Origin of the sequence: Streptomyces sp. NPDC001980, assembly GCF_040296885.1 — a bacterium.
In the GTDB taxonomy this organism is placed as follows: domain Bacteria; phylum Actinomycetota; class Actinomycetes; order Streptomycetales; family Streptomycetaceae; genus Streptomyces.
On the sequence record NZ_JBEOYD010000002.1, the window covers coordinates 399942 to 457416 of the forward strand.

The 57475-nt window shown below is 71.8% G+C and carries 48 protein-coding genes (2 of these 48 only partly in view); 24 read left to right on the forward strand and 24 right to left on the reverse strand.

Going from position 1 to position 57475, the window contains the following annotated elements; all coding sequences use genetic code 11:
• The 3 genes from ABT137_RS04220 to ABT137_RS04230 form a co-directional block, all read left to right on the forward strand.
• A protein-coding gene (locus ABT137_RS04220; RefSeq protein WP_502984469.1) for a beta-galactosidase crosses the window boundary here: on the forward strand, window positions 1-3834 show its 3' portion. Its footprint begins 240 nt before the window's first position; only the last 3834 of its 4074 coding nucleotides appear in the window; the start codon falls outside the window, past its left edge; the stop codon is at window positions 3832-3834.
• A gap of 425 nt (window positions 3835-4259) precedes the next feature.
• A complete protein-coding gene (locus ABT137_RS04225; protein WP_351702096.1) occupies window positions 4260-5345 on the forward strand; it encodes a C40 family peptidase in 1086 nt (361 codons plus the stop codon).
• Between the two features lie 4 nt (window positions 5346-5349).
• On the forward strand, window positions 5350-6270 hold the full coding sequence (locus ABT137_RS04230; protein WP_351702098.1) for a hypothetical protein: 921 nt from the start codon (window positions 5350-5352) through the stop codon (window positions 6268-6270).
• 148 nt (window positions 6271-6418) lie between these two features.
• Here ABT137_RS04230 and ABT137_RS04235 read toward each other — a convergent pair whose 3' ends face one another.
• Window positions 6419-7300 carry a hypothetical protein gene (locus ABT137_RS04235; RefSeq protein WP_351702101.1) on the reverse strand — a complete coding sequence of 294 codons (882 nt, stop codon included), beginning with the start codon at window positions 7298-7300 and terminating at the stop codon, window positions 6419-6421.
• Between the two features lie 289 nt (window positions 7301-7589).
• Here ABT137_RS04235 and ABT137_RS04240 point away from each other — a divergent pair, with 289 nt between their 5' ends.
• A complete protein-coding gene (locus ABT137_RS04240; protein WP_351702104.1) occupies window positions 7590-14546 on the forward strand; it encodes a glycoside hydrolase domain-containing protein in 6957 nt (2318 codons plus the stop codon).
• 27 nt (window positions 14547-14573) lie between these two features.
• On the opposite strand, the gene ABT137_RS04245 is transcribed toward ABT137_RS04240, so the two are convergent.
• On the reverse strand, window positions 14574-15236 hold the full coding sequence (locus ABT137_RS04245; RefSeq protein ID WP_351702107.1) for an aggregation-promoting factor C-terminal-like domain-containing protein: 663 nt from the start codon (window positions 15234-15236) through the stop codon (window positions 14574-14576).
• A 177-nt stretch (window positions 15237-15413) separates the two neighbouring features.
• On the opposite strand from ABT137_RS04245, the gene ABT137_RS04250 reads away from it, so the two are divergent.
• A complete protein-coding gene (locus ABT137_RS04250) occupies window positions 15414-16430 on the forward strand; it encodes a BadF/BadG/BcrA/BcrD ATPase family protein (protein ID WP_351702110.1) in 1017 nt (338 codons plus the stop codon).
• A 32-nt stretch (window positions 16431-16462) separates the two neighbouring features.
• Here the strand turns inward: ABT137_RS04250 and ABT137_RS04255 are convergent, their stop codons facing one another.
• Window positions 16463-16846, reverse strand: coding sequence for a hypothetical protein (locus ABT137_RS04255; protein WP_351702113.1), 384 nt, complete (start codon window positions 16844-16846; stop codon window positions 16463-16465).
• Between the two features lie 106 nt (window positions 16847-16952).
• The gene (locus tag ABT137_RS04260) at window positions 16953-17837 is read right to left on the reverse strand and encodes a MurR/RpiR family transcriptional regulator (RefSeq protein WP_351702116.1); all 885 of its coding nucleotides are present in this window, start codon (window positions 17835-17837) and stop codon (window positions 16953-16955) included.
• 206 nt (window positions 17838-18043) lie between these two features.
• Between ABT137_RS04260 and ABT137_RS04265 the strand changes: the two genes are divergently transcribed.
• On the forward strand, window positions 18044-18832 hold the full coding sequence (locus tag ABT137_RS04265) for a sugar isomerase domain-containing protein (protein WP_351702119.1): 789 nt from the start codon (window positions 18044-18046) through the stop codon (window positions 18830-18832).
• Window positions 18833-19002: 170 nt separating this feature from the next.
• Here ABT137_RS04265 and ABT137_RS04270 read toward each other — a convergent pair whose 3' ends face one another.
• The 3 genes from ABT137_RS04270 to ABT137_RS04280 form a co-directional block, all read right to left on the reverse strand.
• Window positions 19003-21312 carry an FUSC family protein gene (locus ABT137_RS04270; protein ID WP_351702122.1) on the reverse strand — a complete coding sequence of 770 codons (2310 nt, stop codon included), beginning with the start codon at window positions 21310-21312 and terminating at the stop codon, window positions 19003-19005.
• A 144-nt stretch (window positions 21313-21456) separates the two neighbouring features.
• Window positions 21457-22233 carry a polysaccharide deacetylase family protein gene (locus tag ABT137_RS04275; protein WP_351702125.1) on the reverse strand — a complete coding sequence of 259 codons (777 nt, stop codon included), beginning with the start codon at window positions 22231-22233 and terminating at the stop codon, window positions 21457-21459.
• A gap of 193 nt (window positions 22234-22426) precedes the next feature.
• Complete coding sequence (locus tag ABT137_RS04280) at window positions 22427-22942, reverse strand: DUF2306 domain-containing protein (protein WP_351702378.1); 516 nt, start codon at window positions 22940-22942, stop codon at window positions 22427-22429.
• Window positions 22943-22959: 17 nt separating this feature from the next.
• Here ABT137_RS04280 and ABT137_RS04285 point away from each other — a divergent pair, with 17 nt between their 5' ends.
• On the forward strand, window positions 22960-23457 hold the full coding sequence (locus ABT137_RS04285) for a DUF3500 domain-containing protein (protein WP_351702381.1): 498 nt from the start codon (window positions 22960-22962) through the stop codon (window positions 23455-23457).
• A gap of 81 nt (window positions 23458-23538) precedes the next feature.
• Here the strand turns inward: ABT137_RS04285 and ABT137_RS04290 are convergent, their stop codons facing one another.
• Window positions 23539-24513 (reverse strand): alpha/beta hydrolase, encoded by a 975-nt coding sequence (locus ABT137_RS04290; RefSeq protein ID WP_351702128.1) that lies wholly within the window; start codon window positions 24511-24513, stop codon window positions 23539-23541.
• Between the two features lie 326 nt (window positions 24514-24839).
• Between ABT137_RS04290 and ABT137_RS04295 the strand changes: the two genes are divergently transcribed.
• Window positions 24840-27596 (forward strand): helix-turn-helix transcriptional regulator, encoded by a 2757-nt coding sequence (locus ABT137_RS04295; RefSeq protein ID WP_351702131.1) that lies wholly within the window; start codon window positions 24840-24842, stop codon window positions 27594-27596.
• A 158-nt stretch (window positions 27597-27754) separates the two neighbouring features.
• Window positions 27755-28042 carry a hypothetical protein gene (locus tag ABT137_RS04300; RefSeq protein ID WP_351702134.1) on the forward strand — a complete coding sequence of 96 codons (288 nt, stop codon included), beginning with the start codon at window positions 27755-27757 and terminating at the stop codon, window positions 28040-28042.
• Window positions 28043-28054: 12 nt separating this feature from the next.
• Here ABT137_RS04300 and ABT137_RS04305 read toward each other — a convergent pair whose 3' ends face one another.
• From ABT137_RS04305 to ABT137_RS04315, 3 genes are all read right to left on the reverse strand, one after another.
• On the reverse strand, window positions 28055-29113 hold the full coding sequence (locus tag ABT137_RS04305) for an LLM class flavin-dependent oxidoreductase (protein ID WP_351702137.1): 1059 nt from the start codon (window positions 29111-29113) through the stop codon (window positions 28055-28057).
• A complete protein-coding gene (locus ABT137_RS04310) occupies window positions 29113-29619 on the reverse strand; it encodes an SRPBCC family protein (RefSeq protein ID WP_351702140.1) in 507 nt (168 codons plus the stop codon). The genes ABT137_RS04305 and ABT137_RS04310 overlap by 1 nt, the downstream gene beginning before the upstream one ends.
• A 91-nt stretch (window positions 29620-29710) precedes the next feature.
• Entirely contained in the window at window positions 29711-30211 is a 501-nt protein-coding gene (locus ABT137_RS04315; RefSeq protein ID WP_351702142.1) for a winged helix-turn-helix transcriptional regulator, read from the reverse strand.
• Between the two features lie 210 nt (window positions 30212-30421).
• Between ABT137_RS04315 and ABT137_RS04320 the strand changes: the two genes are divergently transcribed.
• The 5 genes from ABT137_RS04320 (at window position 30422) to ABT137_RS04340 (ending at window position 34734) form a co-directional block, all read left to right on the forward strand.
• A complete protein-coding gene (locus tag ABT137_RS04320; RefSeq protein WP_351702145.1) occupies window positions 30422-31120 on the forward strand; it encodes an SDR family oxidoreductase in 699 nt (232 codons plus the stop codon).
• 66 nt (window positions 31121-31186) lie between these two features.
• Entirely contained in the window at window positions 31187-32584 is a 1398-nt protein-coding gene (gene lpdA, locus ABT137_RS04325) for a dihydrolipoyl dehydrogenase (RefSeq protein ID WP_351702148.1), read from the forward strand.
• 147 nt (window positions 32585-32731) lie between these two features.
• The gene (locus ABT137_RS04330) at window positions 32732-33154 is read left to right on the forward strand and encodes a tautomerase family protein (RefSeq protein ID WP_351702151.1); all 423 of its coding nucleotides are present in this window, start codon (window positions 32732-32734) and stop codon (window positions 33152-33154) included.
• Between the two features lie 90 nt (window positions 33155-33244).
• Complete coding sequence (locus tag ABT137_RS04335) at window positions 33245-33607, forward strand: ArsR/SmtB family transcription factor (protein WP_351702384.1); 363 nt, start codon at window positions 33245-33247, stop codon at window positions 33605-33607.
• A 119-nt stretch (window positions 33608-33726) separates the two neighbouring features.
• Window positions 33727-34734, forward strand: coding sequence for a zinc-dependent alcohol dehydrogenase family protein (locus ABT137_RS04340; protein ID WP_351702154.1), 1008 nt, complete (start codon window positions 33727-33729; stop codon window positions 34732-34734).
• Window positions 34735-34800: 66 nt separating this feature from the next.
• On the opposite strand, the gene ABT137_RS04345 is transcribed toward ABT137_RS04340, so the two are convergent.
• Both ABT137_RS04345 and ABT137_RS04350 read right to left on the reverse strand, forming a co-directional pair.
• A complete protein-coding gene (locus tag ABT137_RS04345) occupies window positions 34801-35433 on the reverse strand; it encodes a TetR/AcrR family transcriptional regulator (protein WP_351702157.1) in 633 nt (210 codons plus the stop codon).
• A 148-nt stretch (window positions 35434-35581) separates the two neighbouring features.
• Entirely contained in the window at window positions 35582-36127 is a 546-nt protein-coding gene (locus ABT137_RS04350) for a MarR family winged helix-turn-helix transcriptional regulator (protein WP_351702160.1), read from the reverse strand.
• Window positions 36128-36189: 62 nt separating this feature from the next.
• On the opposite strand from ABT137_RS04350, the gene ABT137_RS04355 reads away from it, so the two are divergent.
• The 3 genes from ABT137_RS04355 to ABT137_RS04365 all read left to right on the forward strand — a co-directional run bounded on the left by ABT137_RS04355 (window position 36190) and on the right by ABT137_RS04365 (window position 38781).
• A complete protein-coding gene (locus tag ABT137_RS04355) occupies window positions 36190-37467 on the forward strand; it encodes a multidrug effflux MFS transporter (protein ID WP_351702163.1) in 1278 nt (425 codons plus the stop codon).
• Window positions 37468-37564: 97 nt separating this feature from the next.
• Entirely contained in the window at window positions 37565-37774 is a 210-nt protein-coding gene (locus ABT137_RS04360; protein ID WP_351702393.1) for a hypothetical protein, read from the forward strand.
• 158 nt (window positions 37775-37932) lie between these two features.
• A complete protein-coding gene (locus tag ABT137_RS04365; RefSeq protein ID WP_351702166.1) occupies window positions 37933-38781 on the forward strand; it encodes a COG4705 family protein in 849 nt (282 codons plus the stop codon).
• 314 nt (window positions 38782-39095) lie between these two features.
• Here the strand turns inward: ABT137_RS04365 and ABT137_RS04370 are convergent, their stop codons facing one another.
• From ABT137_RS04370 to ABT137_RS04385, 4 genes are all read right to left on the reverse strand, one after another.
• Window positions 39096-40082 (reverse strand): NAD-dependent epimerase/dehydratase family protein, encoded by a 987-nt coding sequence (locus ABT137_RS04370; protein WP_351702169.1) that lies wholly within the window; start codon window positions 40080-40082, stop codon window positions 39096-39098.
• 178 nt (window positions 40083-40260) lie between these two features.
• Entirely contained in the window at window positions 40261-41637 is a 1377-nt protein-coding gene (locus ABT137_RS04375) for a sensor histidine kinase (RefSeq protein ID WP_351702172.1), read from the reverse strand.
• Window positions 41634-42296, reverse strand: a complete 663-nt coding sequence (locus ABT137_RS04380) for a response regulator transcription factor (RefSeq protein ID WP_351702175.1) — start codon at window positions 42294-42296, stop codon at window positions 41634-41636. The genes ABT137_RS04375 and ABT137_RS04380 overlap by 4 nt, the downstream gene beginning before the upstream one ends.
• Before the next feature lie 47 nt (window positions 42297-42343).
• Window positions 42344-43012, reverse strand: a complete 669-nt coding sequence (locus ABT137_RS04385; protein ID WP_351702178.1) for a DedA family protein — start codon at window positions 43010-43012, stop codon at window positions 42344-42346.
• Between the two features lie 299 nt (window positions 43013-43311).
• Here ABT137_RS04385 and ABT137_RS04390 point away from each other — a divergent pair, with 299 nt between their 5' ends.
• Window positions 43312-44103 (forward strand): COG4705 family protein, encoded by a 792-nt coding sequence (locus ABT137_RS04390; RefSeq protein WP_351702181.1) that lies wholly within the window; start codon window positions 43312-43314, stop codon window positions 44101-44103.
• Window positions 44104-44276: 173 nt separating this feature from the next.
• Window positions 44277-45170 carry a DUF2236 domain-containing protein gene (locus tag ABT137_RS04395; protein WP_351702184.1) on the forward strand — a complete coding sequence of 298 codons (894 nt, stop codon included), beginning with the start codon at window positions 44277-44279 and terminating at the stop codon, window positions 45168-45170.
• Here ABT137_RS04395 and ABT137_RS04400 read toward each other — a convergent pair.
• From ABT137_RS04400 to ABT137_RS04410, 3 genes are all read right to left on the reverse strand, one after another.
• Window positions 45157-46356, reverse strand: coding sequence for a glycoside hydrolase family 3 N-terminal domain-containing protein (locus tag ABT137_RS04400; protein ID WP_351702187.1), 1200 nt, complete (start codon window positions 46354-46356; stop codon window positions 45157-45159). The genes ABT137_RS04395 and ABT137_RS04400 overlap by 14 nt on opposite strands.
• A gap of 217 nt (window positions 46357-46573) precedes the next feature.
• Complete coding sequence (locus ABT137_RS04405; RefSeq protein ID WP_351702190.1) at window positions 46574-48844, reverse strand: M4 family metallopeptidase; 2271 nt, start codon at window positions 48842-48844, stop codon at window positions 46574-46576.
• A 368-nt stretch (window positions 48845-49212) separates the two neighbouring features.
• Entirely contained in the window at window positions 49213-49617 is a 405-nt protein-coding gene (locus ABT137_RS04410) for a winged helix-turn-helix transcriptional regulator (protein WP_351702193.1), read from the reverse strand.
• A gap of 125 nt (window positions 49618-49742) precedes the next feature.
• Between ABT137_RS04410 and ABT137_RS04415 the strand changes: the two genes are divergently transcribed.
• Window positions 49743-50633 carry an NADP-dependent oxidoreductase gene (locus ABT137_RS04415; RefSeq protein ID WP_351702196.1) on the forward strand — a complete coding sequence of 297 codons (891 nt, stop codon included), beginning with the start codon at window positions 49743-49745 and terminating at the stop codon, window positions 50631-50633.
• Here the strand turns inward: ABT137_RS04415 and ABT137_RS04420 are convergent.
• A complete protein-coding gene (locus ABT137_RS04420; RefSeq protein WP_351702199.1) occupies window positions 50630-51643 on the reverse strand; it encodes a GlxA family transcriptional regulator in 1014 nt (337 codons plus the stop codon). The genes ABT137_RS04415 and ABT137_RS04420 overlap by 4 nt on opposite strands.
• A gap of 102 nt (window positions 51644-51745) precedes the next feature.
• Here ABT137_RS04420 and ABT137_RS04425 point away from each other — a divergent pair, with 102 nt between their 5' ends.
• On the forward strand, window positions 51746-52384 hold the full coding sequence (locus tag ABT137_RS04425) for an HD domain-containing protein (RefSeq protein WP_351702202.1): 639 nt from the start codon (window positions 51746-51748) through the stop codon (window positions 52382-52384).
• Between the two features lie 19 nt (window positions 52385-52403).
• Here the strand turns inward: ABT137_RS04425 and ABT137_RS04430 are convergent, their stop codons facing one another.
• Window positions 52404-53018: a TetR/AcrR family transcriptional regulator gene (locus ABT137_RS04430; protein WP_351702205.1), complete on the reverse strand. Its 615-nt coding sequence runs from the start codon at window positions 53016-53018 to the stop codon at window positions 52404-52406.
• A gap of 160 nt (window positions 53019-53178) precedes the next feature.
• Here ABT137_RS04430 and ABT137_RS04435 point away from each other — a divergent pair, with 160 nt between their 5' ends.
• Window positions 53179-53733 carry a cysteine hydrolase family protein gene (locus ABT137_RS04435; RefSeq protein WP_351702208.1) on the forward strand — a complete coding sequence of 185 codons (555 nt, stop codon included), beginning with the start codon at window positions 53179-53181 and terminating at the stop codon, window positions 53731-53733.
• A gap of 28 nt (window positions 53734-53761) precedes the next feature.
• On the opposite strand, the gene ABT137_RS04440 is transcribed toward ABT137_RS04435, so the two are convergent.
• Together ABT137_RS04440 and ABT137_RS04445 are read right to left on the reverse strand one after the other, a co-directional pair.
• Window positions 53762-55036 (reverse strand): cytochrome P450, encoded by a 1275-nt coding sequence (locus tag ABT137_RS04440; RefSeq protein WP_351702211.1) that lies wholly within the window; start codon window positions 55034-55036, stop codon window positions 53762-53764.
• 40 nt (window positions 55037-55076) lie between these two features.
• On the reverse strand, window positions 55077-56426 hold the full coding sequence (locus tag ABT137_RS04445; RefSeq protein WP_351702214.1) for a glutamine synthetase family protein: 1350 nt from the start codon (window positions 56424-56426) through the stop codon (window positions 55077-55079).
• Between the two features lie 350 nt (window positions 56427-56776).
• Here ABT137_RS04445 and ABT137_RS04450 point away from each other — a divergent pair, with 350 nt between their 5' ends.
• Together ABT137_RS04450 and ABT137_RS04455 are read left to right on the forward strand one after the other, a co-directional pair.
• Window positions 56777-56965, forward strand: coding sequence for a ferredoxin (locus ABT137_RS04450; RefSeq protein ID WP_217553506.1), 189 nt, complete (start codon window positions 56777-56779; stop codon window positions 56963-56965).
• Window positions 56966-56967: 2 nt separating this feature from the next.
• On the forward strand, window positions 56968-57475 hold the 5' portion of the coding sequence (locus ABT137_RS04455; protein ID WP_351702217.1) for an NAD(P)/FAD-dependent oxidoreductase. 689 nt of this gene lie beyond the right edge of the window; only the first 508 of its 1197 coding nucleotides appear in the window; the start codon lies at window positions 56968-56970; its stop codon lies off the right edge, out of view.

The following is a 57475-nucleotide window of genomic DNA, read 5'->3' on the forward strand; positions in this document are numbered from 1 at the left end:
GACTGGGGATACCACTCGCCGAAGCCGGGTGTGTACGACTTCACCGGGGTGCGGGACGTCGACAAGCTCCTCGACATGGCCCAGGAGGCCGGGCTCTACGTCATCGCCCGCCCGGCGCCGTACATCAACGCGGAGGTCGACAGCGGCGGCCTCCCCGGCTGGCTGACCACCAAGGCCGGCAACAACCGCAGCGACGACCCGCGGTTCCTGAAGTACGCGGACGAGTGGCTGTCCCAGATCGACCGGATCATCGCCCGCCACCAACTGACCAACGGCACCGGGTCGGTCATCGCCTACCAGGTCGAGAACGAGTACTACAACGGCTCGGCCGCCGGCCGCTCCTACATGCAGCACCTGGAGGACAAGGCCCGCGCCGACGGCATCACGGTCCCGCTGACCGGCAACAACAACGGCACCTTCAACTCCGGCACCGGCGCCCTGGACGTCGACGGCCCGGACTCCTACCCCCAGGGCTTCGACTGCTCCAACCCCGCGAAGTGGAACGGCGTCCCCGACATCAGCTACGACCACCCGGCCGGAAAGCCGCTGTACTCGCCTGAGTTCCAGGGCGGCGCCTTCGACCCCTGGGGCGGCCCGGGCTACGACAAGTGCGCCCAGCTGATCAACGACCAGTTCGCCGACGTCTTCTACAAGCAGAACATCGCCGTCGGCACGACCGCGCAGAGCTTCTACATGACCTACGGCGGCACCAACTGGGGCTGGCTGGGCATGCCGGAGAACTACACGTCGTACGACTACGGGGCCGCGATCCGCGAGACCCGCCAGCTCGACCCGAAGTACTACGAGGACAAGCTGATCGGGTACTTCACCCAGTCGGTCGCCCCGCTGACCAAGACCGAGGCGATCAGGGCCACCCCACCGGACGACTCCGCGATCGTCGACACCGCCCGGATGAACCCCGACACCAAGACGCAGTTCCACGTCCTGCGGCACGGCAACTCCACGTCCACCGCGGTCGACAAGACCCACATCTCACTGGACCTCAACGCCCAGCCGGCCTCGGACACCACCTACACCTGGGACGACCCCGACTCCGCGCTGCAGTACGCCGGTTCGTGGTCGCACGTGGCCAACACCAGCTACACCGGCGGCGACTACAAGCACACCGAGTCGTTCTCCAACAAGGCCGGCGACTCGCTCACCGTCCCCTTCGACGGCACCGCGATCCGCTGGATCGGCTCGAAGACGAACAACCACGGCTACGCCGACGTCTACCTCGACGGCACCAAGATGGCGACGGTCGACGACTCCGGCGGCGAGAACCAGGCCGTGCTCTTCCAGAAGACCGGCCTCGCGCCGGGTGCGCACACCCTGAAGATCGTCGTCGACGGAACCCACGGCTCCGGGTCCACCGACAACTACGTGGCCGTCGACGCCATCGACGTACCGACCGCCGGCACAGCGGAGCCGACCTACCCGGTCGTGCCCCAGCAGCCCGGCACCGCGATCACCCTCGACGGCCGCGACTCGCACGTGATCGTGGCCGACTACCGTCTCGGGGACGCGCAGTTGCAGTACTCGACGTCCGAGATCATGACCAGCGCGACGATCGGGGACCGGGACGTCGCCGTGCTCTACGGCGACGCGGGCAGCGACGGCGAGACCGTCCTGCGCTACGCCACCGAGCCCACCGTGACCGCCACCGGCGGCACGGTCACCACCACCTGGGACGCGACCACCGGGGACCTGCGCCTCAACTACACGCACAAGGGCCTGATCCGCATCAGCATCAGCGGCGACGGGAAGCGCCCGCTCCTGCTGCTCGTCGGCGACAAGGCCACGGCGGAGACCTTCTGGCGCCAGGACACGGCGACCGGCCCGGTGCTCGTGCGCGGCACCCACCTGCTGCGCACGGCGACCAGCCTGGACGACGGCCGCACCGTGGCCCTCACCGGCGACAACGCCGACGACAAGAACATCGAGGTGTTCACCTCCGCCGACCGGGTCACCTGGAACGGCAGGACGGTGCGCGGTGAGGCCACCGACACGGCGAGCCGCACCGGGTCGATCCCGACGGCCGCCCCGGTCCACCTGCCGGAACTGACGAACTGGAAGCACGCCGAGGAGTCACCCGAAGCGGCCTCCGGCTTCGACGACTCCAGCTGGCAGGTGGCCGACAAGGCGACCACCAACAGCGTCTCCGGCAGCGACTCGCAGCCGGTGCTCTACGCGGACGACTACGGCTTCCACACCGGCAACACCTGGTACCGAGGCCGCTTCCGCGCCACCGGCAAGGAGACCGGCGTCCACCTGGTCTCGGACTCCGGCGGCGGCGCACAGGCGTTCTCCGCCTGGCTCAACGGCACCTTCCTGGGCAGCTCCACCACCGGCAGCGCCGACTTCACCTTCCCCGCCGGTTCGGTGAACGCCGAGGGGGACAACGTCATCTCCGTCCTCACCGTGAACATGGGACACGAGGAGGACTACAACTCGACCAACGGCAACAAGACCGCGCGCGGCCTGACCAGCGCCTCCCTCACCGGGGCGCCGCTGACCTCCGTCACCTGGCGGGTGCAGGGCGTACGCGGCGGCGAGGACCTCCAGGACACGGTGCGCGGCCCGCTCTCGACGGGCGGCCTGTACGGCGAACGGGCCGGCTGGTCCCTGCCCGGCTACCCGGACCGGAACTGGGACCAGGTGTCCCTGCCGACCACCGACACCCGCCCCGGTGTCTCCTGGTACCGCACCGACGCCGACCTGGACCTGCCGCACGGCCAGGACACCTCGCTGGGGCTGACGTTCACCGACGACCCGTCCCGCACGTACCGTGCCACGATCTTCGTGAACGGCTGGCAGGTCGGAAACTACGTCAACTATCTCGGCCCCCAGCACACCTTCCCCGTGCCCGACGGCATCCTCAACCCCAACGGCCACAACAGCATCGCCATCGCCGTCTGGAACCTGGACGGCAGCACCGGCGGCCTCGGCAAGGTCTCGCTCACCGACTACGGCAGCTACGCCTCGTCCCTGCGCGTCGCACAGAACGACAGCCCCCGCTACGACGCCGGGAGGTACGCGATGCCGCAGCGTCCGGGTGTCGATGTCACCCTGGACGCGCCGGACACCGCGCAGTCCGCCCAGGCCTTCACGGCCGAGGCGACGGTACGGGTGCCGAAGGACCGGCCGTCCGCCTCTCACCTGACGGCTTCGCTCTCCGCCCCCGACGGCTGGAGCGTGACCGCCACGACCCCTGGCTCGGTCCAGCGGGTGCGACCGGGTGAATCGGCCACCTTCACCTGGACGGTGCGGCCGCCGGACGGGGCCCTGCCGTCCGCCTCGGCGCTCACCGCCACGGTGGACTACACCCAGAGCGGACGGCAGGCCACCGGCAGTGACGAGCGCATCGTCGGCGGGATCCCGCCGGCCCCGCCGGCCGGGAAGAGCGCGGTGAGCGACCTGCCGTTCCTGTCGTCCACCAACGGATGGGGTCCGGTGGAGCGCGACACCAGCGTCGGCGAACAGGCGGCCGGGGACGGCCGTCCGATCACCGTCGCCGGCGTCGGTTACGCCAAGGGCCTGGGCACCAACTCGGTCAGCGACGTCCAGCTCTATCTCGCCGGAAAATGTTCCCGGTTGACGGCGGAGGTCGGTGTCGACGACGAGACCGGCGGGGCGGGAACGGTGACGTTCTCCGTGATCGCCGACGGCAAGACGCTGGTGACCACTCCGACGATCCGCGGAAAACAGGCCGCGGTGCCGATCGACGTCGACGTCAGCGGCGCCCAGGTGCTCGATCTGAAGGTCGGCGACGCCGGCGACGGGAACGGCAACGACCACGGCGACTGGGGGGCACCGACACTGACGTGCGGTTAGCCGGAGGAGACGCCGGGCCCGGATTCCGGGGCAACACACGATGGACTTCCGGGCACTTGGTCATGTCCGCTCTCCTGGCTGGACCGACCGTTTCGGAACGGAACGGGTGGCCGGACGATTGCGGACTGACAAGGTGTGACCTCGACCGGGTGGTCGAGAACAGGGTCAACCGGTGGCGTATTGGCTGTTTCCGCCCAGCCGTTGTTCCTCGCGCGCTTCATCCCGGGGCGCGCCCACCGTGTCCGCGCGTGCTGAAAGAGGTGCGTGCGGGCAGCTTGACACGCGCGGAGGTACATGGGGTGCGCCGTACCCGTCGGGGTAGTGTGTTCGATGTTCGAACAGTTCTGCGTGGGAATGGTGGTGACGGCTGCGGTGGGAAGACCGGCCGTCCGAGCCGCTGCATGTGACCTCTGAAGATGGAGCCGATGAACGTGTCGACTCGTGGCGGACGGCTGCGGAGCCGAGCCGCCACAGCAGCCATCGTCTGCGCGATCGCCGTGTTACCCGGCCCGAGTTACGCAACCCCGGGCGCACCCGATCCGCGCAACGACAAGTCGATCGAGGACATCCAGGACGAGTTGAACGGCCTCTACCGTCAGGCGGAGGTGGCCACCGAGGCGTACGACGCCGCCGGTGTGAAGGCGGCCGAGCAGGAGAAGCGGCTGGCGTCGCTCCACAAGGACCTGGCCCGTACCGAGGACAGGCTGGCCGACCTGCACGACCTCGCGGGTGCCGCCGCCCGCACGCAGTACCGCGGGGGCAATCTCGACTCCACGGGCCTCCAGTTGCTGCTCGGCGACCACCCCGACCACGCCCTGGACGACGCGGCCCAGGCCCGGCAGGCCCTGCGCGACGTCGTGACCGTGTCCGAGAGCCAGAGCAACGCCCGGGCGGAGCTGAGCCGGCAGACGGACGCCGCCGCGGAGAAGCTGCGGGAACTGAAGAAGACCCGCACGGACAAGGCCGAGGCGAAGGAGAAGATCGAGAAGAAGATCGCCGAGGCCGAGCAGATCGAGGCGGGGCTGAAGAAGGAACAGACCCGCAAGCTGGCCCAGTTGGAGAAGGAAGAGGCGAAGGAGGCCGAGTCCAAGTGGACGGGACCCGGTTCCGGCGGCAGCACCTCGACCGGTACCGGTTCGGGCGGCGGCCGGACGAAGGCGAGCGGGGCGGCCGCGAAGGCCGTCGACTTCGCGCTGGCGCAGATCGGCAAACCGTACGTGTGGGGCGCCGTGGGCCCCTCGTCGTACGACTGCTCGGGACTGACCTCCACCGCGTGGGCGGCGGCCGGGCATCCCATACCGCGCACCTCGCAGGCGCAGTGGCAGGGACTGACCCGGGTCAGCCTGGCCTCCGTGCAGCCCGGAGACCTGATCATCTACTACGACGCCACCCACGTGGGCATGTACATAGGCGACGGACAGATCGTCCACGCCCCGCGGCCCGGACGCACGGTCACCACCGCCCCGGCCGCCTCCATGCCCATCCTCGGTGTCGTCCGACCCGGAGTCTGAGCGGATGACCTACTCACTGACCCCCCGTAACGAGGGAAACCTGCCCGCGCTCACCGCACCGCCGCTGATCCGGCTCGACGCCTACGTGGCCGAGGACGGGTCGACGGTGGTCAACGGCCATCTGCTGGAGATGGGCGGCACGCGGCCCCCCAACGAGGCGATCCTCGACGCGATCGCCATGTTCGCCCGCACCCTCGGCGCCCCGGTGGCGGCCACCGTCATCGACCGCAGCGTGCTGCAGGTGGCGCGCCTGCGGGTCTACCCCGACGGCTCCAGCCGCACCATCGCCGACGAGGAGGACCTGCCGCCCGGGCGCGAGCGCACCGCCGCGGAGGAGGAGGCGTTCCCTCCGCTCGCCCGTGTCGAACGCATCATCGAGCACGCGCAGCGCGGGGAGCTGCACGCGGCGTCCGTCCTCGCCGGCGCCCTGCGGGAGCACCTCACGCTGCGCCGGGGCGCCGAGGACGAACTCTCGCTGGAGGCACGGGCGATCGAGGCGTACCTCGCGTACCAGCGCGGCGACTACATGCTCTCCACGGTCCTCGCGCTGACCGTCGCGCGCATCCGCTGCCGCACCGACCTGAACCGCGCGGCACCCGAGGTGGCCCGCGCCACCGCGGCGTGGCAGCGGCTGACGGACGACGGCCAGGTGGCCACCCGAGGGCAGGAACTGCTGCACATGTGGGAACACCTGGGCGCGGAGGGCATCCCGCTGGAACCCGCCCACCAGGCCATGGCCCGGGCCGTCCGGAGCCGGCTCGAACGGGGCAACCGCTCACTGCCTGCCCCGGCCCCGGCCACGGCACCGGCGGTGACGGCGGGTCAGGGGCCGATCGCCCCCGAGGACACGCCCCTCAGCCCCACGCGCCGGGGGCTACGACGATTCACCCGGCGCGCCGGGCGCTCCGCCGAGTCGCAGTCCTGAGCGGGTCCGGCGACGTCCGCCGGGGTTCGGCAGCGCCCCGAAGGGGCGCGGGGCTGTACAGCTATGCGGCTGCCGCCGCGCGGGCGCGACCAGCCACGATGGCGCCGCAGTCGACCGACGGCCTGTCGCGGCACTTCCAGCGGAGCGCTCAGCGGTCTGCGGACGGCACGGGCCGGCCGGTGAGCGCGTCGAGGAGCACGCGTTCCCCGAGCGGCCCGCGGAGCTCCACCTCGACGTCCTGCTCCAGCAGCTCGGCGGTGCACGGGCCGCTCCGTGCTCCCTTGACGGAGGCGTAGAGCACGACGCTCTCGTCCGTCTCCAGGGCCTTGACGACGGGGCCGTCGTCGCAGCCCCCGTGCGTGGCCCGCACCGTGACGGACCGGCCGTCCGCCGCCGTCCCGGCAAGCCGGGTGAGACCCCTGAGGCCGCCCGCGTCCCCCTCCCGGACCGGAGCGACGGGCGACTCGGGAGGCTTCGACGCGATGACGGCGACCCGCTTGAGCGGGCTGTCGTAGCCGTCGAGCGTGAACAGCCAAGCGGGGACGGTGGCCGTGCCGCGGCTCGTGGCGATGGCCGTCGTGCCGAGCTTCGCTCCCGTCACGGTCAGCCGGGGGCCCGTAGTGTCGTTGAGGGCGAAGGACCGGTACGCCTTCGCCGCTCCCCACAGCGGACGGGTGAGGGTGCCGCCGCTCGTCCACTCCACCTTCCCCTGGTCGGTGGTGGCGGCGGGCAGATCGCCCCGCAGGGTGAAGTTCCTGGCGTCGTAGGCCTGTTCGTCCGCCCGGCTGTGCCAGCCCGACTGCGGAATCTGCACCGCGTCGGCCATGGGGAAGTATCCCCGGCTCCACACGGCGGCCGCCGCGGATCCCCGCCAGGCGTCGGCCACTTGCCGGGCCCGCTGCTCCTGCGCCCGCGCCGACCGGGCCTGCCCGTCGTCGGCTCGCGAGCCGTCGTCGCAACCCGCAAGGAGGCAGGTGCCCAACACGGGCGCGACAAGCAGGCCGACCACACGCTTCGCTCGTACGTTCATGACGTCCCCCGGAGTTCGTTTCCTGGCGCGGCGGTCTCGTGTCCACACCTTCGACGCACGGAGGGGCGTCGAGGTTCGCCGCCAACTCTGGTGCCGTGTACGAATCTTGTTTGCCCGCTGTACGCCTTCCCCGTGTGTGATGTCGGGCGGTTGTGAACGTGGTGGGAGCGATCCCATCCGTCCACCGCCGTCTCGCCCCGAGTGGGCGCGCTCCGGGCCGTTCGGTTCGACAACGTTGTCCCGAGCAGGGCCGGACCGTGCGTGTGTACCGCGACGATGGAGAGGTTCCGTGCCTGTCAGACCCGATGCCTCCGTGCCCCGCATCCTTCGGACGAGAACCGCACGCCGACGCCGCCGGCCACTGCGCGCGGCGGTCGCCGTGCTGCTCGCCGGGGCACTCGGCCTCGCCGCACTGGCGGGCGGGGGTACGGCCGCGGCAGTGCCCCTCGCGGCCGCCTCGGCGGGGTCCGCAGGGACATCCGACGGCACGGACTACACCACACTCGTCGACCCGTTCGTGTCGACCGGCGGCGACGACGGCAACGACCTGCCGGGCGCCGAGGCACCGCACAGTCTGGCCAAGGTCAATCCGTTGACCACGCCGAACCGCAACCACTCCGGGTACGACCACGACGAGGACCACATCGCCGGGTTCACCGCCACGGACCTCGACGGCGTCGGCGGCTCGGGAGGCGGCGGCGACCTGCTGGTCGTCCCGACGTCGGTGCGGTACGACAGCCGCCCCGCCACCGGCACGTACGCGCACGCGTACCGCCACGACGACGAGACCGCGACCCCCGGCTACTACCAGGTGGGGCTCGGCGCCCTCTCCGGAACCGGGTCGGCGGTGACGCAGGACGCCGGCACCATCGACGCCGAGACGACCGCGACGACCCGCACCGCGCTCGAACGCTACCGCTTCCCCGCCGGGTCGGACCCCGAACTCGTCCTCGACCTCGCCAACAACTTCACCAGCCGCACCCGCGCGACCATGAAGGCGACGACGCTCCCGGACGGGACCACCTCGATCACCGGCCTCGTCGCGGGCTCGTTCAACGGCGCCGCCTACCGCCTGTACTACGACGCCACCACCAACGTCCCCGTGACCTCCCTGCAGAGCTGGGGCGACGACGGCAAGTTGAGCGACGCGACCGCGCAGGACGGCGCCGACACCGGCGCGATCCTCGGCTTCGGCAAGTCCGCGGGCGACGACATCGAACTGCGCATCACACTTTCGCCGATCAGCGCGGAACAGGCCGCGACCGACCAGCACAACGAGGTGGGCGGCCGCACTTTCGACCAGGCACGCGCACAGACCAATGCGGACTGGAACAGCACGCTCGGCGCGGTCGCCGTGAAGTCCTCCGCCACCTCCGACCCCGACGCCACGCTCACCAAGGAGTTCTACACACACCTGTACCGCATGTACGCGCTGCCGGTGAACGCCACCAGCACCAGCGGCACGTACCGGGGTGTCGACGGAGCGGTGCACAAGACGAACGGCTTCACGTACTACGACTCCTGGTCCACCTGGGACGACTTCCGCAAGTACTCCGTCGAGGCCTACATCGACCCGGCCACCTACCGGGATCTGGTGCAGTCGCTCATCGAACTCTTCGCCGACGCGCACACCTCCGGGAAGAGCCTCGGCAGCCTCACCCATTCGGTGCCGACCGTGCGCTGGGAACGCTCGCCCGTGGTGATCGCCGACGCGCTGGCGAAGGGCTACAAGAACTTCGACCGGCTCGACGAGGCCTACCCGGCGTTGCTGTCGTACACCGGCTACTACACGGGGGCCCAGCTGCGGCAGGGATACGTCTCCGGTGATCCCGGTACGACCGTGCAGCGCGGCTACGACCAGTGGGCGCTCTCGGTCATCGCCGGCGCGCTCGGCAAGGACGCGGACGCGAAGAAGCTGCGCGCCCAGTCGACCATGGCGATCGACAACCTCGTGAAGTCCGGCGCCTGGACCGCGGCCGACGGCACCAAGGTCGGTCTGCTCACCCCGCGGGCCTCCGGCGGCGACTGGCAGAGCGCCGACTACGAGAAGTTCGAGGCGGCCGGCCTCTACCAGGGCACGCTCTGGCAGTACCACTGGTACGACGCCTACGACATGGGCGGCCTCGTCCAGGCCATGGGCGGCACGAAGGCAGGCAAGGCCGCGGTAGAGCACATGTTCGGCGAGGACTCCGCCGCCGACGACGGCTCGACCATGCTGCACTCCAACGCGAACGAGATCGACCTCCAGGCGCCCTACCTCTTCAACTACGTCGGCGAGCCGAGCCTGACCCAGAAGTGGGTGCGTGCCATCTACACCGGCACGACCTGGAACCGCTACATCGCCACCGGCTCCACCAACGAAGCCCCCAGCTCCGGGGGCGAGTTCACCCCGCCGGTCCGCACCCAGGTCTACAAGCTCTCCCCGCACGGTTTCCTGCCGACCATGGACAACGACGCCGGCACCATGTCGACCATGTTCGTCGCCGCCGCCCTGGGGCTGTTCCCGGTGACCGCCGGCTCCAGCCAGTTCCAGATCGGCAGCCCGTTCTTCGACTCCACGACGATCACCTACGCCAACGGCGGCAGGTTCACCGTGAAGGCCGACGGCGTCTCGCCGAGCAACTACTACGTGCAGAGCGCGACCCTGAACGGCTCGCGGTTCACGAACACCTGGCTCGACTACTCCCAGATCATCTCCGGCGGAACCCTGGACTTCACCATGGGTGCCAAGCCTTCCGCATGGGGCACCCGGACAGCGCCCGCGTACTCGTTGAACACCGACTCGGGCGACGCGGGTGCCGGGGGTACCGGAGGGGGCAAGGGCAGCACCGTCGTCTCGGCGCACCCGGGCACCGTCACCGCTGACGCAGACGGCACCGTCGACGGGAGCGTGCGGCTCACCCTGTCCGGTCCGGCAACCCTCGCCGCCCGCAAGGGAACCAGCCTCACCGGAACCGGCGCGGCGACCGTGACCGGCCTCCCGGACGGCGTCACGGCCGACCTCCGCGTCACAGGCCCGCACACCGCGACCCTCGCACTCACCGGCACCACCGACGTCGACGCGCGCTTCGGCCTCACCTTCCGGGACCCGGCCTTCGCCCACGGGGTGCCGGCCGCCACGGTCACCGGCACCGGGATATCCGCGACCGACCCGCTCCTCCTCTCCGCCGCCGCGGTCCAACGCAAGGCCCTGACCGCACTCGTCGGCCAGGCCTCCCTGGTACGCAGCGCCCACTACTCCGACGGCTCCTGGACCCTGTTCCGCTCGGCACTCGAACGCGCCCGGACCGTCCTCGCGGACACCACCTCCACCACCGGCACGATCATGGCCGCGGACGACGCGCTGCAGTCCGCCGCCGACGCGCTCACCCCCGACGAGGGCGGCTACGCCGTCCTGCAGGCCGAGGACCCCGACCAGAAGGAGGGCCCCAGCCTCACGAGCGAGGCGTACTACTCGGACGGCGACCTCGGCGGTGTCACCGAGGGATCGTGGGAGCAGTTCACCAAGCTCGACTTCGGCGGGGTCGCCCCGCGGAGCATCTCGGTCCGCTACGCCAACTCGCAGCCGACGACCGCCGAACCGAGCAGCGTCGACATCCACGCCGGCGCGGCCGACGGCCCCGTCGTCGCCACCGTCCCGCTCCCCGGTACCGGCGGCTGGCAGTACTACACCACGGTGCAGGCGGCCGTCACCGACCCGGACGCCCTGCTGGCCGCGTCCGGCGCGACGTTCGTGTTCCACGCCCCGTCCGGCCGGCAGTGGGTGTCGAACTTCGACTGGTACCAGTTCTCGCCCGACGAGGTCACCTCATCCTCCGCCACCACCCTCGCCACCCTCACCGCGGCCAACTCCACCACGACCGGCGGCGGTTCGCTCCCGCTCAACCTCGCGAACGGCATCTTCGAGAACGTCACGAACGGTGCGTGGGCCGAGTGGCAGGGCACCCGTCTCGGCGAGGGCGCCGACACCGTCACCGTCAGCTACGACAAGCCGCAGTCCCGGGCGGCGTCGGACTCGCACATCGAGCTGCACCTCGGGTCGAAGGACGGCACCAAGACCGTCGACATCCCTCTCGACCACACCGGATCGGGCTGGGGAACCGTCGCCACCACCACCGTGCAGCTCGACCGGAACGTCTTCACCGGCGTCCAGGACGTGTACGCCGACTTCGTCTCCAGCACGCAGACCAGCTCCCAGCCCTACGTGGCCAACGTCTACTCACTGACCCTGACACGGGACGCCGACTCCCCGGTGGCCCTCGACGCCACCGCGTTCACGTCGAACAGCGGCGGCGGCCTCAAGAGCGAGACGGCCACCTGGAGCGACGCGGGTTCCGCCACCGACCTCGGCGGCACGTACAACGGCGCCTGGCTCGGTTACGGGGACATCGACTTCGGCGCCTCCCCGAAGAACATGGTCACCCTCACCTACGTCAACAACTCGGCCCGCTGCGGCACCGGTTCCGCGGTCCAGCTGTACCTGGACTCCTTCGACGCGTCGAACCCGGGAACGCCGTACGCGACCGTCCCGCTGCCCGTCACGGGAGCCTCGTGGTCGTCCGGCGGGACCACGAGCCTCACCCTTCCGAAGACGATCACCGGCACCCACACCGTCCACCTGCGGCTGACCACGACCCCCGACTCCGCGCACCCGTACGTCGCGAACCTCGGCCGGATCACCTTCAGCCACACCGACACACCCGCCGCCACCGACAAGTCCGCGCTGCGGAAGGCGATCGACCAGTACGAGGGACTCTCCGGCGACGCGCAGCGCTACGACAGCATCGACTTCGGAGTCTTCCAGCGCGAACTCGCCGCCGCCCAGGCCCTCGTCGCCGCCGACGACGCGACCCAGACCGAGGTCGACACCCGGACCCGGAGCCTCACCCTCGCCGCCGAGCAGCTGATCCCCCTGCCGAGGCTGAGACTGGAGGACCTGGTCGCGACCGCGTCCTCCCTCGACAACACGCGCTACACGGACGCCTCCTGGCAGGCGTTCACCGAGGCACTCACCGCCGCGAAGACCGCACTCGCGGACGGCACGGCCACCGACGAGACCCTCACCGCACGGTACGACGCCCTGGGCCACGCCGTCTCCGCACTCACCACGAAGCCCAGGACGGTCCCCACGGCACCCGACACGGTGTCGGCGACCTCGTCCGGCACCGGCGTGACCGTCGCCTGGTCCGCACCCGCGGACGACGGCGGCTCACCGGTCACCGGCTACGAGATCACCCTCGACGACGGCCATCAGGTCCGGATCAATGATCCGGAGAGCCGCAGCACGACGTTCACCCGGCTGCGGACCGGCACGTCGTACACCGCACGTGTCCGGGCGGTGAACGCCGTCGGCGTCTCGCGACCGAGCCCCGCCACGGCACCCGTGGTCACCGGCGGCGGCAGGCCGCAGACGCCGACCGTCACGGGCGTGCTCACCGACGGCCGGCAGGTCCGCGTGACCTGGCGGGCCGCCGGAGACGGCGGATTCCCGCTCATCGGCTACACCGTGGCCCTGGACGACGGAACCACCGCGCACCTCCCCGCCACGACGGACACGGCCCTGATCACGACCACGAGCCGGGCGAAGGCGCACACCGCCACCGTGACCGCGGTCACCCTGGCCGGAACCTCGGAGGACACCGACGCGACGGGGACGAACACCTCCGCCACCTCCGATCCGGCGACGTACGTCCCGTCCCCCTTCCCGTCCGACACGCTGAACGCGGCCTACCCCTCGGACAAGTGGCCGGCGACCGCCGACGGCACCGACTACTTCGACGACCTGCTCAGCGGTATCGACGACCTCGGCTCCGGGACCCTCGGCGCCAACACCGCCGTACCCCACGGCACCGCGCTCACCGCGGAGAACGACGAGACCGCCATCGCCATCAACAACGCGGCGACCCAGCCGGAGGTCGACCGGGCCGAGGTGGACGCGACGAACAGCGCCACCGTCACGATGGCCGACGGCCTCGGCTCCCGCCTCGGCCGGATCTACCTCGACGCCCTGAACGGCGGCGAACTCCCGAAGACCAGCGCCCTGTTCTCCCGCGTGACGCAGGGTCTGGACACCCACGACGCGGCGAAGGACCACTACGGCTACCTGCGCCCGTACGTGCGGCTCGGCTTCGTCGGCGACGGCGGTGACGTGTACGAGTCGCAGGACGGTTCGTACAGCAGCCTCGCCACCAGCGGCTCGTACCCGAGCGGCCACACCTACGGCGGCTACGAGGCCGGCACCGTCCTCGCCACCCTGCTGCCGGAGCTGGCCCCGTCGATCCTCGCGCGCGCCTCGGAGTACGGGAACAACCGCATCGTCCTCGGTTTCCACTACCCCCTCGACGTCATGGGCGGCCGCATCACCGGCCAGGCCACCGTGGCGCACCGGTGGTCGGACCCCGACTTCCAGAAGCTGCTGATGCAGGCCCACACCGAGATCGAGAACGTGCTGCTCGCGCAGTGCGCGAAGGAGGGATACGGCGACACCCTCGCCGCCTGCGCGGGCGATCCGTACGACGGCCTCAGTACGGCACAGGACGTCGACCTCTACACGCAGCGCCTGACCTACGGCTTCTCCCGGGTCGGCAAGGCCGGGCAGGCGCTGCGCGCGCCCTCCGACGCGGCGGCGCTGCTGGTCACGGCCTTCCCGGACCTCACCACCGAACAGCGCACCGAGATCCTGGAGCAGACCGCGACCGACTCCGGGTACCCGCTCGACCGCACCGCGGACGGCGAGGAGAGCTGGCAGCGGATCAACCTGGCCGCGGCGATGGCGGCGGACGTGGTCGTCGACGCCGACGGGTCGGTCACGGTGACCAACTTCGCGGACGCCACGGAGGCCAGTGTCGCCGACGCCCGCGCCATCACGGTGGGCGGCGCCGCGATCGACGGGTTCGCTCCGGACGTGACGACCTACGTCGTCGACTGGCCGAAGAACGCGAGGATCCCGGCCGTCTCCGCCGTGGCGGCCCGGTCCGGCGCGCGGGTGAAGGTCACCGACGGCAGCTCGGTCCTGTCCTCGACCGGATCCCGTCCCACCACCCGCACCATCACCGTAACCTCGCCGAACGGTTCGGTCACCCGGACCTACACGGTCGGGTTCCAGCACACCTCACACGCTCGACGGCCGGTCGCGTCCGGCGGAGACCACGGACCGGACCCCGCCGGCACCGGACTCTGGTCGCCGGCGACGGAGTGGGCGGAGACACGGGGACTTTCCTGGGCACTGGGCACGGGCACGACGTGACCGCCCGGCCCTGCCGCGTCGGGGCGCTCAGTAGGCGTGGTGGACCTGCCAGAACGCCCAGGCCTGGCAGGGGCTGCCATAGGTGGTGTTCATGTAGTTGAGGCCCCACTTGATCTGGGTGGCCGGGTTGGTCTGCCAGTCGGAGGCGACGGAGGCCATCTTGTTGCCCGGCAGGGCCTGGACGAGGCCGTAGGCGCCGGAGGAGGGGTTGACCGCGAGGTAGTTCCAGGTGGACTCGTGATCCACGATGTTGCTGAAGCACTGGAACTGGCCACTGCCCACGATCTCCATGGCCATCGCCTTGATCTGCGCCACGGTGTACGAGCTCTGCACCGGGAAGCTGGCGGCGGGGTCGCCGGCCGCCGCCTTGGCCTGCTCCCGTTCTTCGGCCGCGGCCTTCTTGGCCTCAGCGGCTTTGGCCGCCGCGGCCCGGGCGGCCTGCTCGGCGTCCTTCCGGGCGCTCACGTCCGCCTGCACCGCCATGGCGTCGGCCTGCTGGGTCAGCGAGGTGGTCTGCACGTGGGCCTGCTGGCCCGTGGGCAGGTCCGCGAGGAGGGTGGCGTCGGCCGCCGTCGCCTCCGCGTCGTTGTTCTGCGCGCTGCTGCCCGAGGCGACACCGACGACACTTCCGACAGCGGTGACCGCGGTGGCCGACGCCACTGCGATCCCCCGGACCGATATGCGGCTCACGCGCTTCTCTTCCTCTTCGCCCGGGCCACCGTCTGCGGCGGTCGACGGAAGTGTTTCGCTTGACGGGTACGACAGTTGGAACACTCTTGCGTGCCGGCCCGGCCGGCGCAATGCCGGAGGGAGTGCGGATACTCACACCTTCGCCGGAGCGGGGCCCAGGGGCCACCATGGGCCTCGATGAACAGTGAGGTGAACCAGCGCGCGGGGTGGGTCGTCGGGATCGACGCCGGCGGCACCCGGACCCGTGCGGTCCTCGCGGACGCGCGAGACGGGCGGGTGTTCGGGGAGGGCGAGGCCGGGCCGGGCAACGCGCTGACCGTCCCGGGGCCGGAACTCGCCGCACATCTGGCCGAGGCGGTCGCGTCGGCCGTGCCCGAGGCGATACGGGGGCGGGTCCTCGCGGTGGCCGGCGGTTTCGCGGGGGCCGCCCGGGCGCCGGCGGAGGAGCGGGGCCGGGTACGGGCGCGGGCCGGCCTCACCGCCGCCCTGGCACGTCTGGGGATCACCACCGCAGCCGTCGAGGTCCACAGCGACATCGAGGCGGCCTTCGCCGGGGCGCCCGGGCATCCGGCCGACGGACTCGCCCTAGTGGCCGGCACCGGAGCGGTCGCCGCCCGGATCGAGGGGCGTGTGCTGGTCGCCACGTCCGGCGGGGACGGCTGGCTGCTCGGGGACGACGGCGGCGGGTTCTGGATCGGCCGTGAGGCGGCCCGGGCGGCGTTGCGGGCCGCGGACGGGCGAGGCGGACCGACGGTACTGACCGGCTCCGTCGGCCGGGCTCTGGGGATCGCGGCGGGCGCGCTGCCGCCGGCCGGCGGCGGGTTCTGGGCGCCCGACCGGCGGGCCGCCTACCGGGCGCAGCTGCTGCCCGCCGTGCTGGAGCGGCCGCCCGTGCGGCTGGCCGACCTCGCGCCACTGGTGCCGGACGCGGCGGCGGACCAGGACGTGGTCGCCCGGGCGATCATCCAGGAGGCGGTCGTCCATCTCGCCCGGACCGTGGCCGCGTTGCGGCCGCGCCCGGGGGAGGCCCTGGTCGTCACGGGCGGTCTGGGCGCCCCGGACGGTCCGCTGCTCACCCCGCTCACGGAACGGCTCGTCGGCCTCACGGTCGTCCCGGTGGCGGACGGCCGTGCGGGGGCCGTGGCTCTGGCCCGGCTTCTCACTGCCGGCCACCGACCCAGGGAGGATCCGTGACCACGCCTGACCTTCCGCACCCACCGGACGCCTCACCGGACCCGGTGCCCGCCACGGCCTGACGACGGGCTCGCGGGGGAAACGGCCGGCCTTGTGCACGGTCCGGCCGGGTCGGCCGCCACGAACTCGGCGCAGTGGATCAGGAGTCGGCCCAGGCCCGCGTCCTCCACCGTCACCGCGATCCGGCGCCGGTCGCCGGGCGCGAGCCGCTCGGCGGACACGGGGACCTCCGCGTGCACGGTTCCGTCCTCGCCGACGGTGGCGCGGTGCTCGCCGACGCTGCGGACCCCCGGCCCCTCGACGGCGAGCAGCACCGGCCGGCCCGGGATGTGCTCGGCCCTGACGACGACCACCTGCAGCGGTCTCTCAGGGGTGCCGGTGAAGAACTCGGTCGACTCGACAGAGGTCACACGCATGGGGCTCCTACGAGTGCTGGTGGAGCCCCATCCTGGCATCGCGGGATGGCTCAATCAACCAACCACCTGGTCTGTCAATGGTTCATTCATTCAGGGCGGGGTCGGCTCAGTGTGATCGCCGGGCCTTCACCGCGTGCTGCCCGGCGATGTGGTCGGTCAACGCCAGCGCGGCGCTGGCCCGTTGGTAGGAGAGCTGGGCGACCCGCACGTACAGGCAGTCGATGAGGAGCAGGACCGAGTGGCGGGCGCCGATGATGCCGGTGGGGAAGCTGGTCTCCGAGGTGGACGAGATGAGCCGGATGTCGGCGGCGCGGGCGAGCGCGGAACGCGGGTCGGCGGTGAGCGCGATCGTCGTCGCGCCGCGCTCCCCGGCCGTCTCGAACGGTTCGGTCGTCTCGCGGGTCGACCCGGAGTGGGAGATGCCGAGCGCGACGTCGGCGGGGGTGAGCAGGGCGGCGGAGGTGACCGCGGCGTGCACCTCGGTCCAGCCGCGTACCGAACAGCCGATCCGGAACAGCCGGGTCTCGGTCTCCTGTGCCACCGCACCGCTGCCGCCGACGCCGTAGACGTCGATCCTGCGGGCCCGGGCCATGGCCTGCGCGGCCCGCTCGACCGCGTCCAGGTCGATCCGGTCCAGGGTCTGCTGGACGGCCCGCAGGTCCGCGGTGCCGACCACCTTCACCACGCGCTCCAGGCTGTCGTCCGGGGAGATGTCCGGACCGATCTCGGCCGTGCCCCAGTCGGAGACCTCCCCGCGGCCCCGCTCCTGGGCGAGCGCGATCAGCAGGTGCTGGTAGGAGTCGAGTCCGACGGCCCGGCAGAAACGGGTGACGGTCGCCTGGGAGGTGCCGGTGCGGCGGCCCAGCTCCGCGGCCGAACAGCGCGTGACGGCGGCCGGATCCTCCAGGATCAGCTCGCCGACCTTCCGAAGGGAGCCGGCCAGGCGCGGCAGCTCGGTCCGGATCAGTGTGGTGACGTCGGTCGAGGGCATGGAGAGACGGTACCTGGCACCTTACGAGCCGTCAGTTGAATACCGGCACCAGAACGGCACACCGTTGCACTGCACACCGAGTGCGTGATTTATTGATTCGTCGATGGGGGTGAATCCGGGGTGGTTCAATCCACCGCCGACTCCGGGTGCAGGTCGTTCGGCCCCCGTGACACACCTCGGTCGTGCCGGCAGTGGGGAGTGTGCGCGTGTCCGTCGAGTCCGCCAACGGGTCCGGGACCGAACCGGTGAACGCCGAACGCTTCGCCCGCGAGGGCCTCGCCGCCCTCCACCGGCTCACCGAGTCCGCCCACGCCGACGTCACCCGGGCCGCCGGACTGATCGCCGACTGCGTCCGCGCCGACGGGGTCGTCCAGGCCTTCGGCACCGGCCACTCCCAGGCCCTGGTCCTCGAAGTCGCCGGCCGTGCGGGCGGGTTGGTCCCCACCAACCGGATCAGCATCGCCGACCTCGTCCTCTACGGCGGCGAGCCCCCGAGCGTCCTCGACGACCCGCTCCTGGAACGCGAGCCCGGCGTGGCCGCCCGCCTCTACGACCTCGCCGCCCCGCATCCCCAGGACCTCTTCGTCGTCGTCTCCAACTCCGGGGTGAACAACGTGATCGTGGAGATGGCCCTGCACGCCAGGGAACGCGGACACCGTCTCCTCGCCCTCACCTCCCTCGCGCACACCAGGGCGGTCCCGGCCGCCCATCCCAGCGGCAGGAAGCTCGCCGACCTGGCCGACGTGGTCCTCGACAACGCGGCCCCGCGCGGTGACGCCCTTCTCGAACTCCCGGGCGGCGGCGCGGTCTCGGCGCTGTCCACGCTGACCGGGGTGATGCTGGTGCAGATGGCGGTGGCCGAGGCGGCCGGCCTCCTCCTCGCCTCCGGCGACCGCCCGCCGGTCTACGTCTCGGCCAACGTGCCCGGCGGCTTCGAGGGCAACCTGGAACTGGAGAAGCGGTACGCCGGACGGATCCGGCGCACCGCGAGCTGACAGACAGTCAACCCATGGGCGGGCGAAGCCCGTTCCGGGGGAGCGCGGGTTCCAGGGTGTGGGACGCCGGGTGCAGCGGGTCCGGGAGACCGGGAATCGCCGGCGTGACGAGGACGCCGCGCGGACCTGGGACATCGCCACCCCGGTACCGCTCGGCCGGCTGCCGCGCCTCAGGATCGCGGGGTGCCCGGGCCCGGTGCCGTGGTCAGGCCGGCGGACGCCTTCCGTGCCCGGCGGTGTTGTGTCCTCGCCTGTGCCCTGGCGGCCTCGGACAGGGCCGGCTGGAGGCGGCGGGCGGCGTCGACATGGTCGTCGGTCCAGATGATCCGGACCGCGACGGGGGTGGCCCGGCCCTGACCGTCGCTGAGTTCGGTGCGGACGGACTCCACGAGCCGCGCCGCGCCCTCGGGCCGGAGCGGGACGGCGTCGGGGACGGACGAACGGCCCCCGAGGCTCGCTGCGAAGGCGTGGTACCAGGCGGTGACCCGGGCCGCCGAACCGAGGACGGCACGGTGGGCGTCGGCCCGGACGGCCTGGACACGCGCCAGGTCCTCGCCCTGCCACAGGGAGACGACGGCGTCGGCGGCGAGCCGGAGCCCGACGACCCCGGTGACGAGAGTGGTCGCGCAGGACAGCGACAGCGGCTTGGCACCGCGTTCGGCGAGGTAGTTGCGGAACGCGTCGTCGAGGCGGCGGGCGGCGGCCGTGGCCACCCGGCCCTGCGGATCGGGGTCGGCGGGGGTGCGGTGGCCGAGGGCGTAGTCTACGGCGTCCGCGAGATAGCGGGCGCTGTCGTCGTACGCCTCGGCGAGTGCCTTGTGGACGGCGCCCCGGGCGCCGCGCGGCCAGAAGAACACGGCCACGACCACGCTGACCAGGCACCCGAGCACGATGTCCTGGATGCGCAGCAGGGCGATGTGCCAGTTCGGGTCCTGGCCGATGTTGAACAGCACCACCAGGGTGACGGTGAACGCGGCCTGTCCGGCGGCGAAGGAGATGGCGGCGGGCGCGATCCCGGCGCACAGAATGGCCACGGGGAGGACGAACCACAGCGCTGTGCCGTGGTGGCCGATCAGATGCAGCAGCGCGGCGCCGACCACGGAACCGGCGACCGTGCCGAGGACGGCGCGGACGGCGTTCTGCCCGGTGCTGAGCGCGTTGGAGCGCAGCACGGACAGGGTGCCCAGCAGCACCCAGAAGGAGTGCCCCACACCGGTCACCCCGGCCAGGAACACCGCGATGCCGAGGCCGACGGCGCCGCGCAGGCTGTTGTGCAGCCACACCGAGTCGGGCCTGAGATGGGCGACGGCGCGTTCCCGGGCGGCCGCGAGGGGCGCGGTCAGGGCGCCCGGGTCACGGCCGAGGAGCCGCTCGGGCCAGCTGCGCTGCCAGGCGGTGGCCGCCATGTCGACGTTGTCGGCGATCTGCAGCACGGCGAAGCCGAGCTCCTGGGCACGGAAGGACACGTCGAGCGTGGCGATGAACCCGTAGACCTCCGCCGTGCTGGTGCCGCCCGGGTGCTCGGCGGGCACCTGGACGGTGGAGCTGTGCTCCATCCCGGCCAGGGCCGCCCGCAGGTAGTTCTCGCGGGTCCGCAGCGGACCGGTGTCCCCGGTCAGGTCCGTGAGCAGATCGCAGGCCGCCTCCAGGACGTGTGCCGCGGCGCCGCGCACGGTGTGCGCGGCCGGATCGCAGGCCGGGGGTTCGTCGGTGTAGTCGGACCGGTCGACGAGGACGGCGCACAGCCAGGTGAGCTGGTCCACCAGCCGGACCAGGGCACGCGAGGTCGCGGACAGGCCGGTCGGTCGACAGGTGGTGGCGTCGAAGATGCCGCGCAGCTCCGCGCCGGTCCGGGCGGTGTGCTCCGCCCCCGCCCGGCACCGCTCGGCGTCGGACCCCGGCCCGTCCGGCCCCGGCAGGGCCGCGCGGATCCGCAGATACCCGGCGGCGGCCCGGCAGACGGCCGCCGCCGGGGCGCTGAGCAGGTCGGCGACGGGACGCGGCCACAGCAGGGCGACGGCCGGCAGTGCCACCGCCCCCGCCAGGCCCGCGCCGGCGAGGCGCGCGGGCAGCTGCGACAGCGGCACCGGGGCGCTGACCGGCAGCACGAAGCCCAGCAGCAGCGCCGTCGAGCTGCCGGCCAGCACCGAGCTGACCACGCCGGCGAAGAGGACCACGAACCCGACGACGACCGTGGCCGCCACGGCCAGCCAGAGCCATGGCGCGGCCAGTGTGCCGAGGCAGATCAGCACCAGCCACGCCACCGCGAGCGCCGCCTGCGCGCGCAGCCGCTCCACCATCGGCCCGGAGTAGTCCACCAGCAACAGCATCGAGAACGTGCCGAACGCGGCGTAGCTCGCCATCGCCGGAGAGTGCAGCACCTCGCTGCACAGGGCGAACAGGGCGGGCATCACCAGCGCCGTACGCCCGGCCCGCCGGGTCGCCGCGAGATCCGGGTCCTTGCCGCGCAACCACGTCACCCACCGTGGTGCCCGCCCCGACATGTCCACCTCCCGCCGGCCTCGGAGCGGCCGGCCCCGACGCCGCACCGCCCACACCACCCATATGCGGTCACCGCCGGGCCGTCCGCAACATTTACCCGGGCCGATGGGGAGGTCCCGCGCTCAGCGCACCGGGAAGCCGAACGAGTACCCCTGTTCCTTCAGCCACGGCAGCACCTCACGCAGGGCGGCGACCGTCTCCGAGCGGTCGCCGCCGGCGTCGTGGAAGAGGATGGTCGGCCCGTTCGGCAGCTCCTCCTTCACGGTGGCGACGATGGCGGCCGCGCCGGGGCGTTCGAAGTCCTTCGAGTCGACGTTCCAGCCCAGCGGACGCATACCGTGGGAGGCGGCGACCTTGCGGCTGTACGGGGTGAAGGCGCCGCCCGGGGCGCGGTAGTAGAGCGGCCGTACACCCCCGGACGCCTCGGTGATCATGCGCTCGGCGTCGAGGATCTGCTGGGACTGGTAGGCCTCGGACTTCGTGTCCATGGTGACGTCGTGGGAGACCGTGTGGTCGCAGAGCCGGTGCCCGGCCGCCACCACCGCCCTGACCAGGTCGGGGTGCGCCCGCGCCTGCGGTCCGATCATGCAGAACGTGGCCTTGACGCCGTACTCCTCGAGCACCTGCAGCACCTTGGGGGTCCAGACCGGGTCCGGCCCGTCGTCGATGGTGATGTTCACACCCCGGGAGCCCCGGTCCGAGGCGTGCGCGATCTCCACCGACACCGGGGCCGGCGCCGCCTTCGGCGCGGGGTGGTGCACCGAAGTCCCGGCTTCCGCAGGCCCGTTGACGGGACCAGCCTGGGCGGTCCACAGCGAGGCGGCCACGGTCACGGCCGTGACCCCGAGCGCCGCCGCGACCACCTGGCCGTACCATCCCCGTCCGCCGTGCCGCGCCATGTCCGCCCCGATCCTTGTCGTTGAGTCGATCTCGTGCACCCGTCAGGACGGCAGGCGGCGGGCACCGGATCCCTCCGTTACCGATCACGGACAATTCCGCGAGAGTTCTGCGACAGGCTCTCTGCGAGACCTTTAACGCCGGGAACGGCAATCGGTGTTGGCGGTCGCGCCCCCATGTGCCAAGACCAGGTGATCAGGAGTCGTACATGGGGATGCGCGGCTTGTTCGACCGCTTGCGCACCAGCGGTGCGAGTGTCCTGTGGATGATGAAGTACTCGGCGACGACCGCACACACGAGGATCGACGCCCAGACACTCGTGGTGTAGACGTCCTTGAAGGTCAGCGAGGGGAACGGGCCCTGGAGGACCACGCCGAGACCGACGAAGGCGCGGAGCGCGACCGCGGCGAAGCTCAGCGCGTAGTTGCGGATCAGCCAGATCCGGTGGAGCTGGATCCGGCCCTGCCGGACGGCGCGGAACCCCTGGAGGAGGGTGTACAGCCAGGCGGTGGACAGCAGGTAGAACGCGACCTGCACGGAAATGCCGGAGACGGAGAACGTGGCGGCCACGTAGGCCGCGAGCGCGGCGACCACCACGCTGCCCATGTACACGTAGCCGAGCGTGCGGTGCAGGGCGGGACGGCCGGCCAGCAGTCTGTTCGCGAACTGGACTCCCGCGGCCGTCCGGCGCGGACGGCCGCCTCGACGAATTCCGGGTCGAGGCGAGCCTGGCGTTCATCCAGGCACTCACCGAGGCCCAGCAGGCGACCGCGATCATCAAGGCCACGAAGTCGAACGAGGACATGAAGGCCGGTGCCTTCGCCGACAACGCGGTCGTCGCCTACGCCGGCATCCGGGCCACCGAACTCACCCCGGCCCAGCAACGCAAGCCGCCTGCGGTCGCCGAGGCGTTCGTGAACCGGGGCAAGGCCGACGTGGCCAAGGTGCGCATGGCCGAGATCCGCAGCCACCTCGCGGACACCTACGCGGCCTGGATGGGCGGCACCGGTGACGACGACCCCTTCTACATGCGTGTCCACAGTCCGGTCGTCTGGATCGAGGTCGACTGCCAGGCGGCGGGGCCGCTCGGCGGCGCCTACGGCAAGACGCGCGGTGACGGCCCCACCCAGCTGCACATCCACTCCGTCATCCGCACCCCCAACGGCAACGACTACGGCAGGGAACTGCTCCGCCAGCACTACCTGACGTCACCGCACCACCACTGAGCCACGCGATCGAAGGGCCTGTTCCGGTTCCGCCGCGACCAGGAGCAGGCCCGGCCCGGTGGCTTCGGCGGCGGCGGAGCCTCAACCGGTGTGCAGAGCCTCCCTGATGGAGTCGACGGCAAGGTGCCGTGCGACGTTCGTGGCGCTCGTGTCGCGCAGGCTGTCCAGCATCATGAAGTCGTGCACCATGCCCTGGACCCGCACGGCGGTGACCGGGACGTCGGCCTCCCGCAGATGGGACGCGTAGGCCTCGCCCTCGTCGCGCAGCACGTCGGCCTCGTCGGTGATCACCAGGGCCGGCGGCAGCCCCCTGAGGTCCTCGACGGAGGCCTGCAGCGGGGCCGCGTAGCGCTCGTGGCGCTGGGCTTCGTCGGTCGTGTACTGGTCCCAGAACCAGATCATGCCGTCCCGGGTGAGGTAGTAGCCGTCGGCGAACTGCTGGTAGGACGGCGTGTCGAAGTCGGCGTTGGTGACCGGGTAGAGCAGGATCTGCGCGGCGAGATCGATGTCGCCGCGGTCCTTGGCCATCTGGGCGAGGACCGCCGACATGTTGCCGCCCACCGAGTCGCCGCAGACGACCATCCGGGACGGGTCGAGGCCGTACTCGGTGCCGTGCGCCACGACCCACCGGGCGACGGCGTAGTTCTGCTCGATCTGGGTCGGGTACCTGGCCTCGGGCGCCCGGTCGTACACGGGGAACACGACGGCTGCCTGCGCCCCGGCGGCCAGTTCCCGGACGAGACGGTCGTGGGTGTTCTCGTCACCGAAGACCCATCCGGCGCCATGGATGTAGAAGATCACCGGGAGCGGCCCGTTGATGCCCTCGGGCTTGATGACGTGGGCCCGTACGGTGCCCCACTCGCCGGCGTCGACGTCGATCCAGCTCTCGTCGGCGGGCGGCTTGGCCACGCCCTTGCCCGTCTGCAGACCGGCGAGGATGTCACGCCCCTGCGGGGGCGGTACCTCGTAGATCCGCGGGTGGGGTGCGGTGGCGTCGGCGAGTTCGCGGGCCGCGGGCTCCAGGTAGGGGGTGGGCGGCGGGGGCAGATCCTTCATGACGAACCTCCGGAAAGTGCCGATGCCGCGGCGGTGGGGTTCGGCCGTCCGCTCGTCTCCGCAGGGCACCACCTGACGAGGGGGCACCGCGGGTGCGTCGGCGGCGAGGCCGGGCGGGCGACATCGTCTTCCAGCCTGACACCGCACCGCGGAGGCGGCATCACGTGGCCGACGCCGTACGGTAGTCCCGGTGCTACGGGCCGTGGGGGCAACTGGACAAAGGGCCCAGGCGCTGGCCAGTATGGGCCGCACGGATCCGGTGACTGGACCCATGCGTGGCAGAGAGCAGCGGAAGCCGCCCCTTTCGAGCATCCTGGGGTTGACCATTGGACGAGCTGTTCGGGCGGGACGAGGAACGCGGCCGGCTGACGGCAGCGCTCGACGAAGCCCGGCGCGGGATGAGCGGCGTCCTGGTCCTGAGGGGCGGGCCGGGAAGCGGCAAGAGCACCCTGCTCGACCACCTTCAGGCAGGCGCGGCCGCCGACTTCGAGATCGTGCGCTTCGACGCCGTGGAGTCCGAGGCCGAACTGGGCTTCGCCGCCCTGCACCAGCTGCTCAGGCCGCATCTGCCCCAGCTGCCCAAGCTGCCCGACCCGCAACGTGCCGCTCTCGGTCAGGTCTTCGGGCTCGAGGAGCGGACCAGCCCGCCCGACCGGTTCCTGGTCGCCCTCGCGTCGCTGGGGCTGCTCGACGCCCGCGCCGACGACCGGCCCCTGCTGTGCCTGGTGGACGACGCCCACTGGCTGGACGAGGAGTCGGCCGCGGTGCTCGCCTTCGTGGCCCGGCGGCTGCACGCCGACGCGATCACCATGGTCTTCGCCGCCCGCAACCACCCGGACCGGGTCGACCACCTGGCCGGACTCCCCGAACTGGCCGTGACCGGTCTCGACACGGCCGCGGCCGGACGGCTGCTGGAATCTGTGGTCCCCGGCCCCCTCGATCCCGGCGTCCGGGACCGGGTCATCGCCTCGACCGGCGGCAACCCCCTCGCCCTCGTCGAGGCGGCCCGGGAACTGAGCGCCGACCAGCTCAGCGGCGAGACGCCGCTGCCCGAGCCGATCCCGCTCGGCCGCGCCCTGGAGCGGGTCTACCTGCGCGAGGCGCGGGCGCTGCCCCCGCAGACCCGCACCCTCCTCCTCACCTCGGCCGCCGACCCCACCAGCGACCCGAACGTGCTGTGGCGGGCCGGCCCGGAGCTCGGCTTCGACGCCCGCGCCGCCGCGGCGGCCGAGGAGCGCAACCTCCTCTCCCTCCGCGAGACCGTCAGATTCCGTCACCCGCTGATCCGTTCGGCCGTCTACTACGGTGCCCCCCTCGCCCAGCGCGCCCGGGTGCACGCCGTCCTCGCCGAGGTCGCGGCGGATCTCGGCGAGGTCGACCTGCGCGCCTGGCACCTCGCGGCGGCCGCCACCGATCCCGACGACGTCGTCGCGGCGGAACTCGACCGCGCCGCCGTACGCACCCGCGACCGCGGTGACTGGACCGGCAGTTCGTCGCTGCTGGCCCGGTCCGCGGCCCTGACCCCGGACCCGCCCGCCCGCGCCCGGCGCCTGCTGGCGGCGGCCGAGGCGAGTGCCGTGGCCGGCTCCCCGGGCCGGGCCCAGGCGCTGCTCGACGAAGCGGCCGCCTACCGCGACGACCGGCGCTACAACGGCCTGGTCCAGCGCGTCCAGGCACGGATCCACCGGCTCACGGGCGCACCGGCGGCAGCGACGTACGCCCTGCTGACCGCGGCCCGGGAACTGGGCCCGGTCGACATCCGGCTCGCCCGCGACATCCTCGTGGAGGCGCTCGTCCAGGCGCAGATCAGCGGCTCACTGGCACCGCAGGGGGCGACGCGCCGCAGCGTCGCCGAGACGGTCCGCTCGCTGCCGCTGCCCGCCGGGATGCCGGCCACCACGGGCGACGTGGTGCTGGAGGCCGACACCGCCGTACACCTGGAAGGACTCGCCGGAGCGGGCCCGCGGCTCCGGGAGGCCGTGGCGGCGGTACGGCAGGAGGAGTCGACCGCGCCCGAGCTGTTCCAGCTGCTGGCCGCGGCCTGCTCGCACGCCACCCTCCTCGGCGACGACATCACCCTGCACGAACTCGCCTGGCGGCTGCACGCCGAGGCCGGCCGGCAGGGCGCCGCCATCCCGATGGCCCTCGCCCTCAGTCACACCGCCCTCTCGGAGCTGATCGCCGGCCGTCTCGACGAGTCCGAGCGCCTCTTCGACCAGCGGGCGGCGCTGGAGGAGGCCCGCGGCTCCCAGCTGTATCTCGGCGCCCTGCTGATCGCCGCCTGGCGCGGCCGGTTCGAGCAGGCCGACACGCTGGTCGACGCGGTGCGCGAGCACGCCGCCCGCACCGGCCAGGGGTACCAGCTGGTCTTCCTCGACTACGCCCGGTGCGTGGTCGAACTGAGCCGGAGCCGGTACGAGGAGGCGTACCTGAGCCTGGCCGGCCAGATCGGGGACACCTGCCAGGCGAAGTTCGCCCTCGTCGACATGGTCGAGGCCGCGACGCGCAGCGGCCGCGAGGCCGAGGCGCTGGGCCTGGTGGAGCTCCTGACCCGGCTCGCGGACCGCACCCCCGTACCGGGCCTGCTCGGCGACCTCGCCCGTGCCCGCGCCCTGACCACCGCCGACCCGTCGTCGGCCGAGAAACTCTACGTCCAGGCAATCCGGCACCACGAGGACGCCCGCGGCCCGCTGCGCCGGGCCCGCAGCCACCAGCTCTACGGCGAATGGCTGCGGCGGGAGCGCCGCACGAAGGACGCCCGGCATCAACTGCGCACCGCGCACGGACTCTTCGACGCCATGGGCGCCCAGGGCTTCGCCGCCAGGACGGCACAGGAGCTCTCCGCCGCCGGCGACACCCTCCCGGCCGGTGCGCATACCCCGAGCAGCGGCGGCGAACTCACCCCGCAGGAGGCCCGGGTCGCCCGGCTCGCGGCGGGCGGCGCCACCAACGGGGAGATCGCCGCCCAGCTCTTCCTCAGCGTGCACACGGTCGACTACCACCTGCGCAAGGTGTTCCGGAAACTCGACGTCCACTCCCGCCGGGACCTGACCGCCCACCGGGACCGCCTCACCTCGGCGTAGACCGGAACACGAACCACCGTTCGCGATGATCGGATGGAGATATGCCGAAGGCCTGGGGTGAACCCGGCTCCGGGCCGCACGCCCCCCGAAACTGTCAACTGTCAGTCGGCGGCGGCCTGTTGGAGCAGCATGTGCACCCGGAGCCCGAGGGAGCAGTCATGAAATCGCGCCTGCAGTGGATCAACGGCCGCGGCGAGCACGCCGTCGTCGCGCGCGGACAGGAGTACGCGGCCGAGGTCCTCGTCAAGTTCCTTGTCCTGGTGGGCCTGCTGTACATGCCGGTGCTGCTCTTCCACTGGGGTCAGTGGATCCCGTTCGCCGCGGCCGGCATCTACCTGTTCTGGGAACTGGCCCGCATCACCAGCGCCCTCGGCGAGCTGGCCGACCTGTGGAACGAGCAGCGCCGGCAGCGACAGGAGCCGGCCCGGACCGATGCCCTCAACTGACCGGGCCGGGGCTCAGGCGGTCCCGCCGGCCTCGTGGACCAGCTCGATCGCCCGCCCCAGCGTGGTGAGCCGGTCCTCCAGGGTCTCGCCGGCCGGGTAGAGGCGGACGGTGTCGACGCCGGCGTCGCGCCAGACCGCGAGGCGCTCGCGCACCATGGTCTCGGTGCCGATCAGCGTCGTACCGAGCACCATCTCGTCGGTCACCAGACCGGCCGCGCCGTCCCGGTCGCCGGCCTGCCAGCGCTCGCGCACCTCGGCCGCGACCTCGGACCAGCCCTGACGGCTGTAGGCGTTGTTGTAGAAGTTGGTGGACGCCGACCCCATCCCGCCGAGGCTGAAGGCGAGTTCCTTCTTGCGTCCGGCGACCATCGCGCCGAGCGCCTCCTCGTCGGCCGCGAAGGCGACCTCGGCGCCCTGGCAGACGTCCAGGTCCGCACGCGTACGACCGCTGCGGGCCAGGCCCTCGTCGAGGTGGGCGAAGTAGGCGTCGGCGGCACCCTCGGGCACGAAGCTGGTGCCCAGCCAGCCGTCGGCGGCCTCGCCGGTCAGCCGCAGCATGGCGGGGGAGAGGGCGGCGAGGTAGACGGGGATGTCGTGCTCGGCGCGCATCGACAGCCGCATCGGGACGGCCTCGCCGCCGGGTAGCGGCACCGTGAACTCGGCGCCGGAGTAGGAGATCCGGGCGCCGGCGACCACCTGCCGTACGATCTCCACCGTCTCGCGCATGCGGCGCAGTGGCCGGGCGAAGGGGATGCCGTGCAGTCCCTCGATCACCTGCGGGCCGGAGGCGCCGAGACCGAGCAGGAAACGCCCGCCGGACAGGTTGGAGAGGGTGATGGCCGTCTGGGCCACGGCCGTCGGGGTCCGGGTGCCGAGCTGCATGATGCCGGAGCCGAGCAGCATCCGGTCGGTGAGGGCCGCGTAGTAGCCGAGCGCGGAGGGCGCGTCGGAGCCCCAGGCCTCGGCGACCCAGCAGACGTCCAGACCCAGCTTCTCGGCCTCGACGACGAAGTCGCTCGTCCGGGACCAGTGTTCGCCGCCCGAGGCCTCGATCGTGGTGGCCGTCCGCATCACGCCTCCGCCCGCTTCTTGATCTGGGCGAGGGTGGTGGTGATGCCACGCTCGAACTCCCGCATCCGTACGAACACGATCTTCTGCTCCTTGTCGGGCATCCGGTCGATGGCGAGGGACAGCCCGGACCGCCCCGGACCCAGCTGCATCCACTGCGACAGTTCGGTCCCGCCGTCCTTCGGGCGGAGCCGGAACCGCCAGACCGCGGAGGGGTCGGACGGATCCTGCACCGCCCAGGCGAACACCGACTCCGGCTCGCACTCGATCACCTGGGAGGTGGTCTCCCACTTCCCGAGCGCCTCGTGTTCACTGCGGCCGACGAACCTGGCCCCCACCGCCGGACCGGCGGCCCCGTCCAGCCAGGCGACGGACCGGAGCTCCTCGCTCATGTCCGGCATCAGCCCGATGTCGCTGACCAGGGCCCACACCGTGGCCGGTGGGGCGTCGATCCAGGTCCGCACCTCGACCGTGGGTTTGTCCGCGTAGCGTGCGCCCGTCCACTCCAAGACCGTCGGCCTCCTTGCCGTACAGGTGTCTGACCTCCAGGGTTGCTAGATAAGACTTACCCTGTCAAGAGGCCAAGGGGGTGTGCCGTGCTCAGTCGGTGCCGAACCGCCGGCGGATGTCCGGCCGCTGCCTGAGCCGCTCGGGGTATCCGGGCCCCATCCGCATCGACGTCTCCTCGGACCTGAGCGGCGTACGGCACTGGGCGCAGACGACCTCGGGCGTGGTGTCGTGGTCGCAGGCCTCGTGGTGGAAGACCACGGGTACGCCCCGCTCCCCGGCCAGCCACCGGTCGCCCCACGCGGACATCGCGGCCAGCACCGCGAACAGGTCCCGCCCCTTCTCCGTGAGGACGTAGTCGTAGCGCGGCGGCTCGGCCTCGTACAGCCGTTTCTCCAGGATCCGCTCGTCCACCAGGTGGCGCAGCCGGTCGGTCAACGTGTTGCGGGCGATGCCCAGTTCCTGCTGGAACTCGTCGAAGCGGCGGATCCCGTAGAACGCCTCCCGCACCACCAGCGGCGTCCAGTGGTCACCCAGCAGATCGACGGTCCGTGCGATGGAGCACGGCCACTTGGCGAACGACGTCCGTTTCATGGCTCCACGATAGCGAGTCTCATGAAGAAACCCAGCTGACCGCTGTATGTCCCGGGGACGAGCGACCGGACGCGGTCCCGGCTCGTAGTCGTCGGCCCGCCCGCACCACGGACCCCACGGGATGTGAGCGGCCCGCGCAGGCCGCAGCATGAAGCGGGGGGCCGGGCCGTCCGCCGGGTGGCCGTGAACCGTGGATCGAGGTGTCCGACCATGAAGATCGAGGGATCGGTCGCGCTGGTGACCGGCGCGAACCGCGGGATCGGGCTGGCGTTCTGCCGCGCCCTGCTCGCCCGGGGCGCCGCGAAGGTGTACGCGGGCGTACGACGGCCGGAGAACTTCACCGAGCCGGGGCTGGAGCCGCTCCGCCTCGACGTCACCGACCCCGAGCAGATCGAGGCCGCCGCCCGGACGGCGTCCGACGCGACCATCGTGATCAACAACGCGGGCATCCAGGCCGGGCCGCCCCTGCTGGAGGGCTCCCTGGACGGCGCGCGGCAGGAGCTGGAGGTGAACTACCTGGGCACCTGGGCCGTCTCGCGGGCCTTCGCGCCGGTGCTCGCGGCCAACGGCGGCGGCGCCCTCGTGAACATGCTGTCCGTGGCGTCGTGGCGCTCGACCTGGAGGTTCCCCAGCTATGCCGCGTCGAAGGCGGCGCAGTGGTCGGTGACCAACGCGCTGCGGGTCGCCCTGCGGGAGCAGGGGACGCTGGTCGTCGGCGTGCACGTCGGCTGGGTGGACACCGACGCCACCGCGAGGGTCGACGAGCCGAAGACGGATGCGGCGGAGGTGGCCGCGCAGACCATGGACGCGATCGCCCGCGACGAGCCCGAGGTCCTCGTCGACGAGACGGCACGCCGAGTCCGGGCCGCGCTGTCCGGCCCGCTGGATCTTCTCTACCCGACCGGCTGATCGCGCGACCTGATCGTGCGACCGTGGAGTCAGCAGATCGACTCGACACAACGGTGAGGTGGAGCCATGCAGACCGACTTCGACGTCGTCGTCCTGGGAGCCGGGCCGGGCGGCTACGTGGCCGCGATCCGCGCCGCCCAGCTGGGCCTGCGCACGGCCATCGTGGAGGGCCGCTTCTGGGGTGGTGTCTGTCTGAACATCGGCTGCATCCCGGCGAAGGCGCTGCTGCGCAACGCCGAGGTCGCCCAGCTGATCCTGCACGACGCGGAGAAGTTCGGGGTGAAGATCAGCGGGGAGGTGGACCTGGACTACCGTGCCGCCTACGAGCGCAGCCGGGTGGTGGCCGACGGGCGCGTCAAGGGCGTCGGCTACCTCATGCGCAAGAACAAGATCGAGCAGTTCGAGGGACAGGGCACCTTCCTCGACCCGCACACCCTGCAGGTACGCATGCAGGACGGCGAGACCAGGCTGTCCTTCCGCTCCTGCATCATCGCGACCGGCTCGACCGTGAAGCTGCTGCCCGGTACGACGCTGGGCCGCCGCGTCGTCACCTACGAGGAGCAGATCCTCTCCGACACCCTCCCGTCGAGCATCGTCATCGCGGGTGCCGGGGCCATCGGCGTCGAGTTCGCCTATCTGCTGCGCTCCTACGGTGTCGAGGTGACGCTGGTGGAGTTCCTGGACCGGATCGCCCCGCTGGAGGACGAGGAGGTCTCGGCCGAGCTGACCAGGCGCTTCAAGCGGCAGGGCATCCGGGTCCTGACCTCCACCGCCGTGCAGTCCATCGAGGAGACCGCGGACAACGTCCGCGTGACCGTCCGCTCCGGCGACTCGGAGCAGGTCCTGGAGGCGGAGAAGGTCCTGCAGGCCACCGGCTTCCAGCCGCGGACGGCCGGCTACGGGCTGAGCAGCACCGGGGTACGGCTCACCGAGCGCGGTGCCATCGACATCGACGGGTACTGCCGGACCAGCCAGCCGCACATCTACGCCATCGGCGACGTCACGGCGAAGCTGATGCTCGCGCACACCGCGGAGGCGATGGGCATCGTCGCCGCGGAGAGCATCGCCGGTGCGGAGACCATGGAGCTGGACTACCGCATGATCCCGCGCGCGACGTTCTGCCAGCCCCAGATCGCCAGCTTCGGCTGGACCGAGGCCGAGGCCCGCGCCCAGGGCTTCGACGTGCGGGTGGCGAAGTTCCCCTTCACGGCCAACGCGAAGGCGCACGGCCTCGGTGACACGGTCGGGTTCGTGAAACTCGTCAGCGACGCCCGGTACGGCGAACTGATCGGCGGCCACCTGATCGGACCGGACGTGACGGAGCTCCTGCCCGAGCTGACGCTCGCCCAGAAGTGGGACCTCACCGTGCATGAACTCGCCCGGAACGTGCACGCCCATCCGACGCTGAGCGAGGCGGTCCAGGACGCCCTGCACGGGCTCGCCGGACACATGATCAACCTCTGACGGGCCGTACCGGCACCCCGCTCCTACGCATCCCGCGCGCACGGACTACGCACGGCACGGGATCTCCCACGGTCCCGTGCCGGACACGATCGGCGTGCAGAGTCCGACGTGAAGAGTTCGGCGCGAGACAGAGCGAGGATCCATCGCATGCCCATGATCGACGTGTACGCCGCCAAGGGGATCATCAAGGACCGCAAGGCCCTCGCCCAGGACCTCGCGCAGGCGATCATGCGCTGGGAGAAGGTTCCGGTCATCCCGTTCTTCACGGACAACACCGCTGCCTTCGTCCACGAACTGGACGCCGACGGCTTCTCCACCGCGGGCGGCGGCAACGACCACGTGCGCGTCGCCGTCACCACCAACGCCGGTGCTCTCGACCGGGAGCAGCAGCTCGGTCTGGTCAAGGAGCTCTCGGAACTGGTGGCCGCCGCCGCGGGCGATCCCTCCCTCGCCGAGCGCACCTGGGTCGCCCTGACCGAGGCGGTGCCCGGCGGCTGGGGCATCGGGGGGCACGCCTACACCAACGAGGAGATCGTCCAGCACGTACGCGAGTTGCTGGGCAAGGCCTGAGACCCTGCCGGACGATCGCGGGGTCGGAGGCGGTCGCGAGGGCGGTCGTACTATGACGTGACCGCCCAGCAGCCGCCCCGAGGAGTCACCGTGGCCCGCCCCCGCACCACCGCCCGCACCGTGGAGCACCCCGAGCTGTCCGAGGTCTCGCTCCAGCAGGTGCTGGAGGCGCTGGTGGACCCGGTGCGGCGCATGGTCGTGGCGCAGCTGGCCCGCGCCGGGGAGGACCTGAGCTGCGGGACGTTCGTCGCGCCCGTCTCGCTCTCGACGCTGACGCATCACTTCTCCGTGCTGCGCGAGGCCGGCGTGATCCGGCAGTACTACGTCGGGACGACGAAGATGAACACGCTGCGCACCGACGAGATGGAGCTGCGGTTCCCGGGGCTGTTCTCCGCGGTGCTGGCCGCCGCTGCCGCGGAGGCGGACACGGAGCCGGCCCGAGACGGCCGGTGACCTTATTTCGATGGCGCTCAAAATTTGACGGCCATCGAACCTTGGGGCAAGGTGAGTGCAGGCGCCGGGTCGATCCGGCGCGTCCCCTCCCTGATCCCTGCCCCTAGGACGGACGCACCATGGCGAGACTCGTTCAGTTCGACCGGATTGGCGGACCCGAGGTCCTCACCCTCCGTGATGTCGAGGTCGGCGCGCCCGGCGCGGGGGAGGTCCGGATCCGCGTCGACGCGATCGGCCTGAACCGGGCCGAGATCATGTTCCGCGAGGGCGCCTACTTCTACGACCCGGTCTTCCCGTCTCTCCTCGGCTACGAGGCCGCCGGTGTGGTCGAGGCGGTGGGCGAGGGCGTGGCCGGCCTCTCCGAGGGCGACCCGGTGGCGGTCGTACCGCAGTTCCTGCAGACCGACTACGGCACGTACGGCGACCACGTCATCGTCCCGGCCTCGGCGGTGGTGCCCCGCCCCGCCGACGTCGACCCGGTCCGGGCGGCGGCCGTGTGGATGGCGTACATCACCGCCTACGGCCCCCTCGCCGAGAGCGGCCGGGTGCGGCCCGGCGATCATGTCCTGATCACGGCGGCCTCCAGCAGCGTCGGACTGGCCGCCATCCAGATCGCCCGCCATGTCGGCGCCGTCCCGATCGCCACCACGCGCGGCCCCGGCAAGAGGCAGCGCCTGCTGGAGGCGGGCGCGGCGCACGTGATCGTCACCGACGAGGAGGACCTGCCCGCCCGGATCAAGGAGATCACCGGCGGCGAGGGCGTCCGCCTGGCCTTCGACCCGGTCGCGGGACCCGGCGTGGAGACCCTCGCGCAGGGGATCGCCCCGGGCGGCTTCCTGGTGGTCTACGGCGCCCTCGACCCGCGCCTCACCCCGCTGCCCAACGCCCAGTCCTTCCCGGCGCTGACCAGCGGCACGTACACCCTCTTCGAGATCACCACCAACCCCGAGCGCCTGCGCCGCGCGGTCGCGTTCGTCAACGCGGGGCTCAGCTCCGGCTCCTTCGACCCCGTCGTCGACCGCACCTTCGACCTCGCGGACATCTCCGAGGCACACCGCTACATGGCGGCGAACGAGCAGGTCGGCAAGATCGTCGTCACCGTCAGCCACGAGGGTGCGGCCTCCTGAGCCTCTCGGTACCTCCCGCCGGCCGCTGCCGGCGGAGCCACGTGCGGGGCGCCGGCACGACGACCGTCAGCGCCCCGCACATGCTGCCATCCGCGCGGCCGCGTCGTGGAGGAGCCGGGCGTGCAGTTCGAACAGGGCCACCAGGTCGACGGAGTCGCCCTTGACCTCCCGGTGCACGAACAGGCCGTCGGCGCCCGCCACCGCGTAGGTGGTGAGGGTGTCCACCTCGTCCTCGGTCAGGGCCGGGAAGAGTGCGGCGATGATCTCGGCGATGCGCCGGTGGGAGATCTCGCGGACCTGGAGGAAGACCATACGGCCGCGAGGCTCGGTGGGTCGTCGCTCCAGTGTGAGCATCAGGCCGAGGCGCAGGAAGTCCGGGGTGGCGACGAGGGACCTGGCCACGTTCGCGGCCATCAGCGTGACCCGCTCCAGAGGGGTGCCGGTGTCGTCGCCGGGCAGTTCGACGGCCTTGAGCCAGGTCTCGAAGCTGCGCTCGATGACGGCCGCGATCAGGTCGTCCTTGTCCTTGAAGTGCCAGTAGATCGAGCTGGCGGGCAGCCCGCACTTGGCACTGACGGCCGCGATGGAGGTGCCGTCGTAGCCGCGCTCGCCGGCGATCTCGACGGTGGCGTCCAGGATGCGCCGGCGCGACTCCACCCCGTTCGCGCGCTTCCTGCGCGCCGTCTGCGGCCCGGTCATCTCTGCGCCTCTCGGGGATCACGGCGGCCGGGTGGCGGGCCGCCTCTGCGGTGACCACTCTAATTGGAACATCCCCTACAGCAGGAACCGCCTGCCGGGCCTGGGCCGCAAGGGTGGGACCGTGACGCCGACCGGGCGCAGCCGGTTGTCAGCCGTGGCCCGCGCGGGCCTCCATCGCCGCCACCAGCCGTCGCAGCGCCCCGGTCACCCACTCGCGGTCCTCGCCCAGGCCGTCCAGCAGGCCGATCTCGACGGAGAGCTGCCGGGGGAAGAGGTCGTCGACCGCCTTCGCGCCGGCCTCCGTGATGGTGACCAGGGCGGCGCGCCGGTCGGCGGGGTTGGGGGTGCGGGTGATGAAGCCGCGCTGCTCCAGTCTGCCGAGGGTCTTGCTGACCCCCGCCCTGGACAGCCCCAGCCGCTCGGCGAGGCTCCGGGCGATGAACGGCTCGGTCGCGTGCCGCAGGGGGATCAGCATGTCGAGCTCGGGTGCGGTGAGCAGGGCACCGGCGTAGAGGGGCTCCACGGAGCGGTTGAGCAGCCCCGTGGCGTGCTTGAGCAGCCCGACCAGCTCCATGGGGGAGGTGTCCAGGCCGGGGTGGTGGGCGGCCCACTGGGCGCCGACGTCCGCGGCGGACGGGGTGGCGGGGCTGGGGGAAACAGGGGAATCGGGGGAATCAGGAAAAGGGGAGGGCATGCGGCTCGTCTTCTCGCTCTTCGTATTTGTTAGCTAGTGAACTATCGGCTACCTTTATTTCCATGTCAGCTCCGTCATCCTCGCGCAACCGCGCCGACGCCGTCTCCGACACCCCCGGACCTGCGCCTTCGGGTCGCACGGCCACCGCTCTCATCGCCGTGCTCGGCGCGCTGACCGCCGTCGCCCCGCTCGCGACGGACGTGTACGTCCCCGGTTTCCCCGCACTGGGGAAGGCGCTTGGGGCGAGCAGCTCGGCCGTGCAGCTGACCATGACCGCGTTCCTGGCCGGACTCGTCGTCGGCCAGCTGGTCATCGGCCCGCTCAGCGACGGCCTCGGTCGGCGCCCGCTGCTCATGGCGGGGTCGGCCGGATTCGTCCTCTGCTCCGTCGCCTGCGCCGCCGCCCCGGACGTCGCCGCTCTCACCGGCGCCCGCTTTCTGCAGGGCGTGGCGGGCGCGGCCGGCATGGTGCTCGCCAGGGCCGTCCTCACCGACCGCTTCCACGGACCCGAACTGCCGCGCTACTTCGCGGTCCTGTCACAGGTGGTCGGCGTGGCACCGGTCGCCGCACCGGTGCTCGGCGGGGCCGTTCTCGCCGTCTCCACCTGGCGGACGGTCTTTGCCGTGCTGGCCGTGCTCGGCGTGCTGCTCCTGCTCGCCGTGGTGCGGGCGGTGCCCGAGTCGCTGCCGCCGGAGCGGCGCCAGGGCGGCGGACTCGCCGGGACCTTCCGGGCCATGGGCGCGCTGCTGGCGGGCCGCACGTTCATGGGATACGTCCTGGTGGTGGCCCTCGTCTCGGCCGCGCTGTTCGCGTATGTCAGCGGCTCCAGCTTCGTCTTCGAGAACCTGCACGGCGTCTCCTCGACCACGTACTCCCTCATCTTCGCCACCAACGCCGTCGCCATGCTCGCCGCCGGGGCCTGCTTCGCCCGCATGGCCGGGCGCGGCACCCGCCTCAACACCCTGCTCTCGGCCGGGGTCGGCATCGCCCTGCTGGGCGCGCTGGCGCAGGTCCTGCTGGTGGTGACCGTGGGCGAGACCCTCGCGGGCACCTGGATCTCCCTGTTCGTGACGGCCGGCGGCATCGGCCTGGTCTTCCCGAGCGGCATGAGCATCGGCCAGACGGTGGGCCGTACGGCCCCGGGCGCGGCCTCCGCGCTCCTGGGCGGCTGCCAGTTCCTCTTCGGTGCCCTGGCCGCCCCGCTGGTGGGCGTGTTCGGGGAGGACAGCTCCCGGCCGATGGCGCTCATCATGCTGGGCGCGCTGGTGGCGGCGGGGCTGGCGCTGGTGGCGCTGGCCCGGCCCTGGGAGGGGTGCGGGGAACCGGTGCCGGCGGCGTAGCGGGCGCGTTCCTTCAGGGCTGACCTGGTTGCGCGGGCCCTCGGCACGGCCTGGCAGCCAGGATGCGTTCAGGTGTCCCGTGACACGGTCGGGCCCCATGGCACGCGAGACATCACAGACCCTCGCCGCCTCGGTGGCCGACGCCGACCTCGGCCACCGGCTCGCCGCGGTCCTGTTCGGCCTGGGCCTGGGCACCGTCGTCACCGGCGCCCTCTTCCGCGCCGTCATCCTCGGGCTCGTCGTGTTCCTGTCGGTCACCCGGAAGGACGTGACGCAGTCGCGGCGGCCCATGCGGCGCACGGTCTGACCGGACACGCGTGAGGTGTTCAGGATCCATTCAGCCTGATGCTGTCAAAGTCGGTCAAAGCGACCGCCCCACGCGGCCGCTCACGACAGGGCGCGCGTCTCCTCGTATCTCGCGCGGAGCGCGCGTCCTGTGGCGCGACCGAACAGGAGCCCCCCACCTTGGAGCAGTCCGATGTCCTCACCGGCCCCGATGCACAGGGCAGGATCATGTCGGTGACGAAGAAACTCCCGGAGGTGACACTGGCGTTCTGGATCATGAAGATCGCCGCGACCACCCTCGGCGAGACGGCCGGCGACCTCTTCGCGCAGACCCTGAAGCTCGGTTACTTCCTCACCACGATCGCGCTGTTCCTGCTGTTCGTGTTGACGCTGGCCGCCCAGCTCGGGTCCCGCCGCTACCACCCGTTCTTCTACTGGACGGTCATCCTGTCCACCAGCATGGCCGGCACCACCATGTCCGACTTCATGAACCGCGACGCCAGCGCCAAGTACCTCTCGGGCGGCGCCACGTCACTCGGCTGGGGACCTCAGGGCCTCGGACTCGGATACCCGGTCGGCGCGGCGATCCTGATCTCGATCCTGCTGGTCATCTTCGCGATCTGGAAGGCGACCGGCATGACCTTCCGGATCCGGGACATCGTCACCCTCCGCGGCGAGGCCTTGTTCTGGTCGGCGATCCTCGTCTCCAACACGCTCGGCACCTCCCTCGGCGACTTCCTCTCCGACAGCTCCGGCCTCGGCTACGCCGGCGGTGCGCTGCTGGTGAGCGGGGGTCTCGCCGTCCTGGCCGCACTGATGAAGGTGCCCGCGGTGCCCAACGTCCTGCTGTTCTGGATCGCGTTCGTCCTCACCCGGCCGCTCGGCGCGACCGCGGGCGACTTCCTGACCAAGCCGGCCGCCAAGGGTGGTCTCGACCTCGGTACGGTCGGCTCCTCGGCCGTCCTGCTGGCCGTCCTGCTCGGCCTCATGGCCTACGCGCAGGTCCGGGAACGCAGGACTTCGTCCTAGGACTCCAGTGCCGTGTCGTGATCTGTCCAGCGGGTTCGGCCAGGGCGAGCACGGCGAGTGTTGGCCGCTGGGAAGCAACTCGCCCGAACGGGCCCCCGATTCGGGCCGCCGCCTGGTCGAACATCGCCCGCCCGCCGGCGGGCCGGGTCCACGCCATGGCCTGTGGCCACCGCACGATCTTCAGGAGTCCCCACAACCCCTGAGGATCACGCGGTGGCCGTACCGGTTCTCGGCCGGGCCCACCACGAGGTCGGGAAGTCGGAACGGAAGGCGCCCGCACAGACGCTCGGGTGTGCGAGACCGGTCCGGCGACGTCAGCCGAGGGCGTCGAGCAACTCGCGCTCGCGCTGCGCGCTGAGGCCTGCGCGCCTTTCCCGGTCCAGCCCCTGCTCGCGTTCCCAGCGCAGCGTGTCGGCCAGCAGCTCCGCCGGGGGCCGGTGACGCAGCCCCGCGGCGCGCGCCGAGGACCCGTCCCGGGCCGACCACCCTTCCCAGCCCGGCTCGACCAGCCACATCGCCAGCGATTCGGACCCCATGTACTGGGTCACGCCGTTGGCGAGCAGCCACGCCGATTCGGCGGTGACCACCGGACCGGTGTGCCCGCCGGCGGCGCGGGACAGCTCGATCCACTCGTCGAACGGAACGACCGGGCCGACGGCGTTGTACGTGCCGGTGGTTCCCGTCTCCGCGGAGTCGAGCAGCCAGGAGGTGAGGTCCCGCACGTCGACCACCTGGGTGGGCACGGTCGGTGTGTCGGGGACCAGCATCGGCCCTCGCGGATCGCGTGCGGCGCGGGCGACCCAGTAGCCGGAGCGCCCACTGTGATCACCCGGCCCGCCGATGAGCCCGGCTCGTGCGATGAGGAGGCGGTCGCCCACAGCGGCCGCCGACGCCTGCTCACAGGCGACCTTCGCCTCGCCGTACAACTCGCGGTCGACCTCGCTCCGGTCGGTCGGGGCGAGCAGGGCCGCGGACTCGTCCGCCCCCGGCGTGGCGTGGGAGGCGTAGGCGTTGCCGGACGAGACATACACCCAGTGCCCGGCCTTGCTGCCCAGCACGTCGAGCGCGCCACGAACGAAGCCCGGCTGCCAAGACACCTCGACGACCGCGTCCCATACGCGGTCGAGCAGGGGCTCGTACGCCGACGGGTCGCGCCGGTCGGCGGCGACCAGTGTCGCTCCGTCCGCGACTTCCCCGCTCTCGCCACGCGCGAGGCAGGTCACCCGATGGCCGCGTTCGATCGCCTGCCGCGACAGCTCCCGACCCACCCATGCCGTTCCGCCCAGAACCAGTATCTCCATACCGACACACAAGCATCGGGATCATCGCCCGGCCAGGCGGATTCGCTGACAGCAGATGGTCAGCCGTCAGATCGATCTCGACCGTCGGGCAGTGACGGCGACCCGCCGAGGCATCCAAACACCCGATCACGAAGTCGTAGTGGAGTACAAGGACACGGGAAAGGGGCCCCGTGGCGACTCATCCGGCGGGCAGGTCGGCCAGGAAGCGGGCCCCCGAGGTGTACGCGGGATCGTGGGACACCTCGCCGCCGACGGACCGGGCCAGGCGCCGCGCGAGCGGCAGTCCGAGGCCCGCGCCGTCGTGCCCGTCCCCGGGATCGGCCCGGCGGCCGGGCTGGAAGAGGTCGCCCACGAACGCCTCCGGTACACCGGGACCGTCGTCGGTGACGCTGATCCGCACCCCGCCGGGTACCGGACGCGCGGACACGGTCACCGTGGAGTGCGCGTACCGGAGCGCGTTCGCCAGCAGCGGGCTGACGATGCGTTCGAGAAGGGCGGGCCGGACCCCCGCCGCCGGTTCCGGATCGGCCGCTTCGACGACGGTTTTCACCCGCTCCGGCGTCCCGAGGCGGTCGACCAGCCGGTGCAGGACCGGTACGACGGCCGTGGCGCCGGGGGCCGCGCCTGCGGTGCGCGCCTCCTCGCGGGCGTCGTCCAGCAGGGTGTCGCAGATGGTGCGCATGGCCTGGGCGGCCTCGGCGATCACCTCGTGCGTCGCCCGGGTCTCGGCGCCGGAGCGCGGCCGGGCCCGCCACCAGTCCAGCTCGATGATGATCCGGGTGAGCGGGGTGCGCAGCTCGTGGGACAGCTCCCCGGTCAGCTGCCGCTCGTGCCGCAGCACGGTCCGGATGCGGTCCAGCAGGGCGTCCAACGAGGCGCCCAGGCGCGCGAGTTCGGCCGGATGGCCGGCGGCGCCGAAGCGTTCGTCGGAGCCCGCCGCGCTCCACTCGGTGGCCTGGTCCGTCATGGTGCGCACCGGCCGCAGCGCCCGCCCGACGGCGAGGCGGGTCAGCACGTAGGTGCACGCGAGCATGACGGAGTCCAGGACCAGGGACCCCAGCAGCACGGCGTCCGCCGAGTTGCGGTAGGGCGCGAGATCCAGGGCGGTGACGACCGTCGCCGTGCTGCGACGCCCGGCCACGGAGTGGGCGCACAGGCGGACGGACCGGGGATTCCCGGCCGTCACGGTCGTACAGACGCCGTCCCCCCGTAGTGCGAGCCGCGCGGCGGCTTCGGTCAGGGTGCTGCCGGCGGTGGCGGACGGCGGCTGCTCCAGTAGCCGTGCCCCGGTGTAGATCCACACGTTGGAGTCGAGGAGCCGGTCGTTGACGGTCTCCAGGACCCGTGCCCGCGAGCCGCTGGTGTCCACGGTGGTGGCGACGGCGGCCGCACGGTTGCTCAGTTCGGCGTCCGCCTGGTGCTGCAGGTGCCGGTCCATGACGGTGTTGAAGGCCACGGTCAGGACGGTCATCAGGAGGGCCGCGGTGGTCACCGCCACGAGCGAGAGCCGACCCCGCAGCGTGCGCGGGGCCAGGAGCCGGAGGAGGCCCTTCATGACAGCCGGTGGCCGATCCCGCGCGCCGTCCCGAGGCTCAGGTCGCTGCCCGCCTCGCGCAGCTTGCGGCGCAGCCGGCTCAGGTACTGGTCCAGGGTGTTGTCGCTGACCTGAGCCCCGTCCGGCCACGCCGCCCGCACCAGGTCCCGGCGGCTCACGACGGCTCCCCCCGCGGCCACGAGGGTGGCCAGCAGCCGGAACTCCGTCGGGGACAGCTCGACCCGGGCCTCGCCGACGCGCGCGCTGTGCCGGGTCGCGTCCAGGACCAGGTCCCCGGCCGTGGACACCGTCGGCGGAGCGGACCGCTTGAGCGTGGCCCGCAGCCGGGCGACGAGTTCGGCGAGGTGGAACGGCTTGGGAAGGTAGTCGTCGGCCCCCGCGGAGAACCCGGACAGCCGATCGGTGAGGTGGTGGCGGGCCGTGAGGAAGATGATCGGGGCCGCGAATCCGTTGGCACGCATCGCCTGGCACACGTCCCGGCCGTCCGCGTCCGGCAGCCCGACGTCCAGGACGACCGCGCCGATGCCGTCGCCGGTCAGCCGCAGGGCGGTGGCGCCGTCGGCGGCGGGCACCGGCTCGAAGCCCTCGTCGGCCAGCCCGCGGCGCAGGACGTCCCGCAGGGCGTGATCGTCCTCCACCACCAGGATCTTGTGACGCATGGTCCTCCGTCGCAGCTACGGCCGCACCACGGCCGGGGTCGAGGCGGTCACCCGCGTCCCTCCTCGGACCCGGCGGCGCGTCGGCCCCGGTACACCTCGGAAAGGACGGGGATCAGCGACACGACCACGATCAGTGCCACCAGCGGCAGCAGGTACCGGTCGACGTTCGGGATCGACGAGCCCAGCGCGTATCCCGCGAGGGTGAGGCCGACACTCCACGCGAGTCCGCCGACGACCTGCCACTGGGTGAACGTCCGTACCGGGACCTCCAGGGCTCCCGCCATCGGATTGAGCACCGTTCGCACCACCGGCACGAAGCGCGCCAGGACGATGGCCTTCGCGTGGCCGTACCGGTCGAGGAAGTCCTCGGCGCGTTGCACGCCCTCGTGCAGGCGCTTGGAGCGGCTGCGTGCCAGCAGGGCACCTCCCGCCCTCCGGCCGAGCAGGTACCCGAACTGCGCCCCGGCCAGCGCACCCGCGGCCGCGGCCACGAGCAGCGGTCCCAGGGACAGGTGCAGGCTCCCCTGCGCCGAGCCGGTGCACAGCAGACCGGCCGTGAACAGCAGGGAGTCGCCCGGCAGGAAGAACCCGATCAGCAGCCCCGTCTCGGCGAACATCACCACCGCGACACCCAGCACGCCGAAGGTCGACAGCAGCGAATGAGCGTCGAGCACGTTCACGGCCAGCTGTGACGCCGCGAGGATCGGTGTGGTCATGAACGGGGGCCCTTTCCGGCGGACGGTCTCACCTGAACACCTGAACGACTACAACTTTGTAGACGTCGTAAGGAACTCTAGACGATCGCCGGTGCGCAACGGGGCGCCTGCAGTCGTGACACCCACCCCCGAACACACCTGCCTATCACCTACTCAACCACCGTGACCAGGGATTTTGCTGTGACATTCAGGTTGCGTTCAGGCCCGGCGCGCGGATCTGAAACTCATGCACCAGAGGCGCCAAAGCATTGGCAAAGACATCTGTGGCACCGGGTGTGCGGCGTGTCATCGTGCCGACCATGACCACAGAGCACCTCCTCGACGACCGCTCCCGCGTTCCCCTGCGCATCATGGCGAACAAGGTCCCGGAAGTCACCGTCTACTTCTGGATCATCAAGGTGCTCACCACCGGGATGGGCGAGACCGCGTCGGACCTGCTGGCCCACCTCCTCGGCCCGATACCGGCCGTCGGTCTCGGCGGCCTTGCGCTGGTGGTCTCGCTGGCCGCGCAGTTCGCGGCCCGCCGGTACATCGCCTGGGTGTACTGGACCGCGGTCGTCATGGTCAGCGTGTTCGGCACGATGGCCGCCGACGTCCTGCACGTCGGTCTCGGCGTGCCCTACACGCTGTCCACCCCGTTCTTCGTCGTCGTGCTGGCCGCGGTCTTCGCCCTCTGGTACGCCGTCGAGCGGACGCTGTCCATCCACGGCATCCGCACCCGCCGCCGGGAGACCTTCTACTGGGCGACCGTCCTCGCCACCTTCGCCCTCGGCACCGCCGCCGGCGACCTGACCGCCACCGCGGGCCTCGGCTACTTCGGCTCGGCGGTCCTCTTCGCCGTCGCGATCTGCGTCCCCGCGATCGCCCACCGCGGCGGTGCCCTGAACGCCGTGGCCGCATTCTGGACGGCCTACGTGATCACCCGCCCCCTCGGCGCCTCGCTCGCCGACTGGATGGCGGTCGGCCACGGCCGGGGCGGGCTCGCCCTGGGACTGGCACCGGTGACCCTCGCCTGGACGGCCGCCATCGTCTGCTTCGTCGGCTACCTGGCCGTCTCCCGCCGGGACACGTCGGGACCTGCTCCGGCCTGAGCGGCTCGGCCCCGCAGCGCAGGGCCGGCGGGCGGGGACCGACGCACGTCGGGCGGAGCCATGAACGCGTGTTCTGCGTCTTGCTCTCCGGGGAGTCTCCGCCCGCGCGGCGCCACCTTCTCGGCGAAGACGCGGCGGCGGAGCGCGTGGCTTCGACGTGAGGGGAACGGACGGTGCGCCGTGGGTACAAGTGGGTGGACCGCGAACTCGCGCGGCTGGATCCGGAGACCGACTGGGAGCGGATGATCTCGCTCTATGTCGGTTACAGAATCCCGGAGTTCGCCCTGGCGATGACGCTCTACCCGGGCACCATGCGCATGATGCAGCCCGGCGCCACGGCCGCGACGCTGGCGCACACCGCGAAGCTGACGACGAGACCCGAGCGGCGATACCAGGACGCCAACCACTTCCTGATGGCCTGGATGGTGGACGGCCTGTCCAGCGGAGCGGGGCGCGCGGCCGCCGACCGGCTCAACCGCATCCACCTGGCGATCGCCCGGGCCACCCCGCACCTGCCCGGCAACTTCGACGACACCGACGACTTCGTCTACCCCCTCGTCCTGCTCGCCACCTACGGCGACCGCCTGCAGACCTCGCTGGGACTGCCCGGCACGAGTGAATCCATGAAGACCGCCTGGCACCGCTGGGCGCAGACCCTCTTCCGCCTCCTGGAACGCGAGTCCGGCCCCCTGGCCGACGAGCCCTTCCCCGAGGACTGGGACGCGATGACCGAGTTCGCCGTGAAGTTCGACGCACGGCCCTACGAACCGACGGAAGCCGGCCACGCCGTGGCGACCGCGATGATGGACCACTTCGCCGACCGATGGTTCCCCGCGCCCTTACGGGCGTTCGGCAGGGACCTGACCCGCTACCTCGCCGGCGAGCGGGTCTGCCGGCTCCACCGGATCGGCAGGCTCGGCCCCGGCCGCGAACGCGTCGTTCGTCTCTTCCTGAAGTCCGCGTTCCGTGTCCTGCGTGTCCTGCCCGACTACCGGACACCGCTGCCCGAACGCGTCCGGCGCGGCGGGCGCACCCGGGCCACGGCAACCGGTCTCAGCTGCAGGTGAGGCGGCCGGCAGCGGCCTTCGCCGTGAGGATGCGGTGTACGGAGGCGGCGACCTTGGTGCGGAAGGAGGCGTCCTTCGCCATCTGGGCCTGCACCCCCTGGACCATCGCCGGTACGGTCGACGCCTTGACCGTGAGGACCATGTCGCCGCCGGCGCCGATGAACTGCACCGCCCGCTGTGCCGGGGTGTAGGCGCGGACCGCGACCGCCTGGCCGAGGTCGTCGGAGATGACGACTCCCTTGAAGCCGAACTTGGTGCGCAGCAGCGAGTTGATGACGGTCGGTGAGAACACCGCGAGGTGCTTCGAGTCGATCTTCGTGTACTTCGCGGACGAGATCATCACGAACGGCGCACCTGCCTTGATCCCGCTCTGGAACGGCTGGAGGCTCGAACTGGAGGCGGTGGTCACCGAGTCGACGACGTTCGCGGTGGTGTCGGTGTTGCCGGTCACCTGGCCCAGTCCGGGGAAGTGCTTGAACGTGGTCATCACCCCGGCCGCGCGGAAGCCCGCGGCGAAGGCGCCGGTGTGCGAGGTCACGACGGCGGGGGTGTGGCCGTACTCGCGGTAGTAGCGGCCGATGGGGGCGTTGCGGGTGCCGAGACTCGCGGGCACCACATCGGCGACCGGGGCGAGATTGAGGTCCAGGCCGGCCGCCTTGAGCTGCCCCGCCCAGGTCGTGGCGCGGCTGCGCAGGGTCGCGGTGCTCCACGTGCCCTGGGTCAGGGCGTTGGGCATGACCGAGAAACCGGGTCCGCTGAGCACCTGGACCTGGCCGCCTTCCTGGTCGGTGGAGACGAGCAGCCCGACCCGGTGCCCGCCGACCGTGTCGGCCTGCTTGCGGAAGCCGTCGACCACCTTCCTCGTCGCGGTGGTTCCGGCGGTGCTGCGTCCGGTGAGCATGACGGACCCGACGTGGTAGGTGCGCAGCGTCTGCAGGTCCGCGGTGCTCGGGCGGGTGGCGTTGACCCCGCCCATGAACAGCTGGCCCACGCGCTGGGCCTGGGTCATCCCCGCGTAGACCGTGTCGGCGCAGCTCGCGGCGGAGACGGCGGACACGGGGCGGTCGGTCGCCCCCGCGGCCGGCACGGTGCACACGCCGGCGGCGAGCGCGGCGGTGACGAGTCCAACAGTGGTGCGCCGGGCGGCGGGGCCGCCGCGGGCGCGTCGACGAACAGGTGTCCCCACGATGCGCTCCTGACTGATGCGGGTGCACGTCACGGAGACCAACGGGCCGACGGACGACATCGGACCGCATGGCCCGCGACCGGTTCATTCGCACAACACGTTACGCCGAACGGGTGCTGTCAGCACCCGGGCGGAGCCGTTGTCACGGGCCGCGAGGGCGTCCCGCGACAACGGCTCCGTTCATCCGGTCAGGGTCAGGGTCAGGGTCCGGCGAGGCTCAGGGGATGAGCCGCCACTGCTCGATGTAGCCGACGTCGATCGCGGCGTGGTCCTGGACCCGGAGCTTCCAGGTGCCGCTCAGGGGCTGTGCGGAGGCGTCGACGGTGAACGTCTGGTCGACGTTGTCGGCGGAGCCGCCACTGCGGTTCAGCAGCGAGTAGACCGTTCCGTCGGGGCCGACCAGGTCGACCGTCAGGTCACCCCGGTAGGTGTGGATGATCTTCACGTAGACCTTGGTGGTCGCCGAGGCGTTCCCGGTGCGGTCGGTGACGGTGACCGGGGACTCCACCGCCGTGCTGTTGTCGGGGATGTCGACGCGGGTGGCGTTGGCGTAGACGTAGGCCACCTCCCACGAGAAGCTGACGGTGCTGCTCGCGCCGGTGTCGTCCGTGACCGTGACGGTGACGTCGCTGGTGCCGAGGGTGGTCGGGGTGCCGGAGATCAGGCCCGTGTCACTGATCGTCAGACCGTCGGGCAGGCCGGTCGCCGAGTACGTCAGGGCCGCGCCGGAGTTCGTGGTGTAGGCGTCCGTCTGGAGGGACACGGCCTGCCCGATGCCGCTGATCTGGTCCGCCACCGGCGCGACGTTGACGCCCAGCGCGATCCGGTTGCCCACGTTGATCGCCGCCCAGGCGTCGGCCACGGCGAGGTAGGAGGGGCTGTAGGCGCCGAACAGGTCGGCCGCGGCCTGGAGGGTGGCCGTCCGGGCGCCCGCGTAGTTCGTGCTCGACGTCATGTAGGTGGTGAGCGCCCGATACCAGACGCGTTGGGCGTTGTCGATGCCGATGCCGGTCACCGGCCGGGCGTCGTAGGTGGGGCTGTCGTAGGAGACCCCGTTCACGGTCTTCGCTCCGCTGCCCTCGGAGAGCAGGTAGAAGAAGTGGTTGGCCGGGCCCGAGGAGTAGTGGACGTCGAGTCCGCCCAGCGAGGAACTCCAGTAGTCGCTGGACGCACCGTCCTTGCTCGGCTTGTCCATGTAACGCAGCGGGGTGCCGTCGCCGTTGATGTCTATCTTCTCGCCGACCAGGTAGTCCGGGACGTCGGCCGGCAGGTTCTCGTAGAACTCCACGGCGGCGGCGAAGATGTCGGAGGTGGCCTCGTTGAGACCGCCCGACTCACCGGAGTAGGTGAGGCCCGCGGTGGCCGCGGTGACGCCGTGGCTCATCTCGTGGGCGGCCACGTCGAGCGCGGTGAGCGGGTGGGTGTTGCCCGAACCGTCGCCGTACGTCATGCAGAAGCAGCTGTCCTGCCAGAAGGCGTTGACGTAGTTGTTGCCGTAGTGGGCGCGGCTGTAGGCGGCGACGCCGTCGTTGCGTATGCCGTTGCGGCCGAAGACGTTCTTGTAGTAGTCCCAGGTGGCCGCCGCGCCGAAGGCGACGTCCACGCCCGCGGTCTGCCGGCTGGCCGGGGTGCCGTCGCCCCAGACATCGTTGTCGTCGGTGAAGAGCGTGCCGGTGCCGGAGGTGCCCTGGTTCAGGTCGTAGGTGCGGTGTCCGGCGCGGTCGCCGTCGACGAGCTGGTACGTCGAACCGGAGAGCGTGGTGCTGAGGGGCACGGTCCCGTTGAACTGGCCGGTACCGGTGCCGGTTTCGACGCCCTGGTACCGGAAGAGCTGCTTTCCGGTGTCCGCGTCGGTGATCACGTGGAGTTCGTTGGGGGTGCCGTCGTCCTGGAAGCCGCCGACCACGGATTCCCAGGCCAGGGCGGGTTTGCCGGAGGCGGCCCAGACGACGAGACGCGGGCTGCTGTCGAGCGCGGGACGGTCGGCGCCGGCCTTCGCGGCGGTGGTGAGCGCCTGGGCCTTCGCCGCGGCCGAGGAGATCTCCGCCTTGGTGGACGGGAGTACGAGGGCCGCCTTGGTGGCGCGCGACACCGTGCGGCGGCCGCCGTTGGCGTGCACGATCAGGTCGCCGCCGAGGACGGGCAGGCCCGCGTAGGTGCGTTCGTAGCGGGTGTGCGTCGTGCCGTCGGCGTCCTGGGTCACGTCCTTCACGAGCAGTTTCTCGCGGGCGCCGAGGCCGAGGGTCCGCGCGGTGTCCGGGGCGTCTGCCGTGGCGGACTTGAGCAGTGCCGTACGCCTGGCCGGCGAGAGCGGGGCGGGGGACGCGCCCGCGTCGGGGGTGGCCAGGGTCTTGGCGGGGGAGTGACCGCCGGACGCGGCCACGGCGGTGCTGTTCTGGATCCCTGCCACGAGCATGGCGCTCGCTGCTGTCAGCGCCAGGGCCACGCTGTGTCTGGTGCGACGGTGATGACGGTCCTGCCGGAGCATGCGTTCTCCTTCTGTGGGGTGATCGGGCCCGGTAGGGCCCGGGAGAGCGGGTCGGCCTGGTGAGGCCGTCCGGCGGCGCGCGGGTGGGTGGCGCGGCGCGAAGGGGGTCAGGTCCTCGCTGCCGTGCGGGGTGAAGTCAGGGGGTGGACAAGGGAGTTGTGTGAGACACCTGTGAGCAGGCGGTGAACTTTCGGAGAGCAGATTGACACTCGACAGTCGTGAATGTCATGACCGCATCAGAACAACGGCTTGAACTTGCGGTTGCGAGCGGCGGGTTCGAGCGCCTGAACAGTGTTTTTCGGCCGCGGAGTCAGTGCGTCCGCGGGTGAGCGCGACCCGCCGATCCGGATCGCTCGCAGCGCGACGGCCTAACTCCCGGTCTCCGTGTCATAGCGCTCGCGCGCCTCGTGGACCTCTTCGATGTGCGTCTCCGCCCAGTCCTTCACACCCGCCAGCAGCAGGGAGAGGCTGAGGCCGAGCGGGGTGAGTTCGTAGTCCACGCGGACCGGAACGGACGGGGTCACCGTGCGGGCGAGAATGCCGTCGCGTTCCAGGGAGCGCAGGGTCTGGGTGAGCATCTTGGGGCTGACGCCGGCGATCTTGCGGGCGAGTTCGCTGTACCGCATCGGGCCGGGGGCCAGCGCGCAGACGACCAGGCTCACCCACTTGTCGCTGATCCGGTCGAGGAACTGGTGGGTGGGGCAGTCCCGGATGAACGCGTCGTACTCCACGCGCGCCTGCTCGCGCCGCTGGGCCGCCGTCGTCGTCGGCATCGCTCACCTCTGGGGGACCTAGGCACCTTCAGGTAACTACTTACCCATGGATAGTAGCTCTTCCTAGGGTTGCAGACAGCCGAGGAGAGACCGAGGCAGGAAAGTCGTAGAGGGAGCAGGGCGTCATGCGTGCAGCAGTGGTGAACACCTTCGGCGGGCCCGAGACCGTGGAGGTCGTGGAGACCGAGCGGCCCGAGCCCGGCCCGGGACAGGTACGGATCAAGGTCGCGGCGGCCGCGCTGAACCCCGTGGACGAAGGGGTGCGGGCCGGTTTCTTCGGCGGTGCGGGCAAGCGGATCGGGCTCGGCTGGGACGTCGCCGGGACCGTGGACGCGACCGGCGTCGCCACCGCCTGGGGCGTGGGCGACCAGGTGGTGGCGCTCGATCCCGGCATGGTGCGGCCGCTCGGCACACACGCCGAGTACGTCGTGGTGGCGGCGGACGCGGTGGCCACGGCGCCGGCCACGGTGGACGCCGTGCACGCGGCGACGTTGCCGCTGAACGGGCTGACCGCCGTACAGGCCCTGGACCTGCTGGAGTTGGCCGAGGGGCAGTCCCTTCTGGTGACCGGTGCGGCGGGCGCGGTCGGCGGCTTCGCCGTCCAACTGGCCGCCCACCGGGGGATATCGGTGACCGCACTGGCCCGCGAGGCCGACGCGGAGCTCGTACGGTCGCTGGGGGCCGCGCACTTCACGGCGGGCGCCGTCGAGGCCGGGAGCTTCGACGCCGTACTGGACGCGGCGGTTCTCGGTGAGCCGGCCCTGGAGTGGGTGCGTGACGGGGGCGGCTACGTCGGTGTCCGGCCCGGCGGCGAGCCGGCGCCGGTGCGCGGGGTGCGGACGGTCTCCGTCGCCGTGACCGCGGACGGGGCACGCCTGGCGGAGCTGGCGGGACTCGTGGACGAGGGTGTGCTGACGCTCCGGGTGGCCGAGACGTTCTCCCTGGACGACGCGGCCAAGGCCCACGCGCGCCTCGCGGCGGGCGGGGTGCGCGGGCGGCTGGTTCTGGTCCCCTAGCCGGTCCCGGCCGGCCCGGGTCGATCCGGGCCGGTTCGGGCCGACCCGGGCTGGTCCGGGGGGCCGGTGGTGGCGAAGCGTCTGCGGTAGTGGGTCGGGGTGGTGCCCAGGTGGCGGGCGAAGGCGCGGCGGAGGGTCTCGTCGGTGCCCAGGCCGCTGTGCTGGGCGGCCGCGGTGACGCTGTGGCCGGCCAGGAGCAGCTGCTGGGCACGGTCCAGGCGGACCCGCTCGACCCAGCGGGCCGGTGTGGTGCCCAGCTCGGCGGTGAACAGCCGGGTGAGGTGCCGGGGGCTGACGGCGGCGGACGCGGCCATGGCGGGCAGGGTGTGGTCGGCGGTCGGATCGGCGAGTACGGACGCGATCAGGGTGCGGAGCAGGTCGCTGCGGGCGGGCGGTGTGGTGATGGCCGTGGAGAACTGGGACTGGCCGCCGGGGCGTTGCAGGAAGACGACGAGTTCGCGGGCGACGTCCCGCGCCACGTCCGCACCGTGGTCGTCCTCCACCAGGGCGAGGGCGAGGTCGATGCCCGCGCTGATGCCGGCCGAGGTGACGTACCGCCCGTCGCGGATGTGGATGGCGTCCGGCTCGACCCGCACCCGGGGGAAACGGCGCGCGAAGGCGGCCGCGTGCCGCCAGTGCGTCGTCGCGCGCCGGCCGTCGAGCAGACCCAGCTCGCCCAGCACGAAGGCGCCCGTGCACACCGAGGCGACCCTGCGCGCCCGCCCGGTGAGGTCGCGGGCCGTGGCGAGCAGCTCGTCCTCGATCGGCCGCACGGCCAGCCGGTCACCGCCGGCCACCAGGACCGTGTCGACCGGGCCTGCGTCGGCCGCCCGGACCGTGCCGGTCAGCGCCAGCCCCGCGGACGTGGTGACCGCGCCGCCCTCCGGGGAGACCAGTACCAGCTCGTAGGGGTCGGCGAGTCTGCCCGCCTGGTGCAGCACCTCCGACGGACCGCTGACGTCGAGCATGGTCACCCCCTCGAAGACCACAAAGCCCACTCGATGCGTCATGTCCGAATCCGTGGTTTTCCTGGCAGCAGGGACATGGCCCAGCCTACGTCCCCCGGAGAACCCTGGAGGCACATCACCCGTTCGGCATGGAGGCTGAGAACGATGAACGAAGAGATCGCAGGCGTGCGGATCCCGGACACCGCCCTGGTCCGGGAGGCCACCGAGATGGTCCGTGACGTCGCCACCCCGCTGGTGTTCGACCACTCCCGGCGGGTCTTCCTGTGGGGCTCGCTGCGCGGCCGGGCCCTCGGGCCGGCCTTCGACCCCGAGCTGCTGTACGTCGGTGCGATGTTCCACGACCTGGGCCTCACCAAGAGCCTGCGCCGCACCGACCAGCGCTTCGAGATCGACGGCGCCGACGAGGCCCGCGCCTTCCTGCAGGCCCACGGCATCACCGGGGAGCCCGCCGACCGGGTCTGGACGAGCATCGCCCTGCACACCACCCCGGAGATCCCGCTGCACATGGCACCCGAGATCGCCCTGGTCACCCGCGGGGTCGAGCTGGACGTGCTGGGTATCGGCTACCACGAGGTCACCGACGAGCAGCGCGCGGCGGTCGTCGCGGCGCACCCCCGCCCCGACTTCAAGAACCAGATCCTCGCCGCCTTCACCGAGGGCATCCAGGACCGCCCCGACACCACTTTCGGCAACGTCAAGGCCGACGTGCTCGCCCACTTCGTCCCCGGCTTCCGGCGGGGCGACTTCGTCGAGGTCATCCAGAACTCCGCCTGGCCCGAGTGACCCGTCCGAGCGGCGCCGATCAGTCCGGCGGCGGTCCGAGCAGCCCCTCCACGACGTCGTGGAGGGGGCCCAGGAGATCCTCGGGTGTCGCGTCGGCCAGGGGCCGCAGGCCGACGGCGGAGCGTACGACGGCGACCCCGACGCCGAGCGCGACCAGGAGCTCCGCCCGCAGTTCGGCGTCGGGTGCCGACGAGGCGCCCGACGCTTCGAGCACCTGCCGGCCGAACTCCGCCAGAGCGCGCCGGCGGAGCTCCGTCACCTGCTCGTCCCCGGAGTCCCGCAGCAGCATCAGCACCGGGTGCTCGCCGAACTCCGCCCACGCCCCGGCCGCCAGCTGCCGGCTGAGCGCCTCGGCCAGTGCGGCCCGGTCGCGCGGGAACCCGCCGTCACCGCCCAGGAACCGCGGCGTCGACGCCAGCGCCGCCTTGAACAGGCCCTCCTTGGAGCCGAAGTACCGCTTGATGAGGGCCAGGTTGACCCCGGCGTCCGCGGCGACGTCCCGGAGCGTCGTACGGTCGTAGCCCAGCTGTGTGAACCGGGTGCGGGCGGCCAGCAGCAGGGCCTGCCGGGTCGCCGCGGCGTCCCGGCGCCGAGCCCCGTCGGCGGCCTGATCGGTCACGTCGTCCGATGACACAGCGGCTCCTCTCCTCGACGCCATCCCGGACCCGTCGGCGGACCGAGGCTCCGCGCATCCGCCACAAGGTAATCATGCGTTGACATGATCCCGCGGCGAGGTCTACGTTGCCAAGTAATCACTTGATGACCAACGGGGCCGCGTGGAAGGAACAGAGACGGTGCCGCAGCAAGCCCTCCTCGTCATGGACGTCCAGCAGGTCGTCGTCGACCGCTTTCCCGACGCCGAGTACCTGCCCCGCCTGGGCAAGGCGATCGACGCCGCCCGGGCCGGCGGCGTCCCGGTGATCTACGTGGTCGTCGGCTTCCGCCCGGGCTACCCGGAGGTCAGCGCCCGCAACAAGATGTTCCGCGGCCTGGTGGGCGCCGTGGCGCGGCCGGCCGGGGACGACCGGGCCACACAGGTCCACCCCGACGTGGCTCCCGCGCCCGGCGAGCCGGTGGTCACCAAGCGGCGGGTCAGCGCCTTCGCCGGCAGCGACCTCGACATGGTGCTGCGGGCCGGCGGGATCGATCACCTCGTCCTCACCGGCATCGCCACCAGCGGCGTCGTGCTGTCCACCCTGCGCCAGGCCGCCGACCTCGACTTCGAGCTCACCGTCCTGTCCGACGGCTGCCTCGACTCCGACCCGGAGGTGCACCGGGTGCTCACGGAGAAGGTGTTCCCGAAGCAGGCCGAGGTCACGACCGTCGACGCGTGGGCGGCGGCACTCTGACGCACGGTCCGTGCTCCGGCCCGGGCCGTCAGGCGAGCGTCACCTCCACCGGCAGCCGCTTGATGCCGTTGACGAAGTTCGAGCGCACCCGGGGCACCTCGCCGACCAGCCGGATGTCGGCCAGCCGGGGGATCAGCTCCTCGAACATGATCCGGATCTCGGTGCGCGCGAGCAGGTTGCCCAGGCACAGATGGGGGCTGCCCTTGCCGAAGGCGACGTGGTCGTTGTTCTGCCGGGCCACGTCGAAGTCGTAGGGGTTGCCGAAGACCTCCTCGTCGCGGTTGCCCGAGGCGTACCACATGACGACCTTGTCACCCTCCCTGATCCGCTTGCCGCCGAGCTCGACGTCACGGGTCGCGGTACGGCGGAAGTGGTAGACCGGGGACGCCCAGCGCAGGAACTCCTCCACGGCCGTCGGGATCAGCGACGGGTCGTCCCTGAGCCGGGCCAGCTGCTCGGGGTGCTGGAGGAGGGCCAGCATCGAGTGGGTGATGGTGTGCCGGGTGGTCTCGTTGCCGGCCACCACCAGCAGCAGGAAGTAGTTGTCGAAGTCCTGCGCGGAGAGCGGGACCCCGTCGCGCGGGGTGGTGTTGACCAGCTTGGAGACCAGGTCCGTCCCCGCGCCGCCGCGCCGCTGCCGCGCCAGCTCCCGCCCGTACTCGAAGACTTCGAGCGAGGCGGGGGAGCGGAACGGCAGGTCGCGGTACTTCTCGCTCTCCGCGCTGTGCAGCAGGACGTCCGCGTAGTCGGGGTCGGTGTTGCCGATGATGCGGTTGCCCCAGTCGATGAGCTGCTGGTTGTCCTCCGGCGGCACGTCGAGGAGCCGGGCCAGGACGTTGATGGGGAAGTCCGCGGAGACCTCCTTCACGAAGTCGAAGGTCCCCTTGGCCAGCGCCGCGTCCAGCGTCTTCGCCGTCAGCCCGCGCAGGAAGTCCGTGTAGCTGTTGATGACCCCCGCCCCGAACTGCCGCTGGATCATGCTGCGCAGGGCGCGATGGCGTACCCCGTCCAGCTCCAGGATCGAGGCGCGTTTGCGGATCTGGTCCTCGTCGAGCTCCTCCAGGTTCACGAACCGGGTGGAGGTGAAGGTCTCGGCGTCGCGGTCCACCCGCGCGATGTCGGCGTGCCGGGTGACCGCCCAGAAACCGGAGTTGGGCGCCTCCTCCGGCTGCCAGTGCACCGGGTCCTCGTGGCGCAGGGTGTGGAACATCCGCCAGGGCGTGACCCCGTCGGTGAAGTTGTCGAGGTTCGCGAGGTCGACATCGGCGAGACGCATGGCCTCGACGCCGGTGGTTGTGGTCATCGTCGGTCCTTCGAAGGTGGTCACGGGTGGCCGCGGGTGGTCACAGGTGGTAGGCGTACTCGTTGAACTCCCAGTCGGTGACATGCCGTTGGAAGCGTTCGACCTCGTTGCGCTTGTAGGACAGGTACGAGCCGGTGAAGTCCTTGCCGAGCAGCCCGGCGAGCGCGGTGTCCGACTCCAGCGCGTCCAGTGCGGCGGACAGGTCCGTGGGCAGCAGGGCCGCCTTCGTGGTGTCGTAGCCGTAGCCCTCCAGCGGGGCGGGCGGCTCCTCGGCGGCCAGGATGCCGAGCAGTGCGGCGGCCGTGGTCGCGGCGATCGCCAGGTACGGGTTGGCGCTCGCGTCGCCCAGGCGCAGTTCGAGCCGGGCGCCGGCGCCGCGCTCGGGCGGCACCCGGACCATCGCGCTGCGGTTGTCCAGGCCCCAGTCGATGAGCCAGGGGGCCAGGGTGTCCGGGCCGAAGCGTTTGTACGAGTTGACGGTCGGGTTGAGCAGCGCGGCCAGGGCGGGCGCGTGCGCGAGGACACCGGCGACGGCGTGCCGGGCGGTGGCGGACAGGCCGTAGGCACCGGCGGGGTCGTCGAAGGCGTTGCGGCCCTCGGCGTCGGTACCGGACAGGTGCAGGTGGAAGCCCGAGCCGCCGGCGTCGTTGAAAGGCTTCGCCATGAAGGTGGCCAGCCGCCCCTCGCGCCGGGCCAGTTCCTTCACCGCGGCCTTGAAGCGGAACGCCCGGTCGGCGGCGGACAGGGCGCCGGAGTGCAGGAGGTTGATCTCGAACTGCCCGCCGTCGAACTCGTGGTTCCCGCTCAGCACCCCGATGCGCAGGTCGCGCACCTGCCGCAGGGTGCGGAGCAGGTGGTTGTCGGGGTCGGCGCGCAGTCCGGCGGTGTAGACGACACCGGGGGTGCTGCCGTAGCGCCGCCAGCCGCCGCCCGGGTCCTGCTCGCACAGGAAGTACTCCAGCTCGGGCCCGACGACCGGGCTCAGCCCGTGCTCCCGGCACCGCTCCAGGACCGACCGCAGCAGGTCGCGCGGTGACTCGGGGGCGGGCGCGCCGGTGGCCGGATCGGTGACGTCGGCGAGGCAGGCGGCCACGCCCGGCTCCCAGGGCAGTGCGACCAGGGTGCTGAGGTCCGGCCGTACGCAGACGTCCGGCAGCCCGGCGTCCAGACCGCCGCTGACCGGCACCACGTCCCCCTGCGGGCTGGTGTGGTACACGGCCCGGCAGAAGGCCAGCCCGTGCTCCAGGGCCCGGGGCAGCTCCTCGACCAGCACGTCACGCGCCCGGTCCGTGCCGATGAGGTCGGGATAGGTCACCCGGACGACGTCGATGCCGTCGGCGGCGAGCCGGTCCAGGTGCCGGCGGACTTCTGCGTGGTCTTGATCGCTCACCGTTGTCTCCTTGGGCGGACGGACGTCGGGACACCACGAAGAGCAGGGTGGTGTGGGAGGTGAGAGCCGGTGGCCGGGGCTCGATGTGAGAGGGCATCGGCAGCACTCCGGCCTGCTGTTTGAAGCCAAACGGTAGGCAGGGGCGCACCTTGCCGCAAGAGGGCGGTGCAAAGAATTTATCCATACGGATAGGTATTGACCAGGGGATGGCGGCTGCCTACCTTGTTTGAAGCCAAACGAGTCCGGGGCGCGGTCCGCCGCAACCCGTTGGCAGGGCCCGGTCGGCAGGACCGGCCGGGCCCACTTCCTCCCCCTCTCCCTTCGCTCCCGCTCCCTCAGGAGGACCGGCCATGAAGGTCGTCGTCGACATGAACAAGTGCCAGGACCACGGCCAGTGCGTCTTCGCGGCCCCCGACGTCTTCTCCCTGGACGACGCCGGCCACCTCGTCCACGTCTCCGACCCGGACGACGCACTGCGCGACGAGGTCGAGGAAGCGGCCGACGTCTGCCCGCTCCAGGCCATCCGGATCGAGGCCTGACCGTGCACGCGCGCATCGTGGTGGCCGGGGCCTCCATGGCCGGCCTGCGCGCAGCCGAGCAACTGCGCGCGGCGGGCTGGACCGGCGCGATCACCCTCGTCGGCGATGAACCGCACATGCCCTACAACCGGCCGCCCCTGTCCAAGGAGGTCCTGGCCGGCAAGGCCTCCTTCGAGTCCCTCGCCTTCCGGCCGCGCGCAGGCGTGGCCGACGTCGAGTGGCGGCTGGGCAGAGCAGCGGCCGCCGCGGGACTCGACGAGCGGACCGTACGGCTCGACGACGGCACCGAGCTGTCGTACGACGGACTGGTCGTCGCCACCGGGATGCGCCCCCGGCGCCTGGACTGCCCAGGGCCGCGGGCCGGGCGCCACACGGTCCGCACGCTCGACGACGGCCGGGAGCTGCGCGAGGCGCTGACCCGGCCCGGTGCCCGGGTCGTCGTGGTCGGGGCCGGGTTCATCGGCTGCGAGGTCGCCGCGACCGCGGTGGGCCTCGGTGTCGCCGAGGTGA

Coding starts and splice junctions, on each gene's coding strand:
- ABT137_RS04290 (WP_351702128.1), bottom strand. CDS start 24,513: ATGAAGGATCTGCCCCCGCCGCCCACCCCCTACCTGGAGCCCGCGGCC.
- ABT137_RS04255 (WP_351702113.1), bottom strand. CDS start 16,846: ATGCGTGTGACCTCTGTCGAGTCGACCGAGTTCTTCACCGGCACCCCT.
- ABT137_RS04405 (WP_351702190.1), bottom strand. CDS start 48,844: ATGCTCCGGCAGGACCGTCATCACCGTCGCACCAGACACAGCGTGGCC.
- ABT137_RS04450 (WP_217553506.1), top strand. CDS start 56,777: ATGAAGGTCGTCGTCGACATGAACAAGTGCCAGGACCACGGCCAGTGC.
- ABT137_RS04330 (WP_351702151.1), top strand. CDS start 32,732: ATGCCCATGATCGACGTGTACGCCGCCAAGGGGATCATCAAGGACCGC.
- ABT137_RS04230 (WP_351702098.1), top strand. CDS start 5,350: ATGACCTACTCACTGACCCCCCGTAACGAGGGAAACCTGCCCGCGCTC.
- ABT137_RS04275 (WP_351702125.1), bottom strand. CDS start 22,233: ATGGCGCGGCACGGCGGACGGGGATGGTACGGCCAGGTGGTCGCGGCG.
- ABT137_RS04415 (WP_351702196.1), top strand. CDS start 49,743: ATGCGTGCAGCAGTGGTGAACACCTTCGGCGGGCCCGAGACCGTGGAG.
- ABT137_RS04350 (WP_351702160.1), bottom strand. CDS start 36,127: ATGCCCTCCCCTTTTCCTGATTCCCCCGATTCCCCTGTTTCCCCCAGC.
- ABT137_RS04410 (WP_351702193.1), bottom strand. CDS start 49,617: ATGCCGACGACGACGGCGGCCCAGCGGCGCGAGCAGGCGCGCGTGGAG.
- ABT137_RS04390 (WP_351702181.1), top strand. CDS start 43,312: ATGACCACAGAGCACCTCCTCGACGACCGCTCCCGCGTTCCCCTGCGC.
- ABT137_RS04320 (WP_351702145.1), top strand. CDS start 30,422: ATGAAGATCGAGGGATCGGTCGCGCTGGTGACCGGCGCGAACCGCGGG.
- ABT137_RS04235 (WP_351702101.1), bottom strand. CDS start 7,300: ATGAACGTACGAGCGAAGCGTGTGGTCGGCCTGCTTGTCGCGCCCGTG.
- ABT137_RS04315 (WP_351702142.1), bottom strand. CDS start 30,211: ATGAAACGGACGTCGTTCGCCAAGTGGCCGTGCTCCATCGCACGGACC.
- ABT137_RS04375 (WP_351702172.1), bottom strand. CDS start 41,637: ATGAAGGGCCTCCTCCGGCTCCTGGCCCCGCGCACGCTGCGGGGTCGG.
- ABT137_RS04380 (WP_351702175.1), bottom strand. CDS start 42,296: ATGCGTCACAAGATCCTGGTGGTGGAGGACGATCACGCCCTGCGGGAC.
- ABT137_RS04345 (WP_351702157.1), bottom strand. CDS start 35,433: ATGACCGGGCCGCAGACGGCGCGCAGGAAGCGCGCGAACGGGGTGGAG.
- ABT137_RS04420 (WP_351702199.1), bottom strand. CDS start 51,643: ATGACGCATCGAGTGGGCTTTGTGGTCTTCGAGGGGGTGACCATGCTC.
- ABT137_RS04385 (WP_351702178.1), bottom strand. CDS start 43,012: ATGACCACACCGATCCTCGCGGCGTCACAGCTGGCCGTGAACGTGCTC.
- ABT137_RS04260 (WP_351702116.1), bottom strand. CDS start 17,837: ATGCCCTCGACCGACGTCACCACACTGATCCGGACCGAGCTGCCGCGC.
- ABT137_RS04370 (WP_351702169.1), bottom strand. CDS start 40,082: ATGGAGATACTGGTTCTGGGCGGAACGGCATGGGTGGGTCGGGAGCTG.
- ABT137_RS04440 (WP_351702211.1), bottom strand. CDS start 55,036: ATGACCACAACCACCGGCGTCGAGGCCATGCGTCTCGCCGATGTCGAC.
- ABT137_RS04300 (WP_351702134.1), top strand. CDS start 27,755: ATGAAATCGCGCCTGCAGTGGATCAACGGCCGCGGCGAGCACGCCGTC.
- ABT137_RS04425 (WP_351702202.1), top strand. CDS start 51,746: ATGAACGAAGAGATCGCAGGCGTGCGGATCCCGGACACCGCCCTGGTC.
- ABT137_RS04360 (WP_351702393.1), top strand. CDS start 37,565: ATGGCACGCGAGACATCACAGACCCTCGCCGCCTCGGTGGCCGACGCC.
- lpdA (WP_351702148.1), top strand. CDS start 31,187: ATGCAGACCGACTTCGACGTCGTCGTCCTGGGAGCCGGGCCGGGCGGC.
- ABT137_RS04305 (WP_351702137.1), bottom strand. CDS start 29,113: ATGCGGACGGCCACCACGATCGAGGCCTCGGGCGGCGAACACTGGTCC.
- ABT137_RS04355 (WP_351702163.1), top strand. CDS start 36,190: ATGTCAGCTCCGTCATCCTCGCGCAACCGCGCCGACGCCGTCTCCGAC.
- ABT137_RS04225 (WP_351702096.1), top strand. CDS start 4,260: ATGAACGTGTCGACTCGTGGCGGACGGCTGCGGAGCCGAGCCGCCACA.
- ABT137_RS04250 (WP_351702110.1), top strand. CDS start 15,414: ATGAACAGTGAGGTGAACCAGCGCGCGGGGTGGGTCGTCGGGATCGAC.
- ABT137_RS04340 (WP_351702154.1), top strand. CDS start 33,727: ATGGCGAGACTCGTTCAGTTCGACCGGATTGGCGGACCCGAGGTCCTC.